The following is a 57,671-nucleotide window of genomic DNA, read 5'->3' as shown; positions in this document are numbered from 1 at the left end:
CCGGCCACGCGCGTGGTCCTGGAGAAGCAGCAGAACACCCGCACCCTGCTCGGCGAGGTCTACGACATCGACGTGGAGAAGCAGGTCGTCTACTCGCAGCTGCTCGAGCGCGTCACCGAGACCCCGTACGACGACCTGATCATCGCCGCCGGCGCGGATCAGTCGTACTTCGGCAACGACCAGTTCGCCGAGTACGCGCCCGGCATGAAGACCATCGACCACGCCCTCGAGCTGCGCGGCCGGATCCTCGGCGCCTTCGAGCAGGCCGAGCTCTCCGACGATCCCGCCGAGCAGGAGAAGCTGATGACCTTCGTGGTCGTCGGCGCGGGCCCCACCGGCGTGGAGATGGCCGGCCAGATCGCCGAGATGAGCGACAAGACGCTCAAGAACGCGTTCCGCAACATCGACCCCACCGAGGCCCGGGTGATCCTGCTCGACGCCGCCCCGGCCGTGCTGGCGCCCTTCGGCCCCAAGCTCGGCGCCAAGGCCGCCAAGCGCCTGGAGAAGCTCGGCGTGGAGATCCAGCTCGACGCCATGGTCGTCGACCTCGATTACGACGGCCTCGTGGTCCGCGACAAGGACGGCACCGAGCGCCGGATCGAGAGCCAGTGCAAGGTGTGGTCGGCCGGCGTGCAGGCCAGCGCCCTGGGCGAGGTGCTGCGCGACAAGACCGGCGTCGAGCTCGACCGGGCCGGTCGGGTCAAGGTGGGCCCGGACCTGACCGTCGCCGACAAGTCGAACATCTTCGTCGTCGGCGACATGATGGCCGTCGACGGGGTGCCGGGCGTGGCGCAGGGCGCCATCCAGGGCGGCCGGTACGCGGCCGATGCGATCCTGGCCGAGATCAAGAAGGGCCAGACCCCCGAGCAGCGCAAGCCGTTCTCGTACTACGACAAGGGTTCGATGGCCACCGTGTCGCGGTTCAGCGCCGTGATGCAGGTGCCCATCCCGGGCACCAAGAAGAAGTTCGAGACCGAGGGCTTCATCGCGTGGCTGGGCTGGCTGGCGCTGCACCTGGTGTACCTGGTGGGCTACCGCAACCGCCTGAACACCCTCTTGAACTGGGGGTTCTCGTTCACCACGCGCGGTCGCACCCAGCTGGCGATCACCGAGCAGCAGGTGTACGCGCGGTCGGCGCTGCAGGAGCTCTCGTATCTGGAGCGCCTGCGCCTGTCCGAGGCCGAACGCCACGACCTCGACCAGGCGACCGCGGCCAAGACGCTCGGCCGGAAGCCGTCCGACGACGGTCCTGCCGAGAAGAAGGCCGAAGGGGCCTGACGGCCGATCCGGATTCATGAACGACGAGGGGCCCGCCGCCGGCGGGCCCCTCGTCTGTTCGCGTCCCGCGTCGATTCATGCCGCGCGGCCGACTCCCGTCCCGCGTATCGATCCCGATTCCGCGCGACCGGTCCGAACGGACCGGTTCAGCCCTCCGGCAGTTCGATGTTGGCCAGTCGGACGCGGGACTGGGCGATCAGGGTGCCCGCGTCGTCGACCATGTCGACCTGCCAGAGCTGCTGTCGGCGCCCCCGGTGGATCGCCGTGGTGCTGATGTGCAGCGTGCCCTCGCTGATCGGGCGCAGGAAGTCGGTGCTGTTGTTGGCGCCCACCGCGGCGCCGCCGTACCCCTTCTCCTGCAGCCAGCAGTAGCCGCTGATGCTCGCGGCGCTCTCGGCGACGGCGCAGTAGGTGCCGCCGTGCACGATCCCGAACGGCTGGTGATGCTCGGGAGTGATGTCCAACACAGCGCGCGTACCGTCGCCGGTGCACTCGATCCAGCGGAGCCCGAGGACCTTGTCCAGTCCCCGTGCGGTGAGTTCTTCCAGTTCATCGCTCATGTCGGCAAGCTTGCCACGACCCGGGCCCGGTGCGACCCCCGGAACGACGAAAGCCCCCGGTGCACCTTGCGGCGCCGGGGGCTTTCGCCATAAGGACCGGGGGTCTCTGCAGCCCTCAGGACTCTCACGCGATCCTTGAAAGATAATGTAGGCTAGCCTTACTTCGATGTCAACTCGTCGGAGAAACCCCAGGTCGCCGGGCATGCCGGCACCACCGGGAACAACCGATACCGCTCGGTCGTTGCACTAAGGCAACGACCGAAGAGCTTGGATTGAGAACGGGCGTAGAATGAAGAAGATGAACGGACTCGGCGATCTCGAGCGCGCCGTCATGGACGCGCTGTGGGCCTCCCCCACCCCTCAGACCGTGCGACAGGTGCACGCCGAACTCTCCCAGAGCCGCTCGCTCGCGTACACCACGGTGATGACCGTCCTGCAGCGCCTCGCGAAGAAGGATCTGGTCACCCAGATCCGCGACGACCGCGCGCACCGCTACGCCGCCAGCCGCCCCCGGGAAGACCTGGTCGCCAGCCTCATGGTCGACGCCCTCCGCGGCGCCGACGCGCCCGGATCGCGCCACGCCGCCCTCGTCTCCTTCGTGGGCCGGGTCGGCGCCGACGAGGCCGCCGCCCTCCGCGAGGCGCTCGACGAGCTGGAGGCCGCCGAACGCGCGGTCCCGTGACGGCCCGCTTCGCGGACCCGCCGGGGCGTTTTCCCGGTCCATTGGGCACCGCGCGGGCGTAAGACGTATTCTTGACCCCGCCCGCCGGACGAGACCCTGAGGAAGACCGATGACCGCGCTGCTGTTCGGTATCCTCACCGTCGCTCTCGTCGGCCCGATCCCCGAGGCCCTGGCCCGCGCCGAGTGGCCGCTGTACGCGCCGCGTGCGGCGATGACCCTCTGGCAGTCGATCGCCGTGGCCGCCGTCCTCTCCGCGTTCAGCACCGGACTCGCCATCGCCGCGAACCTGCTGGCGCCCGGACCGGACGGGATCCCCACCACCAGTCCCGCCGAGGAGATCGCGCGACTGGGCTGGTTCACCTGGTCGGTGTACGTCCTCGCGTTCGCCGCGACGCTGGTGATCGGCGGCCGCCTGCTGCTGACCGTGGCCGCCATCGGGTTCGGCACCCGGTCCCGGCGCCGCACCCACCGCACTCTGGTCGACCTGGTCGATCGCGCCGATCTGCACCACGCCGCGGGCCCGGACATCCGCGTCCTCGACGTCCGCGCACCCCTCGCCTACTGCCTGCCCGGCCTGCGGGCCCGCGTGGTGCTCTCCGAGGGCGTCCTCGATCGCCTCACCGCCGACGAGCTGGCCGCGGTGATCGAGCACGAACGCGCCCACCTGCGCGCCCGGCACGACCTCGTCCTGGAGGCGTTCATCGCCCTGCACGCGGCCTTCCCGCGGTTCGTCCGCTCCCGGTCGGCGCTGGCCGCGGTCCGTCTTCTGGTCGAAGCGCTCGCCGACGATCAGGCCGTCCACGCCACCGGCCGTCGTTCGGTGGGCCGGGCGCTCGTCGCCTGCGCCGACGCGACCGCACCCCGCGGCGCGATGGCCGTCGGCGGCCCGACCACCGTCGTCCGGGTCCGCCGCCTCACCTATCAGCCGCTCGCCGCCGAGAGCGTCCGCCGCCTCTCCCTCACCGCGTACGCCATCGCCGCCGCCCTGCTGGTGGTGCCGACCCTGGCCGTCGTGATCCCCTGGCTCACCGAACTGAGCCGGCTCCTCAGCCACTAGCATCTCCCCGGCACACCCCGTGCCCACCCCACCAAGAAAGGCCGCATCCGTGCGCTTCCTCGAAGGTCATCAGCCCGATCACGACCTGACCTACGACGATCTGTTCATCGTCCCGAACCGCTCCGAGGTGACCTCCCGCTTCGATGTCGACATCGCCACCCACGACGGCACCGGGACCACCGTGCCGCTGGTGGTCGCGAACATGACCGCGATCGCCGGCAAGCGCATGGCCGAGACCGTCGCCCGGCGCGGCGGTCTGGTGGTGCTGCCGCAGGACGTCCCGCTCGCCGCCGCCGCCGACACGATCGGCTTCGTCAAGTCACGCCACCTGGTGGCCGACACCCCCGTGGTCCTGGGCCCCGGCGACCTGATGGCGCACGCTCAGGCCCTCATCCCCAAGCGGGCGCACGGCTACGCGGTGGTGGTCGACGGCGGGCGCCCGATCGGTCTGATCGCCCGCGCCGAAGCCGGCCCCGACCTCGACATGTTCTCCGACCTGCGGTCGGCGATGACCCCGATCCCGGTCCAGCTGCCCGACACCACCGCGCCGCGCGCGATCTTCGACACCCTCACCGAGGCCAACGCCGACCTCGCCGTGCTGGTGGACGACGACGGCGTCCTCACCGGCGTGCTGACCCGCGTCGCCGCGCTGCGCGCCGGGATCTACCGCCCCAACGTCGACGCGCACGACCGCCTGCGGGTGGCCACCGCCGTCGGCATCAACGGCGACGTGGTCGGCAAGGCCCGCGCCCTGGTCGAGGCCGGTGCCGACCTGCTCGTCGTCGACACCGCGCACGGCCACCAGGCGAAGATGCTCAGCGCCTTGAGCGCGGTGGCCGGGGCCGATCTGGGCGTGCCGATCGCCGCGGGCAACGTGGTCTCCGCGCAAGGCACCAGGGATCTGATCGACGCCGGCGCCTCCATCGTCAAGGTGGGCGTCGGACCGGGCGCCATGTGCACCACCCGGATGATGACCGGGGTGGGCCGGCCGCAGTTCTCGGCGGTGGCCGAGTGCGCCGCCACCGCCCGCGAACTGGGCGCCTCGGTGTGGGCCGACGGCGGCGTCCGCCATCCCCGCGACGTCGCCCTGGCGATCGCCGCGGGCGCGTCGAACGTGATGATCGGTTCGTGGTTCGCCGGCACCTACGAGTCGCCCGGCGACCTGCATGCGGATGCCTCGGGCGAGTACAAGGTCAGCTTCGGCATGGCCTCCAAGCGGGCCGTGGCCGCGCGTTCCTCGGCCGACGAGGCCTACGACCGCGCCCGCAAGGCGCTCTTCGAGGAGGGCATCTCGTCCTCGCGCATCCGGATCGATCCGGAGCGCCCGAGCGTGGAGGACCTGATCGACCACATCTGCGCCGGTCTGCGCAGCACCGCGACCTACACCGGGGCCCGCGATCTCGCCGAACTCCACGAGAAGGTGGTCCTGGGCATCCAGTCGGCGGCCGGGTTCGCCGAGGGCCGCCCGCTCCCCGGGGGCTGGTGAACCACGCCGGTGGAGATCCTCCTGATCGTCGCCAAGCTCGTCGGCTTCCTGGCGCTCACCCTCGGCACCGCGTTGTTCGTGGCCGCCGAGTTCTCGCTGACCGCGCTGGAGCGGTCCACCGTCAACGACGACGCCGAGCGCCGCGATGATCGTCGTTCCCGGTTGGTCGCGCGGGCCCATCGCACGCTCTCGTTCCAGCTCTCCGGCGCCCAGCTCGGCATCACCATCACCACGCTGATCACCGGCTACCTGGCCGAGCCGGTGCTGGCCCAGCTACTCGATCCGGTCCTGAAACACCTGCCGGTCTCCACCGGTGTCGCGTCGGGGGTCTCCCTGACCCTGGCGCTGCTCCTGGCGACCTCGCTCTCGATGGTGCTCGGCGAGCTGATCCCGAAGAACCTGGCGATCGCCAAGCCGCTGGGCACCGCGCGCGCCACCGCGGGCCCGATGATCGCCTTCTCGACGGTGTTCAAGCCCGCGATCCTCGGGCTGAACAACTCGGCGAACGCGATCGTCCGACGGTTCGGGGTGGAACCCACCGAGGAGCTCGGCTCGGCCCGCTCGGCCGCCGAGCTCGGCGCCCTGGTGCGCAACTCGGCGCTGCGCGGTGCGCTCGACGCCGACACCGCGACTCTGGTGGACCGGTCGCTGCGCTTCGGCGCGCTCGACGCCGACGATCTGATGACCCCGCGCGTCCGGGTGCAGTCGCTGGAACCCGGCGACACGGTCCGCGATCTGGTGGCCGCGGCCTCGCGTACCGGGCACTCCCGGTTCCTGGTGGCCGACGACGGCGACCTGGACAACCTGGTCGGCGTGGTGCACATCAAGCAGTCGTTCACCGTGCCGCCGCAGGCCCAGGACTCGACCTCGCTGCGCACGCTCGCCCGTCCGGTGACCCGGGTCCCCGGCAGCCTCGACGGCGACGCCCTGATGGAGCGGATCAAGGCCGACGGCCTGGAGATCTGCGTGGTGGTCGACGAGTACGGCGGCACCGCGGGCATCGTCACCTCCGAGGACCTGATCGAGGAGATCCTCGGCAACGTCACCGACGAGCACGACGACGAGGAGTCCGACATCAGCCGGGTGGGCAACGGTTACCGCTGCTCGGGTCTGCTCCGCGTGGACGAGGTGGCCGAGGCGATCGGCTACCAGGCGCCCGACGGCGCGTACGAGACGCTCGGCGGCCAGGTGATGTTCCTGCTCGGCGCCATCCCGCAGGTCGGCGACATCGTCGACCTCCCGCCGCGCCATGCGGTGACCGATCCCGACGACGTGCCCGAGACCGCGTGGCGTGCCACCGTCGTCGCGATGGACGGCCGCCGCGTCGACGCCGTGTGGCTGACCCCGATCCAGCCCGAGACCCCCGCTACCGAGGAGGATTCCCGTGGGTGACCTGTGGGGCGTGCTGCTGACCGTCGTGCTGCTGGCCGCCAACGCCTTCTTCGTGGGCGCCGAGTTCGCCCTGATCGCGGCCCGCCGCGACCGGCTGGTCGCACTCGAGGAGGCCGGCAAGAAACGGGCCCGCACCGTCGTCCGGGCCTCCGAGAAGCTGTCGCTGATGCTCGCCGGATCCCAGCTCGGCATCACGATCTGCTCCATCCTGCTCGGCCGCGTCGGCGAACCCGCCATCGCGCATCTGATCGAACGGCCGCTGCACGCGCTGTCGGTGCCGGAGGGGCTGCTGCACCCGATCGCCTTCGTCGTCGCCCTCACCCTGGTGGTGATCCTGCACATCCTGCTCGGCGAGATGGTGCCCAAGAACATCGCGCTGGCCGGTCCCGAGCGGGCGGCGATGCTGCTCATCCCCGTGCAGCTGGTGTTCATCCGGATCGTCGGACCGTTCATCTGGTTCTACAACGCGCTCGCCAACGGGACCCTGCGCCTGTTCGGCGTGGAGCCCAAGGACGAGGTCTCCTCCACCGTGACCGAGACCGAGCTGGCGCAGATGATCGCCGAGTCGCGGGAACTCGGTCTGCTCGACGCCGAGGAGCACGAGCGGCTGGTCCGGGCGCTGCGCACCGTCGAACGCACCGTCGATGAGGTGATGATCCCGCTGCGGCACGTGCGCACCGTGCCCGCCGCGGTGGATGCCGGCACCGGCCGGATCGGTCCCCGGCTGGGCGAGGTGGAACGCGCGGTCCGCGAGACCGGCTTCTCCCGCTTCCCGGTGCGGGGCCTGGACGGCGCGTACATCGGCTACCTCCACCTCAAGGACGCGCTCGACGACATCCTCGACGAGGACCTCGGGCACGACAGCATCCTGGGTGCGGACAAGATCCGGCCGCTGCCGCGGGTGCCCGCCACGACGCCCCTCGACGAGGCGAGCGTCCTCCTGCGCACCGCCAGCGCGCACCTGGCCGCCGTGGTCGACGACGCCGGCGTCACCGTCGGGGTGATCGCCCTGGCCGATCTCGCCGAGGCCTTCGTCGGCGATCTGCGGGATGCGACGCACCGGATCGGCTGACGTGTCGACCCCCGCGAGTCCGGCCCCGGCGGGCCCGTCGGATTCTCCGGCGACCGTCGGGACCGTCCTCGGCGAACCCGAGTGGCGGGCCCGGGCGGCCGCGCACGCCGACCGGATCGACGCCCTCGTCGGCCCGTACCTCGCCGAACGACGACGCGGCCGCAAGCACGCGGTGATCGACTTCCTGTTCACCTACTATTCGGCGCGCCCGATCCAGGTCCGCCGCTGGCATCCGGGGTTCGGCATCGGCCTGGAGGACGGTGACGAATATCTCGCTCTGCAGGGCTACGCCCGTCGCGGCGGCGTCGTCGCGGTGACCGAGGAGTTCCGGGATCGTCGTGCCTCGGCGATCGGCGCGATCGTGGAGTCGACCTCGGCCACCGCGTCCCGGCCCGCCCGGTTCGGCTGCTTCGGACTGCACGAGTGGGCGATGGTCTATCGGACGCCGGAGACCCGTCACGCGATCCCGCTGCGGCTGGGCGCGGCGGGAACCGACGCGGTGGTGGAGTCGATGCCGCTGCGCTGCACCCACTACGACGCGTTCCGGTTCTTCACCCCCGACGCCGTACCGCGCAACGCGAACGTGCTGACCAGGGACGATCAGATCCGTCACGAGCAGCCCGGGTGCCTGCACGCCACGATGGACCTGTACCGGCACTGCCTCAAACTCGGTCCGCTGGTCCCCGGCGAACTGCTCGCCGACGCGTTCGAACTGGCCCTGGACGCGCGCACCCTCGACATGCGGGCCAGCCCGTACGATCTGACCGCCCTCGGCTACGACCCCGTCCCGATCGAGACGCCGCGGGGACGGGCCGAGTACCTCCGGCAGCAGACCGCGCTCGCCGAGCGCGGCACGGCGCTGCGGGCACGCGTCGCCGAGCGGTGCCGTGGGCTGCTCGAGACCGTCGTTCCGACCACTACCGACCAGTAGCCCCGATCCCGGACCTAGTACCATGACTACGTCCCGCGCGCACCGGCGTGCGCGGAGGTCGCCGGGCGACGAAGCTCGCCGCCCGCCGGAGTTCACCGGCTGAGAGAAGGGTTGCCATGACGGAACGCGTCAACGTCCACGGATTGCAGGTCGCGAAGGTCCTCTACGACTTCGTGAACGAGAAGGCGCTGCCCGGTACGGGTGTAGACGCCGACGCGTTCTGGGCGGGTGCCGCTTCGGTCATCGAGGATCTCGCTCCCCGCAACCGCGAACTGCTCGCCGTCCGCGACGACCTGCAGGCCAAGCTCGACGAGTGGCACCGCGCCAACCCGGGCACCCCCGACCAGGACGCCTACGTCGCGTTCCTGAAGGAGATCGGCTACCTGGTGGAGCCGCCCGCCGACTTCGCGATCACCACCGAGAACGTCGACGTCGAGATCGCCGACACCGCGGGCCCGCAGCTCGTGGTCCCGGTCCTCAACGCCCGTTTCGCGCTGAACGCGTCGAACGCCCGCTGGGGCTCGCTGTACGACGCGCTGTACGGCACCGACGCCATCCCGGAGACCGACGGCGCCGAGAAGGGCTCGTCGTACAACAAGGTCCGCGGCGACAAGGTGATCGCCTTCGCCAAGGCCTTCCTGGACAAGGCCGTCCCGCTGGCCGCCGGCAGCCACGCCGACGCCACCTCCTACGTCGTCGACGGCGACACCGTGGTCGTGACCGTCGACGGTGCCGCGACCGGCTTCGCCGACGCGGACGCCTTCGTCGGCTACACCGGTGAGGCCTCGGCGCCGTCGTCGATCCTGCTGCGCCACCACGGCCTGCACATCGACGTCCTGTTCGACCCGTCCTCCCCGATCGGCTCCACCGACCCGGCCGGCATCAAGGACGTCGAGCTGGAGTCCGCGATCACCACGATCATGGACTTCGAGGACTCCGTCGCCGCCGTCGACGCCGACGACAAGGTGCTCGGCTACACCAACTGGCTGGGCCTGAACAAGGGCGACCTGGCCGAAGAGGTCAGCAAGGGCGGCAAGACCTTCACCCGCGTCCTGAACCCGAACCGCACCTACACCGGTCGCGACGGGCAGCCGGTGGAGCTGCACGGCCGCTCGCTGCTGTTCGTCCGCAACGTCGGCCACCTGATGACCAACCCGGCCATCCTCGACGCCGCAGGCGACGAGGTCCCCGAGGGCATCCTGGACGCCCTGATCACCTCCGCGATCGGCATCCACGGCATGAGCAGCGAGGGTCTGCAGAACTCGCGCACCGGCTCGATCTACATCGTGAAGCCCAAGATGCACGGCCCCGACGAGGTCGCCTTCACCGCCGAGATCTTCGGTCGCGTGGAGCAGGTCCTCGGCCTGCCGACCAACACCCTCAAGGTGGGCATCATGGACGAGGAGCGCCGCACCACGGCCAACCTCAAGGCCGCCATCGCGAACGCCTCCGAGCGCGTGGTGTTCATCAACACCGGCTTCCTGGACCGCACCGGCGACGAGATCCACACCTCGATGGAGGCCGGTCCGATGGTCCGCAAGGCCGACATGAAGGCCCAGACCTGGATCAAGGCCTACGAGGACTGGAACGTCGACACCGGCCTGGCCGCGGGTCTGCAGCACAAGGCGCAGATCGGCAAGGGCATGTGGGCCATGCCCGATCTGATGGCCGACATGCTCGCCCAGAAGATCGGTCACCCGAAGGCCGGCGCCAACACCGCGTGGGTGCCGTCGCCGACCGCCGCGACCCTGCACGCCCTGCACTACCACGAGGTGGACGTCTTCGCCCGCCAGGACGAGATCGCCGACCGCGAGCCCGCGAAGCTCTCCGACATCCTCACCATCCCGCTGGCCGCCGATCCGAACTGGAGCGACGAGGAGAAGCGCGAAGAGCTGGACAACAACTGCCAGTCGATCCTCGGCTACGTGGTGCGGTGGATCGACCAGGGCGTCGGCTGCTCCAAGGTGCCCGACATCCACGACGTCGCACTGATGGAGGACCGCGCCACGCTGCGCATCTCCAGCCAGCTGCTGGCCAACTGGCTGCGCCACGGCGTGGTCGGCGAGGACGACGTGGTCGCCGCGCTGGAACGGATGGCGCCCGTCGTCGACCGGCAGAACGCCGGGGACGCGTCCTACCGCCCGATGGCCCCGGACTTCGACACCAACATCGCCTTCCAGGCGGCCAAGGCGCTGATCCTGGAGGGGGCGGTGCAGCCCAGCGGTTACACCGAACCGCTCCTGCACAAGGCGCGCCGCGAGTACAAGGCCGCGAACGCCTGATCGAGACGGTCATCGAGCCCGGACCTGGGACCAGGTCCGGGCTCGGTCCGTCAGAGGGCCCGACACCGAGAAGACCCGACACCGAGAAGAGGAGCACCCGTGGGATTACACAGTCTCAACCGCTTCAGGGAGCCGATCAGCAGACCGCTGCTCGCCGCGATCCTCGCCGTGATCCTGCTCGGCGGCGGCGCCATCGCCTGGATCGGTCTGGGCGACCGGATCGACGACGAGTCGCCCACCACCGCGGCGCCGGGCGGCTGCCTCGAAGGCGCGTCGACCGTGCCGATCATCGCCGACCCCGGTGTCGCGCCCGCCCTGCAGGAGATCGCGCAGAACTACAACGCGCAGAAGCCGGTGGTCCGCGACCACTGCGTGGAGATCGCGGTGCGTCCGGGGGACGCGCGGGCGACGCTCGACGGTCTGCGCGCCACCCGGTGGGACACCGCGGCGAACGGTCCGCACCCGGCCGCGTGGGTCCCCGAGTCGTCGATCTGGGCCGCCGCGCTCACCGCGGGCGACGCGGACGCGGTGCAGGGCACCGCGGAGTCGCTGGTCACCTCGCCGGTCCTGCTCGCCGTGCGCCCGGAGATGGCCTCCACCGCCGGGACCAGCGTGATGTGGGTCCAGGTCCCCTACCTCACCTACGCGGACTCGTTCTCCGCATACGGTCACCGTCCGCTCAAGGGCTCGATCCGGCTGGCGATGCCGCAGGGCCCGCAGTCGGCGGCCACCTCGCTGGCGGCCCAGGCGTTCGCCGCCAACACCGTCTCCCCGGACGAGGCGAGCCCGCTCACCGTGGCGGGGGTGCGACACGACGACGTCCAGGTGGGTCTGAAGCAGCTCATGCGCGATCCGCCGAGCGACGGCGACGGGAGCGCCGAGGCCGCGGTGCAGGCGATCATCGACGCGGAGTCGTTCTCCGACGCGAGCATCCGGTCGGTGCCGATCAGCGAGCAGCGCCTGTACCTGGCCACCAAGGACCACGACGAGGCCCGGATCGGGGTGATCCGGCCGCACGGTTTCACCCCGAAGCTCGACTACCCGATGATCCGGCTGACCGACGGCGTCGAGGCGTACGCCTCCGATGCGGCGGCCGAGTTCCTGACGTTCGCGCGTAAACCCGCGCAGATGAAGGTCCTCACTCAGGCCGGTTTCCGCGGCACCGGGCCGCTCCCCGAGGCCACCGCCACCATCGGTTTCCCCGAGGTGAAGGACGAGATGCCCGCGGCCGAGCCCGCCGCCGTGCTGGCCGTGAACCGGATCGTCCTGCCCGCGGCCGCCCCCCGATCCAAGTAGTCTCCACGTCGTCCGCCGCCCGGCATCGGTGGCGTGACACAGATGGCGCATGATATACAAAACACGATGATTCTCCGGGGTGCGGCGGGTCCGGCCGCCCCCGGAGAGACAGTGGAGTTCCCCGTTCGAGGGGTCGCGGAAACTCCTCGATGATTGGAACGGACCCGTGGCAGACCCCCACGTCAAGACCCCCGACGATCCGCTGCGCTCGCTGGACGTCAAGATCGCGATCAGCACGGCACTCGTCGTCATCCTGGCGGCGGCCTGCGCCCTCGTCTGGCGGCAGCTCGGCGACGAGACCGACGGCGTGCCCGCCGCCGCGGAGAGCACCCCCGCGACGAGTCCCGCCGCCACGAGCCCCGCGGGGACGAGCACCGGATCGGATTCCTGCCCGCGCGCCGAGGCGCCGGTCCGGATCGCCGCCGATCCCGGCGTGGCCCCCGCGCTGAAGACCCTCGCCGAACGGTACGGGGCACTGCCCGTCGGCGACCGCACCGACTGCTCTCGGATCCGCATCGACGCCGTCGAGGCACGCGCGATGCTCGACGACCTCACCGCACCCGACCGGGACCCCGGAGCCCACGGCGAGCACCCGGCGGCGTGGATCCCGGAGTCGTCGATCTGGTTCGCCGCACTGAGCAGGAGCCGCAGTCGCCACCGCGCCCGGCCGGTCGACGGTGAACCCGTCTCGCTGGTCCGTTCGCCGGTGGTGCTCGCCGTCCGGCCGGAACTGGCCGTCGCCGCGCACGGCGACATGAACTGGTTCCACGTCCCGAGCGTCACCTACGCCGCCGCCTTCCAGGCGTACGGGCATTCCGACGTCCTCGGATCGATCCGGCTCGCGATGCCGAACCGCCCGCGCTCGGATGCCACCGCCCTCGCCGCCCAGGCCTACGCGCACCAGGCCTACGGCAGACCCGGCGGCCTGACGCTCGACGCCGTGCGGGCCCCGAACATCGACGTCGGCCTGCGCCAGTTGGTGCACGCTCCGCCGCGCGCCGGTGACGGCGGCGCGGTCGCGGCCGTCCGCGCGATGGCCGAGGCCGCCGACTTCTCGTCGTCGAGGATCCGGTCGGTGCCGATCAGCGAGCAGCGTCTCTTCCAGATCACCTCCGGCGATCGCCGGGCACGGGTGTCGATCATCCGTCCGCGCGGGGCGACCCCGGTCCTGGACTACCCGGTGATCGACCTCGCCGGCTCGGACCCCCGGGCCGCGGCGGCGGTGAACGCCTTCCTCGCCTTCGTGAAGAAGCCGGCACAGCAGAAGGTCTTCAGCGCCGCGGGGTTCCGCAGCGCGGGCCCTCTTCCCGACGCGACCGCGACCGTCGACTTCCCCGAACTCCGCGACGTGATGCCGACCGCCGAGCCGGCCGCCGCCGTCGCGGTGAGCGAGATCGTGCTGCCCTCGGCCGCCCCGCGCCGCTCGAAAGGCTGAGCGTCCGCCCTCGTCTCCCGCCCACGCCGCAGCGGCTCCCACGGTGTCGGCCGGGGGTCTGATAAGACGAGAAGCAGACTCTCCCCGGCATCGTCGGAGGCGAGAAGAACAGGGGTCTCCGCGAGGCCCGGAGCAGAAGGAAACACGTGGGCACGCACGAGAGCGGGAGGACGGCCCGGAACAGATACGCCGTGCCGGTCCTCGCGGGGGTCCTCCTGCTCATGCTGGTGGTCGCGCTCGTCGTCGTCCTCGTCGACTCGGACGAGCCTGCGCCGCCGCCCGTCGCGGCGTCGTCGTGCGCCGAGGGCGAGCTGGTGGTGCCGATCGCCGCCGATCCGGCACTCGCCCCGGCCCTGGAGAAGGTGGCCGAGTCCTACTCCGCGCAGTCGCCGGAGATCGACGAGCACTGCGTCTCGGTGCAGATCCGGCCCGCCGATGCCCGCGGCATGCTGGAGGGTCTGACCGCCGCGTCGTGGGATCCCCGAGCCCACGGTGAACTGCCTGCCGCCTGGATCCCGGAGAGCTCGATCTGGCTCGCCGCGGTCGGCACCGTGCGGCCGACGGCGCTCGCCGGAGGCTCCGCCTCGCTCGTCCACTCCCCGGTCCGGCTCGCGGTGGAACCGGTGATCGCCCGGGTGATGGGCACTTCGCTCGGCTGGTCCGACCTCCCCCGGCTGACGCGGGCCCGGGCGCTGCAGGCGTACGACCGCGGTTGGTGGGGCTCGCTCCGGATGGCGATGCCGCGAGGTGCGCAGTCCGACGCCACCGCACTCGCCGCCCACGCCGTGGCCGCCGGCCTGACCGGTGCGCGGGGGCCGCTCACCGCCGCGCAGGTCACCGCGTCGAAGGTCGCCACCGGTCTGGCTGAGCTGGTCTCGGCCCCGCCGCGTCCCGGTGACGGCAGCGCCGAGGCCGCGGTCGCGGCCATCGCGGCCACCACCGCACCGTCGCGCGCCCCGGTGCGCGCGGTCCCGATCAGCGAACAGCGGCTCTACGCGCTCACCGTCGGTGACGCCCGGGCGAAGGTCGCCGTGCTGGCCCCGCGCGGTCCGACCCCCGTGCTGGACTACCCGGTCGCCGAACTCGGCGGACCCGGAGTGACCGCGACGATGAAGAGCACCGTGGCCCGGTTCCTCGAGTTCGCGCGCCGCCCCGAGCAGATGCGCGTCTTCACCCGGTCGGGTTTCCGCGGAGCCGGCCGGCTCCCGGCCTCCACCGCGACCGTGACGTTCGGCGACGTCGGCGCCGTCCTGCCGATGCCGCAGCCCGAGGCGACCGTCGCGATCAGCCGGACGGTCCTGCCCGCGGCCGTCGCCGGTTCCTGACGTCCGCCCGGCCCCGCGGGTCGACGGGAGACCCCACTCCCCGAGCCGCCCGCGAACCGAGCGCACCTGCGCGCCGACGGGGCGACCGCGTCGACCGCCCGCACATCCGGTGAAACCGCAGGTCGAACGGGGTTGAGGTCATCGTGGTTTCAACGATTGCCGCGATCGACACCCGCGGAGCAGACTGACGGCACAGCGTTCAGCACTCCCCCTCACCCCCAGTCTTCCGACCTCCAGGAGGTCCGTTCCGTCATGCCCGCACACACTTCCGCCACCGCCGCCGCCCGCCTCGAAGCGGCTCACGAACCCCTGCGGTTCGCCTATTGGGTGCCCAACGTCAGCGGTGGTCTCGTGGTCTCGAAGATCGAGCAGCGCACCGACTGGAGCTACGACTACAACCGCGAACTGGCGGTGCTGGCCGAGAACAACGGATTCGACTACGCACTGACCCAGGTCCGCTACATCGCGTCGTACGGCGCCGCCTACCAGCACGAGTCCACCGCCTTCTCGCTCGCGCTGCTGCTGGCCACCCAGCGCCTCAAGGTGATCGCCGCGGTGCACCCGGGACTCTGGCAGCCGGGCGTCCTGGCCAAGCTGATCGCCACCGCCGATCAGCTCTCCGGGGGCCGCGCCGCGGTCAACGTCGTGAGCGGCTGGTTCAAGGACGAGTTCACCAAGCTCGGCGAGCCGTGGCTCGAACACGACGAGCGGTACCGTCGCGCCGAGGAGTTCATCGGCTACCTCCGCGAGATCTGGACGAGCGAGCACGCCGAACTGACCGGCGACTTCTACCGACTGCACGACTTCGATCTGAAGCCCAAACCGGTCGACGTGCCCGGCCGCCCGCACCCGGAGATCTTCCAGGGCGGCAACTCCACGGCGGCCCGCGCGATGGCCGGCCGGGTCTCCGACTGGTACTTCAGCAACGGCAAGGACTTCGACGGGATCACCGAACAGGTGATCGACGTGAACACCGAGGCGGCCCTGCACGACCGGACGGTCAAGTTCGGTCTCAACGGTTTCCTCATCGCCCGGGACACCGAGCGCCAGGCCCGCGACGTCCTGCGCGAGATCGTCGACAAGGCCGACCGCGAGGCCGTCGCCGGCTTCGGTTCGGCCGTGACGCAGGCGGGCCGTTCGACGAGCGACGGCAAAGGCATGTGGCAGGACTCCGAGTTCGCCGACCTGGTCCAGTACAACGACGGTTTCCGCACCGGTCTGATCGGCACGCCCGAACAGATCGCCGAACGGATCGTCGCCTACAAGGCCCGCGGCGTGAACCTCTTCCTCCTCGGTTTCCTGCACTACCTGGAGGACGTCGCCTACTTCGGCGAGAAGATCCTGCCGCTGGTCCGCGAGCTGGAGGCCGATTTCGCCGCCAGCGGACGCCTGGAGTCCGAGCTGGCCCGCCACGGGGTCCTGGCGTGAGGCACTACGCCGCCCGGGCGGTTCCGTACTGCGGCTGAGATCTCGACTCCGCTCGATCACCGAGGGCGGCTCTCCCCCGCCGAGGACCGGAACACCCTCAAGGAATCACCGAGGAACGGCACCCCCTCGATGGCCGACCCCCCTCAGCGGCCGCCCCCTCAGCGGTCAAGCCCCCTCAGCGGTCGAGCCCCCTCGATGGTCGAGCCCTCTCAGCGGTCGAGCCTCCTCGATGGTCGAGCGGAGTCGAGACCACACCCCGCACACCTCTCCGAACCTGAACCCGAATCCGAAGGAACCTCTCCCATGACCACCACCGAACAGCGCCCCGACACCGCCGTCGACGCCGACCGCTTCACCGCCGCTCTCGCCCGCGCCGATCTGGTCGCCGCCGAACTCCGGGCGACGGCCGCCGAACGCGATCGAGCCGGCGCCGCTCCGCTCGCCGAGATCGCACTGCTCCGCGAACACGATCTCCTCCAGGTCGGCGAACCCGTCGAATTCGGCGGCGACGGACTGGACTACGCGCAGTCCCAGCAGATCACCCGGCGGATCGCCCGCGGCGACACCTCGATCGCCCACCTGCTCGGCTACCACTACGCCCAGCAGCGCATCCCGCACCTGTTCGGCACCCCCGACCAGGCCGAGGACCTCTCCCGGCGCAACGCACAGGAGAAGCTCTTCTGGGGCGGCGTGCAGAACCCGCGCGGCGGCACCGGCCTGGAGTTGACGCGTGACGGCGACGGCTTCCGGTTGACCGGTCGTCGTACCTTCGCCTCCGGGGCGAGCGTCGCCGACCGGTTGTCGGTCACCGCGAGTTTCGAGGACGACCTGGTGTTCCTCTCGCTCCCGGCGGGCAAGGAGGGCTTCACACCGCTCGGCGACTGGGACAACATCGGCCAGCGGCTCACCGACTCCGGCGGTGTGGAGTTCGTCGACACGCCCGTCTCCCGCGCCGAGATCCTGGGCGACGATCCGCTGACCGGCAAGGAGTTCTCCGCGTATCAGCAGCTGGTGACGCCGCACTGGCAGCTCGCCTTCGTGAACTTCTACATCGGCACCGCCGAGGGCGCGCTGGACGAGGCGCTGGACTGGACCCGGCTGCACGCCAGTGCGTGGGAGACCTCGGGGTTGGAGGCCGCGACCGACGACCCCTACATCCTGGAGCTGGTCGGTGAACTGCGTGCGCAGATCACCGCGGCGGCGCTCCTGGCCGACCGTGCGGGCGAGGTGCTGCAGCGGGCGCTCGACGCCGGTCCCGGGATCGACGCCGAGCAGCGGGCCGAGGCGGCGATCGCCGTCGCCGAAGCCAAGTATCTGACCACCAAGGTGTCCCTGGAGGCGACGTCCCGGCTCTTCGAGATCCAGGGTGCCCGCGCCACGACCAGCGCGTACGGCTTCGACCGGCACTGGCGCAACCTGCGCACCCACACCGTCCACGATCCGGTCGCCTACAAGGCGCGCGAGATCGGCGACTGGACGCTGAACCACCGCGCACCGCAGTTCAGCCTCTACAGCTGACGAACGACCGGAACGACCAGAACCGAGAACACCCGCGAAAGGAATCCGCCGTGCCCGAACCCCTCCACGACGCCGACGAGGCGCTGGACCGGGCCGTGAGACTCGCCCCCGCCCTCGCGGCGGGGGCGAGTGATCGCGACCGGGAACGTCGACTCCCCCGTGACGAGATCGCCGCGCTCACCGACTCCGGTCTGCTCACGATCACCGTGCCCCGCCGCTTCGGCGGACCGGGTCTCGGCGCCGAGACCCTGAGCCGAGTGGTGGCGCTCCTCGCCGCCGCCGATCCGAGCCTGGCCCAGATCCCGCAGAGCCATTTCGTGTTCCTCGAGGCCCTCGCCCGCGCGGGCTCCGACGAACTCCGGGCCGAGATCTTCGGCCGGGTCCTGGCCGGCGCCCGGATCGCCAACGCCCAGACCGAACGGTTCTCCGAGACGGTCCGCGAGGACGTCACCCGGGTCACCGCCGACCGGGGCGGTCTGGTCCTGACCGGCACCAAGTACTACTGCACCGGCGCGGTCTTCGCCGACGTCCTGGCCGTCCGCGCGGTGCACGACGACGGGCGCACCGTGATCGCCTACGTCGACGCCGACGCCCCCGGCATCACGATCGACACCGACTGGAACGGGTTCGGTCAGCGCACCACGAGCAGCGGCACCGTCGTCTTCGACCGCACTCCGGTGCGGGCCGACCGGCTGCTCGACTACTCCGCGCTGATCGATGCCTCCGGCACCTACGGCGCCCGCGCCCAGCTGATCCACGCGGCGATCGACACCGGGATCGCCCGCGGTGCGCTCGACGCCGCGGTCGGGGTCGTCGCCGCGGCGCGTCCGTGGTTCGAGGCCGAGGTGTCCCGGGCCGCCGACGACCCGCTGCTCCTGGTGCAGGCCGGCGACCTCGAACTCGCCGTCCGCGGCGCCGAATCGCTGCTGGCCACGGCCGCGCGGCGGATCGACGACGCCGACGCCGCCCCGCAGCCCGATCCCGCGGCGGTCGGCGAGGCCTCGTTGGCCACCGCCGCCGCGAAGGTCGCCGCCGGGCGCGCCGCCCGCCGGGCCGCCTCGGACCTGTTCGACGTCGGCGGGACGCGGGCGGCCGCCGAATCGTCGAACCTCTCGCGTTTCTGGCGCGACGCCCGCACGCACACCCTCCACGACCCCGAACGCTGGAAGCTCCACCACCTGGGCCGATGGGCCCTGGACCGGCGGCTGCCCACCGGCCACGGCTCCCTCTAGGAAAGACCTCCGATGTCTCTGAAACTGCACTGGTTCCTGCCCACCTACGGCGACTCCCGCTTCATCGTCGGCGGTGGTCACGGACTGCCCGCCGGGACCGCCGGCGGCGACCGCGACGCCTCCATCGGCTACCTCTCCGCCGTCTCCCGGGCCGCGGAGGACTTCGGTTTCACCGCGGCCCTCACCCCGGCCGGCGCCTGGTGCGAGGACGCCTGGCTGACCACCGCGATGGTGGCGCGCGAGACCGAGCGACTCGGCTTCCTGGTCGCGTTCCGGCCCGGTCTGGTGAGCCCGACGCTGGCCGCGCAGATGGCCGCGACGTTCAGCAGGCACGCACCGGGACGGCTCCTGCTGAACGTGGTGACCGGCGGCGAGCCCGCCGAGCAGCGCGCCTACGGCGATCAGCTGGACAAGACCGCCCGGTACGAGCGCACCGACGAGTTCCTGACGATCGTCCGGGACCTCTGGCAGGGCGACACCGTGACCTTCCGCGGCCGTCACCTCTCCGTCGACGGCGCCCACCTGGCGCGGGTCCCCGACCCGGTCCCGCCGATCTACTTCGGGGGCTCCTCCCCGGCGGCCGGCCCGGTGGCCGCCCGGCACAGCGACGTCTACCTCACCTGGGGTGAGGCGCCGGATGCCGTCGCAGCGAAGATCGCCTGGATCCGCGGCCTCGCCGCCGAGCACGGACGCAGCGTCCGTTTCGGCATCCGGCTGCACGTGATCACCCGGGACACCGCCGAGCAGGCGTGGGCCGAGGCGGGACGACTCCTCGACGCGCTCGACGACGACGTCGTGGCCGGCGTCCAGAACGGCCTGGCCCGCAGCGAGTCCACCGGCCAGGCGGCGATGCGCGCCCTGCACGAGGGGCATCGCTCCGACGGTTCGTGGCGTGATCCGCGCGCCCTGGAGGTGGTGCCGAATCTGTGGGCCGGCGTCGGCCTGGTCCGCGGCGGAGCGGGCACCGCGCTGGTGGGCAGCCACCGGGAGGTCGCCGATCTGATCGAGCGGTACGCGACGCTGGGCATCTCCGAGTTCGTGCTGTCCGGGTATCCGCACCTGGAGGAGCTGTACTGGTTCGGCGAGGGCGTGGTGCCCGAACTGGAACGTCGAGGTCTCTTCGACTCCGGGGCGGCCGGCGGCCGTCCGAAGCACCGCACCGGACAACCGTTCCTCGCCGCCCGCTGACCCTTCGCACCCCCTGATCCCCCGTCCTCTTGAACCCACGGTGCGCGCAATCGTTGCCGGTGCCGCCCCGCTGACCGAAAGTCATCGCATGACCACCACGACAGACTCCGTCGCACACGTCGCCCCCGACACCGTGCAACTGGATCGCGACGTCCTCCGTCGCGCCTTCGCCCACGTCCCCACCGGGTTGGTGACCATCGCCGCCCTCGCCGACGGTGCTCCCGTCGGCCTGCTCTCCTCGACGTTCACGTCGGTGTCGTTGGCACCGGCCCTGGTGTCGGTGAACATCGGCGTCGAGTCGACGACGCTGCCCGCCCTGCGCGAGCAGTCGCACTGGGGCATCAGCGTGCTCGCCGACGATCAGGAGCCGGTGACGACCAGTTTCCGCAGGCACTCGGCGGAGCGCTTCGACGACGTCGCCTGGACCGCCGATCCCACCGGCGCGGTGCACCTGGACGGTGCGGCGGCCACGTTCACCACCGCCCTGCGCGAGCTGATCCCGGCCGGCGACCACGTCATCGCCCTCCTCGAAGTCCACGACCACACGACCGACCCCGATGCCGCACCGCTGGTGTTCCATCACAGCCGACTGCGTTTCCTGGAAGGAGCCGTCCGATGAGCACCCGGACCCGAACCCTGCGTATCGCCCTGGTGACCGAGCACGACGGCTGGATCGAGCTCACCTCCCCCGCCGCGAGCGTCGACGACGTCGAACGGTTGCGGGTGGGCGCGCTCTCCGATGCCGCGAGGCTGTCGGCGGCGGCGTCCCGGCCGACGTTCCTCGACATCGACGTCGTCCTGGCCGACTCGGTGAATCAGGCCTTCCTGGACTTCACCGACCGGCATCCCGACTGGTATCCGGGTGCCCGCTCGGAGACGATCACCCACCCCGGCACGTCCCGGACGCTCGCCGGTCTGCTGTGGGACATCTGGGCGGTCGGCGTCGCCGACGGGGTGACCCTGCGTTCCGCCGACACCGATGCGCCGATCACCAAGGTGATCGACGAGGTGCTTCCGATCCTGGCGTCCCGGGGTCTCCCGCTGTCGTTCCACACCGTCTCGGCCGCGTAGTACCCAGCGCAGAACTCGGGGCCCGGGCACTCCTTCGAGTGCCCGGGCCCGACGCATCTCCGGCGACGACACCGAGCCCCGACAACGCCCGGACCGCCCCTTCGCCGGCCGGACGACTCCTCCGATGGCCGAGTGCTCCCTTTCCCGCTCGAGCTCCCCGTCACCGGTCGAATTCCCCTTGCGCCGGTCGAATTCCCCTTCGATGGTCGAGCGGAGTCGAGACCACGCACTCGGGGATCTCGACTCCGCTCGATCAACGAAAAAGACTCGATCAACGAAAAACTCGATCGCTGAAGAACGCTCGACAGAAGGGAACGCTCAGCAGAAGGGAACGCTCGACATATGTCTGAGGCCCGCCGACAGGCGGGCCTCAGACGATCGAGCAGGAGTCGGGAGAACTCAGGTGCCGGTCGGCACCGGTTCGGCGAATGCTCCCCGATACGCCGCCGCCGGGTGGCGGGAGCTCAGTCGGTCGTCGCCGAACAGCTTGCGTCGCAACGTTCCCGGCGCGTACTCGGTCTGCACCAGACCGCGTTCCTGCAGCACCGGGACCACCTTCTCGGCGAACTCCTCGAAGGAGCCGGGGATCACCCAGTTGATCACGTTGACCCCGTCGATGCCGGCGGCCCGCCACCACTCGATCTCGTCGGCGATCCGGTCCGGCGTGCCGACCACCACGGTGTCCTTCAACCGCTGCAGCTGGAGGTCGCCGACGGTCGGCTCCCGGTCGGTGACGTGCCGACGCAGATGTTCCAGGAAACCGCGCGCGGTGTTGGTCTCGATCGCCGAGATCGGCGTGTCCTCCGGGTACACGCGTCCGTCCGGATCGACGATCGCCATGTGGGCGGCGTAACCGTCGCTGCTCGCATAGCGCCGGTACTCGGCGAACTTCGCCGTCGCCTCCTCCTCGGTGTCGCCGACGACGAAGCTCAGTCCCTGGTGGAAGGTGATGTCGTCGGCGTCGCGGCCGGCCGCCACTGCCAGCGCCCGCGTCTCCTCGATCTGCTGCCGGGCCACGTCGGGGGTCGGCGCGACCAGGAAGACCGCTTCGGCGTTCCGGGCCGCGAACCGTCGGCCAGGGCCCGACGACCCCGCCTGGAACAGCAGCGGAGTGCGCTGCGGGGACGGCGACGGCAGGAACGGACCCTCGACGGCGTACCGCTCACCGACGTGGTGGATCTTGTGGATCTTGGCCGGGTCGGCGTGCAGGCTCCCCTCCTTGTCCTGCACCAGGGCTCCCTCGTCCCACGACCCCTCCCACAGCTTGTAGACGACGTCGACGTACTCGTCGGCCCACCGGTACCGTTCGTCGTGCTCGGCCAGAGCCCGGTATCCGAAGTTCCGGTAGCCGTTGTCCTGGGTTCCGGTCACGATGTTCCAGGCGACCCGCCCCTTCGACAGGTGGTCGAGGGTCGCCAGTTGTCGGGCGAAGTTCGTCGGATGCTGTTGGAAGACGTTCGAGGTGATCGCCAGCCCGAGGTGTTCGGTGTGGGTGGCGAGCGCAGACACCAGCACCGTCGGATCGTTGCTCGGGATCTGCAGCCCCTCCCGCACGTACACCGAGTAGTCGGCGTCGGAGTCCCCGTACAGCCCGGAGACGTCGGCGAAGAAGATCGAGTCGAACTTCGCCCTCTCCAGGGTCTCGGCCAGGTCGATCCACAACCGGACGTCGTTGAAGTCCTGTTGCCGGGCGTCGGGTCGCCGCCACTGCCCGTGGTGGATGTGGCTGGTCGTGTTCATCACGAACGCGTTCAGAAAGAGCCGGTCGGCCATCACGTCGCTCCGTTCGCCGCAGCGTCGGCGAGGGCCGACTCCCGGACCGCGTTCCAGGAGTCGCTCGCCCATTCGCTCGGCGATCGACCGTTGAGGAGGTGGTCGCCCACCAGCGTCTGCCGGTAGATCGCCGGATTGTGCTGGCCCAGGGTACGGGCGTTGCGCCAGTGGCGGTCGAGTCGGAATCGATCGGTCACCGCCGAGGAGCCGCCGACCTCGAACAGCTCGGTGACCAGACCCAGCACCGTCTCGATCACCGCGGTCTGCGCCGCGAAGACGGCCACGTCCGCGGCATCGAACTGCGCCTCTGTCGCGGTGCCGACGACGACGGCGTCGGCGACCTCCCCGACCGCCTCGGCGGCGGCCAGGGTGGTCGCGGTCGCCGCGAACGAGGCCCCAGCGATCCGGCCGACCACCTGTTGGATCTGCGGATCGGCGGCGGGAGTCGGATACGAGGGGTTGATGAGGTTCCGTCTCCGCTGCTTGACGAAGGCCACGGTGTCGTCGACGGCGGCCTGCCCGATCCCGGCCAGCGTGGCCAGGTGGTTCAGCTGCAGGACCGCCAGCAGATACGTGCCCTTGAACTGCCCGTTGGGATACGGTTCGACATCCTCCGCCGGTACGCGGACGTTCTCGAAGATCGTGGTGCCGCTGCCGGTCAGTCGCTGGCCGAAACCGTCCCAGTCGTCGATCCGTTCGACTCCGGGCGCGTCGGCCCGGACCAGGACGTTCGCGGTGTGCTCGGCGTCGAAGTAGGCGCTGGTGTGGATCCAGTCGGCGAACAGGCTGCCCGTGGAATAGAACTTCTTGCCGTTCAAGAGGTACTCGTCGCCGTCGGCGACGACGGTGGTCGCGTTCTGCCAGAACGACTGGTTGCCGTTCTCGGACTGCGCGTTGCCGACGATCGCACCGGACCCGATCCGCCGCAGCCAGCGCCCGGCAGATTCCCGATCCGGATGGCTCGACTGCGTCTCGACGAACGCGACGTGTCCGCGCAGCAGCTGCGGCAGATTCGAGTCGGCCTTTCCGAGGGCGATCAACTGCCGGACGAACTGCGGCAGACTCGCGCCCAGACCTCCGTACTCCTCCGGCACACGGATCCGGGTGAAACCGGATTCGCGCAGCAGTTCCACGGCTTCGGCGGGCAGGATGCGGTCGGTCTCTCGTTCGACCGCGCCGGCGGCGATCCGGTCGAAGACCGGGGCGAATCGTTCGGTCAATCGTGCATCGGTCGTCATCGGGCGACCTCCAATCTCGGTAGAGCGGTCAGCAGATCCCGCGTGTACGGGTGTCGGGGGCTGTCGAACACGTCATCGGCGGTTCCCGCCTCGACGACCTCGCCGTCCTTCATCACGAGAACCCGATCGCTCATGTGATGGATGACGCCGAGGTCATGGGAGATGAACAGGTAGCTCACTCCCAGCTCGTCCTGCAGGTCGGTCAGCAGGTCGAGTACCTGGGCCTGGATCGAGACGTCCAGGGCGGACACCGGCTCGTCGCAGACGAGGATGCCGGGTTCGGGAGCCAGGGCGCGCGCGATGGCGACACGTTGACGCTGGCCGCCGGACAGACGCAACGGTGCCGCGTCGTAGTGGTTCGCACTGAGACCGACCTGTTCGAGGAGTTCGACGGTGCGGGTGCGGGCCGCGTCGGCGTCGGCCGGTGGTCGGGGTCCGGTGGTCAGCGCGTCGGAGACGATCCGGCCCACCGTCCAGCGCGGGTCGAAGGAGCTCAGCGGATCCTGGTAGACGACACCGATCTCGCGCCGGTACGGACGACGCTTCCCGACCGAGAGAGACGACCATGCCCGCCCGTGCAGCAGCACGTCGCCTGCAGTGGCCTCCTCCAGGGCCAGAGCGATGCGGGCGGTCGTGGTCTTGCCCGACCCCGACTCCCCCACGATGCCGAGCGTCTCACCGGCGAACAGTCGGAAGGAGACGTCGTTCACGACGGTCCGGTCCACCCGGTCCGGCCCGCAGAAGACCTTCTTCAGGCCGCGGGCCTCGAGCACCACGCGGTCGTGGTCGACCACCCGTGCCCGTCGGCCTACCACCGTGTCGGTTCCCGATCTGCGGACCAACCGGGTACCGCGCGTATGCGTGGACGGCACCGCGTCGAGCAGTGCCCTGGTGTATTCGTGCTGCGGCGCGGTGAGCACTCGGGCGGCGGACCCCTGTTCGACGATCTCACCGTGACGCATCACGGCGATGTCGTCGGCCAGCCGGGCCACCACCGACAGATCGTGACTGATCAGGATGATCGCCTGACCGGTGCTCTTGGCCTCACTGAGCAGATCGAGGATCTGTGCCTGCACGGTCACATCGAGGGCGGTGGTCGGTTCGTCGGTGATCAGCAGCGGCGGGTCCAGTGCGATCGCCGAGGCGATCAGAGCGCGCTGACGCAGACCGCCGGACAGTTCGTAAGGACGTTGACGTGCCTTGACCTCCGGCTCCGGGACACCGACCGACCCCAGCAGTTCCACCGCTTTGGCCCGACGTTCGGTACGTCCACCCCAGCCGTGTGCCTTCAACGGTTCGGCCACCTCGTCCCCCGTCCTGCGCAGTTGATCGAGGGAGACCAGTGCATCCTGCAGGACGAAACCGATGTCGCGTCCGCGGATCTTCCGCCAGGAGCGCTCGTTCCGTCCGCCCAGGTCGACGGCGCCGGAGTCCTCCGTCCGCAGTTCGAGAGTGTCGGCGGTGACCGTCGCCCCGTCGCCGGTCAGACCGACCAGAGTGCGCGCGGTGACCGACTTTCCCGAACCGGACTCCCCGACGATCGCCAGGCAGCGTCCGGGCGCGACCTGGAAAGAGATCCCTTTGACGACCTCGGTGTCGCCGAAGGTCACCCGCAGGTTCTCGACGGTGAGGACCGAGGTCGCGGTGTCTCCCTTCGCTGTTCCTCCGTGAGCGGGAGAGATGAGGGCGGTAGCGGTCATCGTGCCGCTCCTTCCAGTCGTTGTTGTGCGGCCCTGCCGAGGGTGGTGACCGAGATGGCGAACAGGACGATCACCAGCCCCGGGAGGACCTCCAGCCACCAGTTGGTGATGATGTGGTTGCGGCCGGCGTCGAGGAGGGCTCCCCATTCCGCACTCGGCGGCTTCACACCGAGTCCGAGGAAGGCCAACGACGAAGCCCAGACGATGGACTGGCCCACGCCGAGGGTGGCCACGGCGACCAGCGGTCGCATGGCGTTCGGGAAGAGGTGCCGCCGGATGACGCTCACCCGGGAATGACCGAGCGCGGTCGCGGACTCGATGTATCCCGAGTTCCGGACGCTGAGCACCTGGCCGCGGACCATTCGCGCATAGCCGGGCATCGAGCTGATGCCGACGGCGATGATCGAGGTGGTCACGGACGGACCGGAGACGGCGACCACCAGCAGAGCGGCCAGCAGGGCCGGAAAAGCGAAGAACACTTCGAGCACGCGAGTGATGACCGTGTCGACCACCCCGCCCGCCAGCGCGGCGAGGAATCCGAAGACGATCGCCGAGCCCATCGCGATGGCTGTGGCCCCCAACCCGATTCCCAGCGAGAGCCGGGTGCCGTGGACGACTCGGGAGAAGACGTCACGGCCGGCCTCGTCAGTGCCGAACAGATGGGTCGGCGACGGCGCGGCGAGTGGATCGCTCAGGTCGATCCCGGTCTCCGAATAGGGTGCGAGGACCCCCGGGGCGACCGCTGCGATCAGCACGAGACCCACGAACAGTCCGGACAGAAGCAGTCCGGGGCGCAGATTCGACAGATGGCCGGTCACACCGACCCTGCCGAGAACAGGAGCGAGAGCGGTCATGATTCACCCAGCCTGGGGTCGATGATGGAGTAGACGACGTCGACGAGGATGTTCGCGACGATGTAGATCGCGGCGATCAGCACGACCACGCCGGACACCGTCGGAATGTCACGGGTGTTGACGGCGGTCACCAGGATCTGTCCGACACCGGGGCGGCCGAAGACGTTCTCCACGATGACCGCACCCGAGATCAGGGCGCCCAGTGCCCAACCGGACAGGCTGACCGCGGGCACCACGGCGTGACGCAGGCCGTGTCCGAGACGGACCGCGGTCTCGCTGAGCCCGCGGGTCCGGGCGGTGGTGATGAACGGCTGGTCCAACACCTTCTCGAACTCGTCGCGGATCACCTGCCCGAGGAAGCCGCTCAGCGGGATCGCCAGAGTCAGGATCGGCAGGACCGAACCCCATGCACCGTCACCGCCGATCACCGGGAAGATCGGGATCTTCACGGCGAAGATCACCAGCAGGATCACACCGACCCAGTACTGCGGCAGGCTCGCGGTGAACGCTTCGAACGCCGTACCGAGACCGTCGCGGAGGCGTCCTCGTCTCACCGTCGAGAGGCTGACCACGACCGCGATGATCCAGGCGACCACCAGAGCCGAGACCGTCAGCACCAGACTCGGCGCCAGCTGGTTTCCGATGATCTCGGTGACCGGTTTGAACTGCGAGTACGAGGTGCCCAGATCACCGTGCAGAAGTCCGGTCACATAGGTGAGCCATTGGGCGACGAGCGGGGTGTCGAAACCGAACGCCTTGTCGACCTCGGCCAACTGCTCGGGCGTGTACGTCTGCTGTGTGCCCGCCCTGATGTTCAAGATCGCGGTCGCGCGGTCCCCCGGTATCGCGATCTGGGCCAGCCAGGCGACCGTCGCCGCAGCCGCCAGCACCCCCAGCCCAGACACGATCTGTGCTGCCGTCCGTCGCATGTTCTGGGCGGTGAACCACCCGGGTGGGGCGACCGGCTCCGCCGTGACCGGCGTCGTCGTAGTCATGTCTTCTCCTCGGATTCCTCTCGGTTCACTCGGCCAGATAGGCGTCGGAGAACACCGGGTCGCCCTGGCTCTTCTCCACCCAGAAGTCCTTGAGCCTGTCGGACACGGCGATCAAGGTGTTCTGCGTGTACAGCCCGATGCCTGCGGCGTCGTCGTTGATCTGACGCTGGGCCTGCTCGTACCGTGCGAAACCGGCAGCGGTGTCCGGATCGGTGTTCGCCGCATCGATCAGCCGGGTGAGTCGCGCATCGTCGTAGTGCGAGCGGTTGTTGCCGTTCGGGTCGTCCGGGGTGCTCGCCCGCCACACGATCCAGAGAATCGCCGGACTCGGGCTGGTCCAGTACGACGGAATGGCGTCGTAGGTCGCCGGGTCGTCGTATTTGCCGCCCCACAGTTCGGCCATGGTGGACGGGATCAGGTCGATGTCGAAGCCTGCGCCCTTCCACTGTTCCTGCAACGCCTGCAACACGGTCGCCCCCTCCGAGGTGAAGATGAAGCCGGCGCCGTAGACGAGTCTGATCGCCAGGCGCTCACCGCCTTTGGTGTAGATGCCGTCCGCGCCCTTGGCCCATCCCGCCTGTCGCAGCAGTGCGGAGGACTTCGCCGGGTCGTGCGGATACGGGTCGTCGGCGACGTACCCGGGAGTCGACTGCGAGACGGCCGGGTTCGGCTCGTACGGGATCACTCCGTGGAATCCCGCCTCGACCGCCGCCCTGCGGTCCGCCGCATGCGCGAACGCCTGTCGTACCAGCTTGTCGCTGAACGGCCCCTGCTCGGTGTTGATGTAGAAGGACACCGGCTTACCCGGAGTGATGTATCGGATGGTGTTGTCGAACCTGCTCTGCGCGTCCTTCCACTGCACCGTCGGAACCTCGTACACCGCATCGGTCTGGCCGGTGGTCAGCGAGGCGTATCGCGCCGTGGCGTCCGGAACGAAGTTCCAGTTGACCTGTTCGACGAGGGCCGGGCCCTTGTTCTTGGCGGTGGCCGGCCACGAGTTGTAATCCGGGTTCCGCTTGAAGACGACCTTCTGGCCCTTCTGCCACTCGTCGACGGTGAAGGCACCCGAACCGATCGGCTTTTCGCAGTTCTCTTCCTTACTGCGGGTCTTGAGAGCGGTCTGCGACTGGATACCGAAGTAGCCCTGGGTGATCAGACGCAGAAACTCCGGATACGGATCGGTCAAGTGGATGGCGACGGTCGTGTCGTCGACGGCTTCGGACCGGTCGTAGTACGGGGCCAACGAGACCTTGGCCGTCGAGTTGATGTCCGTGTCCCGGAACTGATCGAAGTTGTAGGCGACGGCCTCGGCGTTCACCGGGGTGCCGTCGGTGAATTCGACGCCCTTCTTCAGCTTGAAGGTGTAGGTTCTGCCGTCCGGAGAGACCTCCCACGACTCGGCGAGCCACGGTTGAATCGTCTGGTCGTCGGCCAGCGTCACCAGGCGGTCGAGAACCTGCCGTGAGATGTAGGCCTGCTGGATCCACCCGCCGAAGATGCATGGCGGCTCCTGGACATGCGCGTACTCGATGATGCGTGGATCGCCGTCCCTGCCGGAGCTCTCGCACGCGGTCAACGAGAGCGCGGCGGCGAGGGCACCCGTGGTGAGCGCCAGGGTGGATCTGGAGAATCTGGTCATTGTCTTTGCTTTCGAACGGTCGTCGACTTCGTCGATGACGCGGATCGGGTCAGGAGGTGGATGCCGGGGCGGCATTTGCGAGGACGGGATCAGAGATCCCCTCTCGATTCGGAAGGTTCTCTCCACCGCGATACCGGGTGGCGAAATGGTTCTCCGGCAGTCGGTCGCCACGACCGAAGATCCGGCCGCGGAGGGATTCGGTGCGGTCCCGGCTTTCGCGGAGCCTTCCGCGACGGCGAAGGACGGGTACGACGAGTTCGATGAAGTCACGAGCCGTGTCCGGAGAGTGGTACTGGATCAGGTTGATTCCATCCAGGTCCAGTTCGTCGAGCCACGATTCGATGGCATCGGCCACTTGTTCCGAGTCGCCGACGACGAACAGCGGAGTGCGGTCCAGCTCACCGAATCCGGCGAGGAACTCACCGACCGTGATTCCCGATGGAACGTCGAACCGCGACTCGTACCGGCCGAGGTCGAGTTCCTCGACCAGTCGGTCCGGATCATGAGCAGTGGGATCCCACGGCAACGCGAAGTGCGCGAGGTAGCCCTCCGGATCAGAGAACTGCTGGAACCGCGCGAGTTTGGCCTTCGCCTCGGCCTCTGTCGGCGCCACGATCACCCCGGCGGTCGTGATGACCTTCAGATCTTCCCGATCGCGACCGGCATCGACCGCCGAATCCTTCAGTCTCCCCACCAGTTCGGCCAGACGTTCCTTCGTGCCGCCGCCGGTGAAAACGACTTCGGCGTGCTTACCCGCGAACTCGATCCCGGCCGAAGACTGCGTGGCCGTGAACAGCACCGGGGTACGTTGTCGACTCGGACTCGGCAGATGCGGACCTTCCACTCGGAAGTGCTTTCCGACATGGTCGATCGGTCGGATCTTCGCTGGATCGGCGTATACGTTGTTCGCCTTGTCAGCGATGATCGCGTCATCGTCCCAGCTGCCTTCCCACAGCTTGTAGAGCACGTCCAGATACTCGTCGGCGACCTCGAATCGGGTGTCGTGATCGATCTCGCCGGACAGGCTGTGATTGCGGGCGGCGTTGGGCAGGTAGGAGGTGACGATGTTCCAGCCGACCCGTCCTCTGGTGAGGTGGTCGAGTGTCGACAACCGGCGTGCCCAGGAGAACGGTGGCTCATAGGTGGTGGAGAAGGTGATGCCGAAGCCGAGACGTTCGGTGACGGCTGCCATCGCCGGCACCACCGACGCCGGATCGTTGTTCGGGATCTGCAGACCCTGCCTGATCGCGGTCTCCGCCGATCCGCGGAAGGTGTCGTAGGTACCCAGGACGTCGGCGAGGAAGACCGCGTCGAAACCGCCCTCCTCGAGAAGCCGGGCCAGGTCGGTCCAGTATTCGATGTCGTTGACCCGCTCGCGCTGATTGTCCGGCAGTCGCCACAGTCCGTGAGTGATATGACTGATGCAGTTCATTTCGAACAGATTCAGAATGAGCCGCTTCTTCATCCCGAACGCGATCTCGCTCTCCCCGGTCGTCATCGAAGGCCCGCATCGGCGAGTTCGGCATCCGGGTTCCGAGCACCGAAGGCGCCGCGGTAGCGAGCGGCGGGATGCCGTTCCGGCAGCCGGTCGCCGGCGCCGAAGAGCTTCTGCCGAAGACTGCCCTCGCGGTATTCGCGCTGGGCCAGTCCCCGGTCCTGGAGCACCGGGATCACGTGGTCGACGAATTCCTCGTACGACGTCGGGATCTCGTAATTCACGAGGTTGATGCCGTCGACCCCGTGCGCCTGCCACCCGGCGAGACGGTCGGCGATCTGCTCGGGAGTGCCGACGATCCGGAGATTGGTCGCCGTGTAGTGCGCGACGTCCCGCAGCGTGGCCGGACGATCGGTCACGACGTCCTTGATCCAACCGATGATCGACTGCACGCCCTCGGTCCGGATCTCGCCGACGGGCGTGTCGAGATCGTCGGCGCCGAAGTCGATGCCCAGGGCCCCCGACAGGTGGGAGAGCTGCGCGTCGTAGTCGATCCACTCGTCGAGTTCGGCCGCCTTGCGCTCGGCCTCGGCCTCGGTGGAGGCCGGGACCACGTACAGGCCCTGGAAGAACTTGAGGTCGTCCGGGCGGCGTCCGACGGCGACCGCCCGTGCCCGGATGTCGGAGGTGTCGCGCTGCGCCGCCGCCGGGTTCGGGGACTGGATGAACACCGCTTCGGCGTTCTTCGCCGCGAAGTTCCGGCCCGCCTCCGAGGCGCCGGCCTGGAACAGCAGCGGGGTGCGCTGCGGGCTCGGGCTGACCAGGTGCGGCCCCTCGACCGCATACCGCTCACCGACGTGATCGATGCGGTGCACCTTGTCGTAGTCGGCGTGGATGCCGCGCTCCCGGTCCTGGACCAGGGCGTCCTCCTCCCAGCTGCCCTCCCACAGCTTGTAGGTGACGTCGACGTACTCGTCGGCCCAGGCATAGCGTTCGTCGTGGGCGGTGAGACCGTCCAGACCGAAATTGCGGCTGGCGTTCGGCAGATAGTTGGTGACGATGTTCCAGGCGATCCGCCCCTCGGCGGCGTGGTCGAGAGTCGAGATGCGGCGTGCGAAGTTGAACGGGTGTTCCTGCAGGATGCTGGCGGTGAACGCGATGCCCAGATTCTCGGTGGCGTAGGCGAGCGCGCTGGCGAGCACGCTCGGATCGTTGCTCGGCACCTGCAGACCGGCCTCGAAGTATTTGCGTTCGTCACCGCGGTAGGGCGCGTACAGGCCGACGACGTCGGCGAAGAAGATCGCGTCGAAGCGGCCCCGTTCGAGGGTCTTCGCGAGATCCACCCAGTGGTCGAGGTCGTTGAAATCGGTCTGTCGGGCCGACGGCCGACGCCAGGTGCCCTGGATGATGTGGCTCGTCGTGTTCATGACGAAAGCCGAGAAGTGCAGTGGTCGAGTAACAGCGGTCGCGCTCATTTCGGGTGAACTCCTGACAGATCAGATCTAGGTGACCCGGTCAATGTACGGAGACGAAACGAATTCCCGCACACTTGAATTCACCGCGATTCTGAAAAATGAAACCGCAGGTGGAGAAGGTTTCGAGAAGAATTTATTTATGAATCAGGGTGGGTGAAAAATTGATTTCCGGAGAACGTCGAGGCGACCCGGGGCCGGAGCCGCAGACCCCGGGCCTGCGGGACACCGGACGGATACGGGCCGTCGAAGACGCTGTGTCCTCGACGGCCCGTATCGGCACGACGTCTCGCGGAGACTCCGAGTTCTACTCGGCGAAGGCCTCCACCGACGGGCAGCTGCACACCAGGTTCCGGTCGCCGAAGGCGTTGTCGATGCGGCGCACCGACGGCCAGATCTTGGCGCGCGCCCCCGCCGACGGCAGGCCGGCCGGGTAGACGGCGGTCATCCGGTCGTAGCCCCTGTCCCATTCGGCGGCCAGGCACTCGGCGGTGTGCGGGGCACCGCGCAGCGGGTTGTCGTCGACGGTCCAGGTCCCGTCGGCCACCTTGGCGATCTCCCCGCGGATGGCGATCATCGCGTCGACGAAGGCGTCGAGCTCGGCCAGGTTCTCGCTCTCCGTCGGCTCCACCATCAGGGTGTTGGCCACCGGGAAGCTCATGGTCGGCGCGTGGAAACCGTAGTCGGCGAGGCGCTTGGCGACGTCGTCGACGCTCACCCCGGTCGCCTTGATCAGGTCCCGCAGGTCGAGGATGCACTCGTGCGCCACCCAGCCGTCGGCGTCGGTGTAGAGCACCGGGAAGTGTTCGGCGAGGCGTCGTGCGATGTAGTTGGCCGAGGCGATCGCGGTGAGCGTCGCGGTGCGCAGGCCCTGCGCGCCCATCATCGCGATGTAGGCGTAGGTGATCGGCAGGATCGACGCCGAACCGTAGGGCGCCGCCGAGATGGTGATCCCGGTGTCGGGGAGCTCCGGGGCCAGCGGATGGCTCGGGAGGAACGCCGCGAGGTGTTCGCGCACCGCCACCGGGCCGACGCCGGGGCCGCCGCCGCCGTGCGGGATGCAGAAGGTCTTGTGCAGGTTCAGGTGCGAGACGTCGCCGCCGAACCGGCCCGGGCGCGCCAGCCCGACCAGTGCGTTCAGGTTCGCCCCGTCGACGTAGACCTGGCCGCCGGCGTCGTGCACGGCCGCGCAGATGTCGGTCACCTCGTCCTCGAACACGCCGTGCGTGCTCGGGTAGGTGATCATGATGCCCGCCAACTCGTCGGCGTGCTTCTCGATCTTGGCGCGCAGGTCGTCGGTGTCGACGTCGCCGTTCTCCCGGCAGCCGACCACCACCACGCGCATGCCGGCCATCACGGCCGAGGCCGCGTTGGTGCCGTGCGCGCTCGACGGGATCAGGCACACGTCGCGGGCGTCGTCGCCGCGGGACAGGTGGTACCTGCGGATCGCGAGCAGACCCGCGTACTCGCCCTGCGAACCGGCGTTCGGCTGAGACTGACCCGGTCGTAGCCGGTGATCGCCACCAGCCAGTCCTCCAACTCGGTGATCAGCGCGCGGATACCCTCGGTGTCAGCGGCCGGTGCGAACGGGTGCAGGCCGCCGAACTCGGGCCAGGTGATCGGCTCCATCTCGGTGGTCGCGTTGAGCTTCATGGTGCACGAGCCCAGCGGGATCATGCTGCGGTCGAGCGCGATGTCCTTGTCCGAGAGCATGCGCAGGTAGCGCAGCATGGCGGTCTCGGTCCGGTACAGGTGGAAGGCCGGGTGGGTCAGGTACGACGACGTGCGGTTCTCGATGTCGGCGCTGAACATCGCGACCTCCTCGTTCCCGCCCAGGACGTCGAGCACGTCGGACACGTCGCCCTCGGTGGTGGTCTCGTCGCAGGCGATGCCGACGCGGTCGGCGTCGATCAGGCGCAGGTTGATGCCCTTCTCGGCCTTGGCCGCGGCCACGATGCGTTCGGCCTCGCCCGGCACCTCCACCACGACGGTGTCGAAGAACTCCGCGTGGGACACGGTCCGGCCGGCGCCGACGAGGCGATCGGCGAGGTCCGCGGCCCGGGCGTGGACGCGCTCGGCGATGGCCTTGAGGCCGGCGGGGCCGTGGTACGACGCGTACATGGCGGCGACGACGGCGAGGAGCACCTGCGCGGTGCAGATGTTGCTGGTGGCCTTCTCCCGGCGGATGTGCTGTTCGCGGGTCTGCAGCGAGAGGCGGTAGGCCCGGTTGCCGTCGGCGTCCTTGGAGACGCCCACCAGGCGGCCCGGGAGCTGGCGGGTGAGCTTGGCGGGCACGGCGAGGTACCCGGCGTGCGGACCGCCGAAGCCCATCGGCACACCGAAACGCTGGGTGGTGCCGAAGCACGCGTCGGCACCCTGCTCCCCGGGCGGGGTGATGAGGGTGGCGGCGAGCAGGTCGAGTCCGACCGCGACCAGGGCGCCGCGGTCGTGGGCGGCGGCGATGATCGGCGCGGCGTCGACGATCCGTCCGCTCGCCCCCGGCACCTGCAGGATCACGCCGAAGAAGTCGCCCTCGGGCAGTCCGGCGTCGGCGGCGGCGGGATCGAGCACGGCTTCGACCACCTCGATGCCCAGCGGCTCGGCCCGCGTCTCGATCAGCGCCCGGGTCTGCGGGAACAGGTCGACGTCGACGACCAGGCGCGCCGACTTCGACCGGCCCGCGCGGCGCAGCAGGGTCATGGCCTCGGCGGCCGCGGTGGCCTCGTCGAGCATGGAGGCGCCCGCCACCTCCATGCCGGTGAGGTCGGCGACCATGGTCTGGAAGTTCAGGAGCGCCTCGAGGCGACCCTGGCTGATCTCCGGCTGGTACGGGGTGTAGGCGGTGTACCAGGCGGGGTTCTCCAGGATGTTCCGTTTGAGGACTGCCGGGGTGAGCGTGTCGTAGTAGCCCAGACCGATCATGCTGCGGGCGACGGTGTTGCGACCGGCGAGTTCGCGCAGGCGCGCGGTGGTCTCGGTTTCGGTGCGCGGGGCGTCGAGGACGGCGAGCGCGCCGTCGGGGTCGGCGATGGACGACGGGACCACCGCGGCGGCGAGGTCGTCGAGAGAGGCGACGCCGAGCACCTCGAGGATCCGGGCGGTCTCGTCGGCGTCGGGGCCGAGATGGCGGGCGGCGAATTCGGGCAGCGGGAATGCGGTCATGGCGGGACGGCCTCGTCTCGTCTCGTCCGGCGCATGCCGGATCGTCGGCCCTCCCCCTCTGTCATATCGCGGCGGGCGCGATGCCTGAGAGATTCGGTACGCGGGCCGGTACGGCGCACGACACCTTTCACCGTGGGCGGACGGGCGGACCCATCGCTTTCCAGAGACGCCGACAGCTGCCACGGTCCGGGTGCCTGAGAGTTTGACGGAGAGGTGTTGCTCCTTCGGCGGCCCCTTCCGGGGCGCTCTCCCGCAGCGCAGCGACGTGCGCTCAGCATACCGGACGGTTCAGGACGCCTAACCGGTGCGGCGTGAGCGGTTCTTGCGGCGGGCGGCCAACTCGTCTTCGGGGGCGGCCTCCACCACCGCGCCGTCGGCGCGCTCGCCCGGGAAGTCGACGATGGTCCCGGTGAGTTCGCGCATGGCGCCGGAGACGGCGATGCCGAACACGCCCTGCCCGCCTCGGAGCAGGTCGACGACCTCTTCGGGGGACGTGCACTCGTACACCGTGGTGCCGTCGGAGAACAGCGTGATCCGGGAGAGGTCCCGGACGCCTCGATGCCGCAGATGATCGACGGCGACGCGGATGTTCTGCAGGGAGATCCCGGTGTCGAGGAGCCGTTTGACCACCTTCAGGATCAGGATGTCCTTGAAGGAGTAGAGCCGGTGACTCCCGGAACCCTGGCCGCTGAGGATGGACGGCACCACGAGCGAGGTCCGGGCCCAGTAGTCGAGTTGGCGGTAGGTGATGCCGGCGATCTGGCACGTGCTGGGAACCCGGTAGCCGACGAGGTCGTCGGGCACGACGTCGTTCGGGAACAACCCCGGTGCGATGTCTTCGGGATCACCCGGGACGGGCGCGGTGGTCTTCGCGTCAAGCACGGCCTGGTCCTCCGCACGCAGATCGGACGGCTGATCGCCCACGTTGACTCCCTCACACGATGTCGGACCGGCGATTCGGGTCCCCCTTTCAGGGTACTCCGATTCCGGCGGCGGATGACTCCGAGCACACGACGCTCGGTGTTGACATCGAAATTAGGGACTCGGGACTCCCGAGACAACGCGACGCGCGGGTAAGTCTCAACCTAAAGTTGAGGTGTAGGTCTCCGGTGACCGGACCGTGACCTCACCGTGACCCTTCGACGGGGCTCAGGGATCGGTACCTGAGGCTCAGGGGGCGGTACCTGAGGCTCAAGGGGCGGCATCCGGGACTCAGGAAGCGGTATCTGAGACTAGAGAGGCGTTCCCGAGACGCAAGGCTCAGATTCTGAGACTCGATCGATTCTGAGACCGAGGATCGACACGGGAGGCGCGGGGAGCGATGTCGGAGACGCGGGGACCGACTCCGCGGGTCGGCCCTCGGGCCCGCGGAACGACGTCCGGCGGCGATGATCGCGGCCGGGGTCAGGACGCGTCGGGGCCGAGGAAGTCCTCGGGAGAGACCTGATCGAGGAACTCGCGGAACGCTTCGAGCTCCTCCTCCGTGGGAGCGGCGTCCTCGCCGTCGACCTCGTCGTCGGGCATGGTGAGCCCGGCATCGTCGAGCACCTCGTCACTCGCGACGATGGTCGCTCCGACCCGCATGGCCACCGCGATCGCGTCCGAGGGCCGCGCCGAGACGACGGCGCCCGAGGAGAACGTCATCTCCGCGTAGAACGTGCCCTCCTGCATGTCGACGATGCGGACCTGCGTGAGATCCTGATCGAAGGCGGCGCAGAGGTTCACGATCAGATCGTGGGTGAGCGGACGCGGCGGCTCGATCCCCCGCTGCTGCAGTGCGATCGAGGCCGCTTCGCTCTGGCCGATCCAGATCGCGAGGTACCGGGCCCCCTCGGTCTCCCGCAGCAACAGCACCGGCTGATTCTGCGGAGCGTCCACGCGGATTCCGACGACGCGCATCTCACCCATGGTCCACCCCTGTCTTCAGCACGGCCCGCGATCTGCGAACCGGTCGATCAGTCCAGCACGCCGCGGACGGCGGCCTTCACCAACTGAGTATGCAGCGTCACCGACAGCGCCGCCATCTCGCGGATCAGTTCCTCGGCACGATCCCGTGCGCCGGTGCCCTTGCCCTTGGCGATCGGGTTGGCGATCTGGGCGACGAGCCCGGCCTCGCGGTCGGCGCTCACCTTGAAGGCCCGCAGATGGCGGGTCTCCAGACCGAAGTTGGCCAGGGCGGCCGCCGCCTCGACCAGGCGCACGGCGTCTTCGTCGAAGAAGCCGCCGGGCCCGGCCGAGAGCAGGTTGTTGCGCATCAGTTCGGAGATGAACGCCGAGTCGACCCCGGTCCGCTCGATCAGCGATTCGCGGGACACCCGTCCCCCGCGCTCGGAGAAGTCGGTGGCCGGCGCCACGGCGCTGCGCGCCGACGACAGCAGCCGGGTGCCCGGCGCCTCCGCCTGCGAGGCATCGATCGCATCGAGCTGCTCGCGGATCACCTTCAGCGGAAGGTACCGGTCACGCTGAGCGGTGAGCACGAAGCGCAACCGCTCGCAATCGGCATCGGTGAACCTGCGGTACCCCGAGGGCGCCCGCTGCGGCGTCACCAGTCCCTCCGTCTCCAAGAACCTGATCTTGGAGATGGTGACGTCCGGGAAATCCTCACGGAGGATCGCCAGGACGGCACCGATCGACATCGACCGTTTTCCCGATTCCTCCCGACCGGCCGGGTCCGGGAGCACTTCGTCTACGCGTGCAGCGTTACCCATCACAGCTTTCTCAAGGATTACTCGCCGGCCCGCGGCCCGGACAGGAAGACCAGACGGAACTTGCCGATCTGCACCTCGTCGCCGCTGGACAGGGTCGCATCGTCGACCGGCTCCCGGTTCACGTAGGTGCCGTTCAGGCTGCCCACGTCGACGACCTTGAAATCGCTGCCGGACAGGCGGAACTCGGCGTGCCGACGGCTCACCGTCACATCGTCGAGGAAGATGTCGCTGTCGGGGTGGCGCCCCGCCGCCGTCGTCGGCTGATCGAGCAGGAAGCGCGATCCCGCGTTGGGGCCGCGCTTGACCACCAGCAGCGCCGTGCCGGGCAGCAGACGCTCGACACCGGTGTCGCTGGGCTCCGGGGTCGTCGCCGGCGCGTCGATCTCCTTGATGAACTCTTCGCGGAAGACCGAGGTGGTCTCCACCGGGGCTTCAAAACCGTCGTCGTTACCGCTCACCACAACTCCTTCGCCGACCCGAGGGCCGGTCCGTCAGCATTTGAAATCCTTGCGTGTGAGGCTCGTCGTTGAGCTCACCCGCAGTTATCTGTCTCACTTAGAGAACCTACCGGTTCTCGCCCGTCGCCGTCAGCGAGTCGCCGACGTCGGGGCTCGACATGAATCCTACTGCCCGGCACCGACTGTCCCGAGCACACGGGGGCGGATCCACCCATATCATGCCCCGTGAACGGCTCAGTCCGCGATGACCTCCCGGTATCCGTCGGCGTCGAGCATGGCCGCCAGCGACGCATCCAGGTCCGCATCGTCGGCCACCGTGATCTCCAGCAGCCAGCCCTCCCCGTACGGATCGGAGTTGACCAGTTCCGGGGCCGCGTCGACGGCGTCGTTGATCGCCGAGACGACGCCGGCCAGCGGGCCGTAGATGTCCGAGACGCTCTTGTGCGACTCGATCTCGGCGAACGACTCGCCCTCGATCACCTCCGAGTCGACCTCGGGAAGCTGCACGAAGACCACCTCGTTGAGCGCGTTCTGCGCGAAGTCGGTGACCCCGATGCGCACCGTCGACGGTCCGACCCTGCGCACCCACTCGTGCTCGGCGGTGTAGCGCAGGTCCTCGGGGATCTGGGTCTCGGTCACGGGTCTCACCTTTCGGACGGGCGCCGCGGGGGCGCCGGCGGTCGTCGATCTCGGGGCGCGCGATCGGGCCGCACGCAACGCTTGAACTCTATCGGGCGCCGTCGCACTACGCGGCGGTAACCCTCGGCATCCGCTGCACGACGGCCGCGGTCTGGATCCAGTACAGGACCAACGACCACGCGTACAGGGCCACCCCCCAGATCAGGAACGCCCACCCGATCGGGTACGTGACGTCCCCGACGAGGCCGTCGATCTGGCCGGTGAGCAGCCACGGGAACGAGCTCATCAGCGCGAAGGTCGCCGCCTTGCCGATGTACAGCGTCGGCAGCGCGGTGACCCCGCGGCTCTTGAGCAGCGGCGCCGTCGCGAAGAGCAGCAGGTCGCGGGCGATGATCGTCCCGATGATCCACCACGGGACGTAGCCCTTGAGGCCGAAGCAGATCGGGATGATGATCACGTAGAGACGATCGGCGGCCGGATCGAGCAGCGCACCGATCTTCGACGACTGATCGAGCCAGCGGGCCAGCTTGCCGTCGAGCCAGTCGGAGACGCCGGAGGCGAACAGCACGACGAAGGCCCAGCCCGGCGAGTCCACCGCCATCAGCAGCCAGATGAAGACCGGGATCAGCGCCAGGCGCATCAGGCTCAACGCGTTCGGCACCGTCCAGAAGCGGTCGGTGCGCGTCGGTCCCGTCGCGGCGTCGTCGGTCACTGGAAGATACCCGCGATCCCCTGCATCGCCTGCGCGCCGGACGAGAACTGGTTCTGGTGCACCAGATAGGTCCAGGTCATCGTCGAGCGGTGCAGGTCGGCGTCGGCCAGATCGGCGCCGTCGTTCGTGATCGTGACCGTCGTGAAGGTCGTGCGCGCGGCGGTGAGCGCCTCCTCCACGATCTCGGTGAACTCAGCGAAGATCAGCTTGTGGAACTCCTCCAGCGGGCTCTGCCGGCCGAGGGCCCGGAGGTGGATGCTGGCCTGGACGTCGGAGACGTAGGCCAGGTGGTCGGCCCAGGCGCGGTCCAGGTGGTACAGGACGATCTGGCGCGCGGCCTCGGCCATCGCGTCCTCGGTCACCGGCTCGACGTCGTCGGCGGGCTCGGTGAGCTCGGCCCAGCGTTCGGGCTCCAGCTCCTTGAGCTCCTCGGCGGCCTCGTCGGTCTTGAGGATCTTCATCCGCCGCCGCACGATCGCCTCGCGCTGCTCGTTGACCTGCTTGTTGAAGTTCCAGGTGTCCGCGTGCAGCGCCAGCATCGCGGACTCGGCGACGCGCTGGGCGTGCTCGACGGTCTCGATGCCCTTCGGGCCGAGCAGTCCGTCGGGTTCGGTCGAGACGATCTCGCGCAGGTTCGGCAGGTTCTTGGCCACCAGCGGGTCCTCGAGGCTGGAGAAGAACACCGACCGGCCCGGGTCGCCCTGGCGGCCGGCGCGGCCGCGGAGCTGATTGTCCAGGCGTTCGGTGTCGTAGCGGCCGGTGCCGACCACGCAGAGTCCGCCGAGTTCCAGGACCTCGTCGCGGGCGTCGTCGTCGCCGTCGGAGCCGCCCAGCCGGATGTCGGTGCCGCGACCGGCCATCTGCGTCGACACCGTCACCGCGCCCTTGCGGCCGGCCTCGGCGATGATCGCGGCCTCCTCGGCGTCGTTCTTGGCGTTCAACACCACGGCCTCGACGCCCGCCCGCTCCAGGAAGTACGCGAGCTCCTCGGACTGGGCGACGTCGTGCGTGCCGATCAGGATGGGCTGCCCGGTCTCGTGGACCTCGGCCACGAACGTCACGACGGCCTCGACCTTGTTGGCCTTGGTGTCGTAGACGCGATCGGGCTCGTCCTCGCGGATGTTCGGCGCGTTGGGCGGGACCTGGGAGACGCCGAGGTCGTAGAACTGGCGGAACTGCTCGCCGGCGGCCAGGGCGGTGCCGGTCATGCCCGCGATCGTGGGATAGCGGCGGATCAGCGCCTGCACGGTGATGGTGTCGATCACCTCGCCGGCCTCGGTCAGCTCCAGCCCCTCCTTGAACTCGACCGCGGCCTGCACGCCGTCGGGCCAGCGCTGCAGCCGGGCGACGCGGCCGCGCGAGGCGTTGATCAGGTGCACCCCGCCGTCGCGGACGATGTAGTCGACGTCGCGTTCGAGCAGGTAGTACGCGTACAGCGCGACGTTGACGTGCACCAGCGTGGTGCCGACGTGCTCGTCGCTGTAGAGGTCGATGCCGCCGAGAGTGCGTTCGACGAGTTCGGCGCCCTCCTCGGTCAGGTGGACGTTCCGGCCGTCCGGGTCCACCTCGTAATGCTTGTTCTTCAGACGCGCGACCACGTCGAAGATCGCGCTGTTGGGGATCGCCGCGGGAGTGGAACCGGCCAGGATCAGCGGCACCAGCGCCTCGTCGACCAGCACCGAGTCGGCCTCGTCGACGATCGCGACGTCCGGCGTCGGGGCGACCAGGTCCTCGGCGCGCAGCACCAGGTGGTCGCGCAGCACGTCGAAACCGATCTCGTTGACCGAGCCGTAGGTCACCGGGCACGCGTAGGCCTCCTGGCGCTCGTGGGCGGTCGACTTCTCCGCCAGCGCACCCACCTTCACGCCGAACAGGTCGTAGAGCGGCCGCATCCACTCGGCGTCGCGATTGGCCAGGTAGTCGTTCACCGAGATCACGTGGACCGAACGCCCGGACAACGCGAAACCGATCGCCGCGATCGCGCCGGTGAGCGTCTTGCCCTCACCGGTCGCCATCTCCACCACGTCGCCTTCGAGCATCCGGAGCGCACCCTGCAGCTGGACGTCGAACGGCCGCATCTCGAGCGCCCGGGCGCCGCCCTCCCGGGCCAGCGCCAGGAACCTGGCGCGGCCGCCCACGGTGGTGACGTCCAGTTCCGCTGCGGCCTCGGCGAACTCGTCGTCGGTCAGTCCCAGCGCCCACTCGTCGTGTTCGGTGGACTCGGTGATCAGTTCCACCGACTTCGACTGATTCCGGGTGGCCTGAGCACCGAGCATCCGCCACATCGCGTTCGTGAACTTACCCATCGGTCGCTTTCCCACTCCTCAGCATCGCCCGGTCTCCGGCCGTGATCCCGGCCGGAGACGAATCGTGATCTACCGTACGCGGGTCGTCCGGATCCGGTCGCAGGCTCCTGGACTACCGTGGGATCGGTGAGCGCACATCGCACGTTCGTCCGTCTCGGCGCCGCCCTGGCGCTGACCTCCACCGTGGTTCTCAGCGCCTGCGGTTCCGACCCGGCCGAGGCCGCCCCGGATCCGTCGACCCTGAACGACAAGACCTACGTCTCCACCGCGGCGTCGAACGCCGGGATCCCCGGCGGCGGCCCGCTCGAGGTGACCTTCTCCCCCGGCCGGATCTCGGCGACCGCCGGCTGCAACCGGCACAACGGGACCGTCGCGTTCGACGGCGACGTCCTCACCGCCGGGCCACTGGCCGCGACGATGATGGCCTGCCCCGGCGCACGCGGCGCAGCCGACGGCTGGCTGTCGTCGTTCTTCGAGGCGCCCGTCACCTGGTCGTCGTCCGGCGACCGGCTCACCCTGAGCCGGGACGGCCGGACCGTCGAGCTCGCCGAACGCGTGAACACCGCCCTGACCGGCACGGAATGGACGGTCGAGTCGCTGGTGCGGGCGTCCGGGATCGAGTCGTCGGTGGTCCTCGAGCGAGTCACTCCGCGCCTGCGGATCGGCGGGGACGGCCGCGTCACCGGATTCACCGGCTGCAACGACCTCACCGGCACGGCGAAGGTGACCGGCGACCGGATCGAGTTCACGTCCGTCTCGGCCACCGAGAAGACGTGCGACGACGAGGTGAACCGCATCGAGAAGACGGTCCTGGACACCCTGCGCGGCGCGGCGACCTACCGCATCGACGGCCGGACCCTCGCCCTGACCAACGTCGCCGACCCCGCCGTCGGACTGCGCCTGCGCACCTCCTGAGCGGTCCCCGCCCTCTCCGTCCTCCTCACCGTCCCGCCACCGAAGGACTCCCCATGCCTCCCCTGATCGATCCCAAGCCGGACGTCACCGTCACCGTCACCGGAGCGGCCGGCACCATCGGCTACGCCGCCCTGTTCCGGGTGGCCGCCGGCGCGATGCTCGGCCACGACCAGGGGGTGCACCTGCGCCTGCTGGAACTGCCCGACCGGGTCGCCGCCGCCGAGGGCATCGCGATGGAACTCGACGACTGCGCCCTGCCGCAGCTCCTCACGGTCGACGTGTTCGACGACCCCCGCGCGGCCTTCGCCGACGTGAACCACGCACTGCTGATCGGCGCCAGACCACGCAGCAAGGGCATGGAACGCGCCGATCTGCTCTCGGCCAACGCGTCGATCTTCGCCGCGCAGGGGCGGGTGCTGAACGACGTCGCCGCCGCCGACGTGCGCATCACCGTCGTCGGCAATCCGGCGAACACCAACGCGGCGATCGCCGCCCGCCACGCCCCGGACATCCCGCGGTCGCGGTTCTCGGCGCTCACCCGCCTGGACCACAACCGCGCCGTCGCGCAGCTCTCCTACCGCGCCGACACCCCGGTCAGCGAGATCGACGGCGTCACCATCTGGGGCAACCACTCGGCCACCCAGTACCCGGACGTCTTCCACGCCCGGGTGGGGGACGTGCACGGCACCGAACTGGCCCGGGACCGCGAGTGGCTGGAGAACGACTTCATCCCGACGGTCGCCCAGCGCGGTTCGGCGATCATCGCCGCGCGCGGCGCGTCGTCGGCCGCCTCCGCCGCCAACGGCACCATCGATCACGTCCACGACTGGGCGCTGGGCACCCCCGGCGACGGCTGGACCTCGGCGGCCGTCGTCTCCCCGGGCGCCTACGGGGTGCCCGAGGGCCTGGTGTGCTCGTTCCCGGTGCGCTCGCGCGGCGGCGAGTGGGAGATCGTCGAGGGCCTGGAGATCAACGACTTCTCGCGGGCCCGGATCGACGCCTCCGTCGCCGAGCTGCAGGCCGAGATCGCCGCCGTCGACGCCCTCGACTGAACCCGGACGCCGACGGATGCCGACACCACCGCTACTCCTCCCGTATCAGCTCCATCCGCTTCTGGCCCTGCCCACCGAAGTCTCCTTCGGCGAGTGGACCCGCGCCGATCTCGCCCGGGTGTGCGCCGAGGCGGGGTGGTCGGCGTCGTCGAAGCCCACGCGTCTCCCCGTCGACGTCACGACGCCGTCGCTCCTGGGCGGTCGGATCCACAGCACGTTGTACTCGACCGACCAGGTCCTGTGCCTGGACCTGACCCTCGGACACGGCGTCTCGGCCACGGTGTTCCACCAGGTGGGCACGGCGATCAGCGAGCATTCTCGGGTTCGCGGCCCAGCTGTTCGGCGGCCTCGGTCCCGGCGGCGAGGCTCCCGGGGCCTTCCTCGGCTGGCGCCTGGACCGGGACCACCTCACCGAGCTCCGGCGCCGCGACCCCGGTGAACAAGACTCCGGTGAACGAGACTCCGGCAGACGCGGGTCCGCCAGACGCAGGTCCGGCAGACGCGGGAAGGCAGACCGGGCCGCGCAGGGGATCACCTGGTTCCTGATCCTGTTCGGCGATCATCTGGTCCTGCGCATCGCACCGACCGAGGTCTACGAATACAACTGGGACTTCGTGACCAAGGGCTACTTCACCACCGGCGACGAGACCATCCCGCTGTGGATCGCCGACCGCCCCTCCGACGTGGATGTGGACAGCATGTTCCGGCCCGGCGGCTGCGTCGCCGAGACCTGGTCCGACCTCACCGACGGCATCGACGACACCTTCGCCTGCCTGGCGCAGACGCTGACGGTGTTCGGCGGCAGCGTCTCCTGGTCGCTGTACGACGCCGCCGACGGATTCCTCCGGCTGATGACCTCCGTCGACCGGAACGGCACCCTGTCGCTGACCGTCGTCACCATCGCCCCGGGCCTCGCCGACGAAGCCACCCTGAAGTCCCTCGGTTTCGCCGAACCCGACGCACACGACCCCGAGCTGTTCACGCGTGCCGGCCCCGCCGCGGTTCCCGAGTTCCGCAGGTGGGCCGCCCGCACCGTCACCGAGGTGCTGCGCACCTCGGGTGTCGCCCTCCCCGACACCTGCCGGCAGGAGGGTCCGCTCTCGGAGACGAGCTACACGAACGAGTACTTCAGCGGGAACCTGTTTCAGATCTGGGGTTTCGGCGTCCCGGAGAGTTGGGACTGAAGTCCCTGCCCCGAGACCCCGTTTCCGGACGTCCTTGCCGGACACGGAATCTCGTCGCGACGTGTTCGAGTGCTCCGGCTCGCAGATCGCGCCGGTCGATCTAGGATTGGACCATGAGTAAATCGAAGAAGAACGACACGGGCGACAAACTGTCCAAGCAGGCGTACGAGACCGAACTCTTCCGCCTGCAGACCGAGCTGGTCGCACTCCAGGAATGGGTCCGGGCCACCGGAGCCCGCGTCGTCGTCGTCTTCGAGGGCCGGGACGCCGCGGGCAAGGGCGGCGCGATCAAGCGCATCACGCAGTACCTGAGCCCCCGCATCTGCCGCGTCGCCGCGCTCCCCGCGCCCACCGACCGCGAGAAGGGCCAGTGGTACTACCAGCGGTACGTGGCGCAGCTGCCCGCCCCCGGCGAGATCGTGCTCTTCGACCGCTCCTGGTACAACCGGGCAGGCGTCGAGAAGGTGATGGGCTTCTGCACCCCCGAGGAGCACACCCGGTTCCTGCGCCAGACCCCGATCTTCGAGCAGATGCTGATCGACGACGGCATCCTGCTCCGCAAGTACTGGTTCTCGGTGTCCGACGCCGAGCAGCTCCGCCGTTTCCGCGCCCGCCGCGACGATCCGGTGCGTCAGTGGAAGCTCTCGCCGATGGATCTCGAATCGATCTACCGGTGGGAGGACTACTCCCGCGCCAAGGACGAGATGATGGTGCACACCGACACCATGGCGAGCCCGTGGAACGTCGTCGAATCCGACAACAAGAAGCACGCGCGCCTCAACATGATCTCGCACCTGCTCTCGACCATCCCGTACGAGAACGTGCCGTCGCCGGAGGTGAAACTGCCCAAGCAGCCGCTGAAGACCGGGAACTACCACCGCCCGCCGCGGTCGCTGAGCAAGTTCGTGCCCGACCATGTCGCGACGCTGGTCGGCGACGCCGAAGACTGAGCCGCACACCTGTGAGCAGAACACCCGCCGTCGGGTTCTCGTCGTTCCGGCGAAAAGCCCGGCGAGCCTTCGAATTCCACGATCTCATCTACCTGGTCTGCCCGGCCGGATTCCCGAACTACGGGGACGAGTTGATCGCCGAGGCATGGCTCCGCTACTTCGCACGGCATCGTCCGCTCGCGACGGTGGTCGTCGACTGCAGTCGGGTCGGCAACGCGAATCTGGTCCTCCGCCAGGCGAATCCGCGCGCCGTCTTCGTCGACACCCTGTGGGAGCTGACCCGCTACGCCCACTCGGCACCCGACAACCCGGAGGTCGATCCCGAGCGCCCCTGGGAGTGGGTCGCGAAAGCGGCCAGCACCTACGGACCGGCACCGCTGTCCAGTCTCGGCGTCGAGATGCTGCTGCGCGCCAAGACCATCCACCTGGTCGGCGGCGGCTACGTCAACGACCTGTGGAGCGAGCACATCGGTCTGGTCGCCGCCGTGGCCGAGGTGTCCCGGGTCACCGGGGCCCGGGCCGTCGCCACCGGCCAGGGCCTGATGCCTCCGCTCGAGGGCGAGGCCCGCGAACGGCTGGTGGCCGACGCGGCACGGTTCGAGGTGTTCGACGTCCGGGACCGGCCGTCGCTGGATCTGCTGGGCGATGCCCCCGGGGCCGTGCAGAACGGCGACGACGCCTGGCTGTCGCCGCGCATCCAGGCGCCGGAGCACTCGGTGAAGCAGACCGGCGAGGTGATCCTCTGCGCGCAGAGCGACCTCACCGAGGACTTCCGCCGCGGCGGGCTGCGCGGCGCCGAAGCCCTCGCCGACCTGCTCACCGCCACCCTCGACGAGTGGGAGGTCCCCGGGAACCGGGTCACCGTGGTCGAGGCGATCCCCGGTCTCGACCTGGCGATACCGGATCTCATGGGGTCCCGTCTGGAGGGGGCGCGCCGACTCACCTTCCACGACATCTGGCGCGACGGGCTGCCGTCCGGACGCGGCGGCACCTGGCTCTCCACCCGCTTCCACCCGCACCTGCTGGCGGCCGCGGTCGGCGACTCCGGGGTCGCGATCGTGCCGAAACCGGATTATTACGACACCAAGCACGTCTCGTTGACGGCCGCCGGGAGTCACTGGACCCTGCTCACCGACGGCGAGCAGGTCCCCGAGTGGCCCACCGACGGCGGTTTCGCCCACCTCGCCGCCGGGGCGGCGATGGAGCGCAAACAGAATCTGGCGAAGGACCTCTATCCAGGAGGCGTGCACGTGCACTAGTGTTGCTCGCCGTATGTGGATTGGAACACTAGAACTCGATTTCCTTCTCGGCGACGTGCACTCCCTCAAGGAGAAACGTTCCGTGGTACGCCCGCTGATCGCCGAGATCCGCCGCAAGTACGACGTCTCCGTCGCCGAGACCGACCACCGCGACCTGCACCGGCGCACCGGTGTGGGCGTGGCGGTGGTCAGCGCCGACCGCGAACACGTGGTGGACGTGGTCGGCGCCGTCGAACGTCTCGCGGCCAGGCGGCCCGAGGTGCAGTTGCTCTCGGCCCGCGCGCGGTACACCAGCTCCGAGGATCTGTAAGCGGTTCGAGAAGCTTCGACACCGGACTCCGCCGAACCCGCTCAGTGGTCGGCGGCGGAGGCCACGCAGAACTGGTTGCCTGCCGGATCGGCCAGGGTCGCCCAGCTCATGCCGGGCATGTCGCGCTCGGCGATCAGAGTGGCGCCGGCGCCGACCAGCCGCTGGACGGTGGCGGCGCGATCCTCGGCGACCAGATCCAGGTGGATCCGGTTCTTCCCCGGCGTCGGGTCGTCGACCTTCTGGAACGCCAGCAGCGGCACGCCCTCGCCCAGCGAGAGGATCACGAACCAGCCCTCGTTCTCTTCGAGCACGGTGGCGTCGAACGCGTCGCGCCACCAGGCGCTGAGTCCGGCCGCGTCGTCGGTGTCGACGGTGATCATCGCGAGTGTCAAGGCATGCGCAGTCATACGTGCATGCTACTCGAACATCCGTTCGCACACGAGGGATCGGGGTGGAGAGGTCTCGGCTCCGCCGCCGAAGCGTGCGGAGCCGAGACCTCCGGGGTCCGATCAATCGCGGCTATCGGCCGAAACCGGCGTTCCGCAGCGCATCGGCCATCGAACCGTTCGCCGGACGTTCCTGGCGCGCTCCCCCGCGGCCGCCGCGCTGTTCGCCGCCGCGCTGACTTCCTCCCCGTCGACTCCCCCCGCTCTGTTCACCGCCACGTCGACCGTCGCCGCCTCGGCCGCCCCGCCGGTCACCGCCGCGCTGTTCGCCCCGAGGCCGGCCGCCGCGGTCCCCGCCACCGCGGTTGACTCCCGCACGATCTCCCCCGTCACGGTTTCCGCCGCCCCGGTTGCCGCCGCCGCGACCGCCCTTGCGCTCGGCGCCGGGCTCGTCGTTCAGGCGCAGCGAGAGACCAATGCGCTGGCGGTCGACGTCGACCTCCATCACCTTCACCTTGACCACCTGGCCCGAGCGGACCACCTCGTGCGGGTCGGACACGAACTTCTCGCTCATCGCCGACACGTGGACCAAGCCGTCCTGGTGCACGCCCACGTCGACGAACGCGCCGAACGCGGCGACGTTGGTCACCACGCCTTCGAGCACCATGCCGGGCTCGAGGTCGCCCACCTTCTCCACGCCCTGCGCGAAGGTCGCCGTGGCGAACGCCGGACGCGGGTCGCGGCCCGGCTTCTCCAGTTCGGTCAGGATGTCGGTGACGGTGGGCAGACCGAAACGCTCGTCGGCGAACTCGGCGGGCTTCAGCGTGCGCAGCGTGCGGGTGTCGCCGATCAGCTCGCCGAGCGCCAGCCCGGTCCGGTCGAGGATCCTGCGCACCACCGGGTAGGCCTCCGGGTGCACGCCCGAGGCGTCGAGGGGGTCCTCGCCGTCGCGGATGCGCAGGAAGCCGGCGCACTGCTCGAACGCCTTCGGGCCCAGGCGCGGGACGTCGAGCAGGTTCTTGCGGCTGCGGAACGCGCCGACGCCGTCGCGGTGCGCGACGATGGCCTGCGCGAGCGTCGGGGTGACGCCCGAGACGCGCGAGAGCAGCGGCACCGAGGCGGTGTTGAGGTCGACGCCGACCGCGTTCACCGCGTCCTCGACCACGGCGTCGAGGCTCTTGGCGAGCGTGCCGGGGGTGACGTCGTGCTGGTACTGGCCGACGCCGATGGACTTCGGATCGATCTTCACCAGTTCGGCCAGCGGATCCTGGAGACGTCGGGCGATGGAGACCGCGCCGCGCAGCGAGACGTCGAGCTCGGGCAGTTCCCGCGAGGCGTACTCCGAGGCCGAGTACACCGAGGCGCCCGCCTCGCTCACCACGGCCTTCGCCGGCGGCGCATGACCGGCCTTGCGCAGGTCGCCGATCAGCTCGGTCGCCAGCGCATCGGTCTCCCGCGAGGCGGTGCCGTTGCCGATCGCGACCAGCTCGACGTCGTGCTTCGCCACCAGCGCGGCGAGCGTCGCCTTGGCCTGATCCCACTTGTTCGCGGGCTGGTGCGGGTAGATCGCGCACGTGTCGAGCACCTTGCCGGTGCCGTCGACCACGGCCACCTTGACGCCGGTCCGGAAACCCGGGTCCAGGCCGAGGGTCGGGCGGGTGCCCGCGGGCGCGGCCAGCAGCAGATCCTTGAGGTTGGTGGCGAAGACGGCGACGGCCTGCTCCTCGGCGCGGCTCTTGAGCTTGAGCCGGGCCTCGATGGTGGCCGAGATCAGCAGCTTGGTCCGCCAGGCCCAGCGCGCCGTGGTGGCCAGCCAGTCGGTGGCCGCGCCCGGCGCCGACCGGTCGATCCCGAGGGTCCGGGCGACCATCGCGATGTACTCCTCGTCCTCCCCGCCGTCGAACGAGAGCGTCAGCGCGCCCTCCTTCTCGCCGCGCAGCACGGCCAGCACGCGGTGACCGGGCATGGTCTCCAGCGACTCGTCGAAGGCGAAGTAGTCGCGGAACTTCTGGGCCGCGGCGGTGGCCGCCACCTGCTCGGACTTCGCCGCGGTGCCGAGCCGACCGCCGGCCCAGAACTTCTCGCGCACCCCGCCGACCAGTTCGGCGTCCTCGGCGGCCCGCTCGATCAGGATGTGCCGGGCGCCGTCCAGGGCGGCGCCCGCATCGGCCACGGCGTCGTTCAGGTACGACGCCGCCGCCTCCTCCGGGTTCAGCGACGGGTCGGCGAGCAGCGCCTCGGCGAGCGGTTCGAGACCCGCCTCGCGCGCGATCTGCGCCTTGGTGCGGCGCTTCTTCTTGTACGGGAGGTAGATGTCCTCCACCCGCGCCTTGGTGTCGGCGGCCAGCAGCGCGGCGCGCAACTCGTCGGTCAGCTTGCCCTGCTCGTCGATGGAGGCGAGCACGGCGGCGCGTCGTTCGTCGAGTTCGCGCAGGTAGGTCAGCCGTTCCTCCAGGAGGCGCAGCTGGGCGTCGTCGAGGCTGCCGGTCGCCTCCTTGCGGTATCGGGCGATGAAGGGCACCGTCGATCCCTCGTCGAGCAGGGCGACCGCCGCGGCCACCCGGCCCTCGGCGACCCCGAGTTCCTCGGCGATCCGGGCGTTGACCGACTTGATCGGCAGCGGGTTCACGTGCGTTGAATCAGTGGCAGACACCCGCGCAAGGCTACCGGCCCGGCCGCCGGACCCGCGATCCGCATGGCTCGGCGGTCACCCGGAAGCACGCCGCGGTACCCGGGATCGCGGCCCGATACGATGAGGCCATGGCCGACCCCGACGACGCACTGCCCGCCGCGTTCGACGCCCCCGCACCGGCGGTCCCGTCCGCCTCGTCCGCGGTGGAGGTGGAGAAGGCACGTGTGTCGCGCACCGGTGCACGGCTGGCCCGCGCGTTGGAGATCACCGGCCGCGGCCTGCGGCTGCTCGTATTCACCCTCGCCACGCTGGCCGCCCTCCTCGGCGCGGTGGCGATGCTCTCCGGGGCCCTGATCTGGCAGCACGCCGACCACTGGCGGTTCCCGACCGGCATCGTGCTCGTGGTGCTGCTCTGCCTCCCGGCGGTGGCCCTCCCGTACGTGGTCCACCGGCGACTGTCGCCGCTGACCCGGGCGATCGAACGGCCCGGCGTCCTGCTGGAGCAGACCAGGGACTACGTCGGCGACGTCCGCGCGGGCACCGAGATCAAGGACGTGATCTCGATCGCCGCGGGCCCGGACCGGGTCTGGAAGCCGCGCAGCCTGTGGCAGATGACCCAGCTGGTCACCGCGTTCACCTCGCGGGTCATGCCCGACCCGAAACGGCACCCGCTGCTGGCGGCGTTCACGCCGGTCTACCTCAAGACGCTCTGGCTGGTGGTGCTGGTGACGGCGTGGTCGTTGGTGGTGGCCGTCGTGGTCCTGGGCGGTTCGCTGCTGGCGATGCTCTTCGGCTGGACGCCGACCGACTGACTCCGACGAGCGGGGCGGTCGGCGTCGGTCGTGGGACTCAGCCGCGTTTGACGACGCCCGACTTCAGCTTCAGCTTCCCGAACCCCGGGACCTTCGCGTCGATGTCGTGACCGTCGCCGCTGTCCGGGATCAACCGGATGCCGGGGACCCGGGTGCCCACCTTGATGGTGCCGCCCCCGCCGCCGGAGATCTTGACGCTCTTGACCAGGATCACCGTATCGCCGTCGGAGAGCACGTTGCCCACCGCATCGCGCACGGCGGCCTCGGCGGAATCGTCCGCGCCGGTCTCCCCCGGCGCCCACTCGTGCGCGCACATCGAGCACACCAGGAGCGGACCCGACTCGTAGGTGTACTCGCTCGCGCACTCGGTGCAGGGCGGGAGTTCCGCGGTGTCGGCGGTCATGGTCGTCTCCTCGTCAGCGGTGCGGGCGGCTCGCCGTCGCCGAACGGCCGTCCGCCGAGCGCCTCGCGCCCGTGCGGGGTGTTCCAGTTCGCGAGGTCGGGGCCCTTCGGCACGATCCCGGACGGATTGATGTCGCGGTGGACCTCGTAGTAGTGCCGCTTGATGTGCGTGAAATCCGTGCTGTCGCCGAAGCCCGGCGTCTGGAACAGGTCGCGCGCATACGCCCAGAGCACCGGCATCTCCGAGAGCTTCTCCCGGTTGCACTTGAAGTGGCCGTGATACACCGCGTCGAACCGCGCGAGCGTGGTGAAGAGCCGGACGTCGGCCTCGGTGATCGTCTCGCCCACCAGGTAGCGCTGCGTCGCCAGCCGCTCGGACAGCCAGTCCAGGCGGGTGAACAGCCGATCGTAGGCGGCGTCGTAGGAGTCCTGCGAGCCGGCGAATCCGCAGCGGTACACGCCGTTGTTCACGTCGCGGTACACCAGCGCGTTCACCGCGTCGATGTCGTCGCGCAGCTCGGCCGGATACAGGTCGGGGGCTCCGGGCCGGTGGTGGTCGACCCATTCGGTCTCGAGATCGAGGGTGATCCGCGGGAAGTCGTTGGTCACCACGGCGCCGCTGCGCGTGTCGACGACGGCCGGGACGGTGATCCCCTTCTCGTAGCCGGGGATCCGGCGGAAGTACGCGTCCTGCAGCCGCGGGATGCCGAGCACCGGGTCGACGCCGCCGGGGTCGAGGTCGAACGTCCACGACCGGCTGTCGTGCGTCGGACCGCACACGCCCATCGAGATCGCCTGTTCCAGCCCGAGCAGCCGCCGCACGATGATCGCGCGGTTGGCCCACGGGCACGCGTACGACACCACCAGGCGGTAGCGTCCCGGCTCCACCGGGTAGCCGTCACGACCGTCCCGGGTGATGCGCGTCTCGATGTAGCGGGTGTCGCGCTCGTACGGCTGATCGGCCAGCACGTAGGAGCCCTGTCCGCCCGCGGCGGAATCGTCCCGGGACGTCATGACTACGGTGCGGCCGGCTTCTCCGGCGCCGGTGCGGCCACCGGAGGCTGCGCGGAAGCGGCTCCCGCGGGGGCGACGCCCGGATCGGCCGGTGCGTCGGCGCCCTCGGTCGCGACCTCGGCGACGGCCGCCTCGACCTCGTCGGAGACGTCGGCGAGCGCCTCGGCCTCCTCCTCGACGGCGCCTTCCAGCGCGCGGGACAGTTCGGCGGCGACGTCGATGTACCGGGCCTGGCGGATCTCCGGCTTGTCGATCTCCTCGGCCACGGTCTTGGCGATCACGTTGCGGATCTCGGCGTCGACCGACGCCAGGTTCCGGATGATCTCACCGCGCATGTTGCGGGAGGCCACGTCGACGAAGACGTCACGCGGGGCGGGTGGATCCACCTCGATGCGCAGTTCCAGCGGCTTCGCGCAACGCACGGTCAGCGGCAACGTGATGAGACCGTCGACGTCGTATCGGAGGCGGTCGAGCTTCAGGTCGATCAGCAGGCCGATGGCCAACGGAAGTCGCACGGTGAAGGTGATCAACTCGCCGACCTCGCGGGAGATCTCCGGCTCGGCGATCTTCACATCGGCGACGACCTTGACCATTCCGCCGGGGCCGGCCGGGAGCGGTCCGACCTGGAACTCCTCACCGGCGATCGTCGAGAAGGCATCGGCGATACGGTCCTCGGTCACCGCGATCTCGAAGAAGTTGCGGCCGAATTCTTCGTAAGAGAGGTACTCAGGCACTGCTACATCCTTACGCATAGGTCGCCGAATGGCGAAACATCGGTGAAAAATCCCTGATCAACGGCGCGGACGGTCCGACGCGGCGGGCCGCCGCGCGGGGCGCGGAGCACCGGGAGGGGCCCGTCGCACCCGTTCGGAGGCGTTCACCCGGATCACGGTGTCAGCGGCGGCCGATACGGTGGAACGATGACGACCCCCGACATCGTTCTGGCCCTCGATTCGGTCGACTTCGTGCGCGACGGCCGACCCATCCTCTCCGACGTGTCGTTCACCATGCGCACCGGCGAGCACTGGGCGCTGATCGGCCCGAACGGCGCGGGCAAGAGCACCGTGCTGAGCATTCTGCGGGGCCACCGCGCATCCCACGCGCGGCACCGCGACCGTCCTCGGGCACCGCCTGGGCACCGTCGACCTGCGTGAGTTGAAACACTCGATCGGGCATGTGAATCCGCGGGCATCCGGTGCGCTCGCCGCTGTCGGTGCGCGAGGTAGTCTTGACCGGCGCGACCGGCAGCAACGACCTCGTGCCGCGGTGGACGCCCGCCCCGGAGGTCGCCGCCCGCGCCGACGAACTGATCGCCCGGCTCGGCCTCGCCCCGATCCGGGAGGTCGTCTGGCCGCACCTGTCGCAGGGTGAGCGCGGCCGCGCACTGATCGCCCGAGCACTGCTGCCCGACCCGGGTCTCCTCCTCCTCGACGAGCCCACCACCGGGCTCGACGTGGCCGCGCGTGAGCAGTTCCTGCGGACCGTCGACGAGCTGCATCGGACGCATCCGGCGCTCACGACCGTGTTGGTCACCCACCACCTGGAGGAGCTCCCGGTGAGCACCACGCACGCGCTCCTCATCGGCGGCGGCCGGATCCTGGCCGACGGTCCCGCCGACGAGGTGCTCACCACCGAGCACGTCAGCGCCTGCTTCGACTACCCCATCGAGATCACCCGCCGGGACGGCCGTTGGCAGGCTCGCGCGCGCTGACCTTTTCTGCCCGTATGCTCCGGCGACCCGTGCTCCGGCCCGGGCGCGCGAAGAGGAAGGATCCCCGATGAACGGTCTCGACGTGCGGGTGCGCCGGATCTACTCCGACCCCGAACCCGGCGACGGGACCCGCGTGCTGGTCGACCGACTCTGGCCGCGCGGGATGAGCAGAGACCGCGCGCACCTGGACGAATGGTGCAGGGCCGTCGCCCCGTCGCCGGATCTGCGCAGGTGGTACGCGCACGATCCGGCACGGTTCGACGAGTTCGCCCGGCGGTATCGCCGCGAACTGGAGTCCGGGGAGCAGCAGGAGGCGCTGGACCGCCTGCACGCACTCGCCGCGCGCGGCCCGCTCACCCTGCTCACCGCGACCGGGGAGGCCGGGATCAGCGGCGCCGAGGTGCTGCGGCGTCTCCTCGACGGGGGACGACGGCCTCGGCCCCGGTCGGCCGCACCGACCGCGGCCGGGGAGGACCCGACCCGGGAGGATCAGTCCTGATCGAGCGCCAGCTGTTCGACGTAGGCGCCCTGCCAGACGGTGTCGAACGGCGTGTTCGCGGCGACGCGGCCCTCGATGCCCGCGGTCACGAACTCCTTCGCGAAGGCGACCGCCTCCTCGATGTCCACGCCCTTGGCCAGTTCGGCGGTGATCGCCGCGGCCAGGGTGCAGCCGGCCCCGGACACGCGCTCGGCGCCGATCTTCTCCGCCTTGAACACGGTCGCCTGGGCGCCGTCGTAGAGGACGTCGACGGCCTCGTCGCCGGGCAGGTCGACGCCGCCCTTGACGACCACGTACTCGGGGCCGAGCGCGTGGATCCGCTGTGCGGCCTCGATCAGCTGCTCCTCGGTCTCGATGACCTCCATGCCCGAGAGGATCTTCGCCTCGAACAGGTTCGGGGTCACGACCGTCGCGAGCGGCAGCACCTTCTCGCGCAGCGCGGTGTCGGTGTCGAGGGCGGCGCCGGGCTCCTGCCCCTTGCAGATCAGCACCGGGTCGAGGACCACGTGGCGCCACTGCTGCGCGGCGAGCGCCGCGGCGACCACGTCGATGGTCGCCGGGGTGCCGAGCATGCCGATCTTGACGACGTCGAGGTCGTGTGCGGCGGTGGCGGCCTCGATCTGGTCGGCGATCACCCCGGGGTCGACGGGGACGAACCGATGGCCCCACCCGTTCTTCGGGTCGAAGGAGACGATGCAGGTGAGGGTGCCGACGCCGTACACCCCGAGCTCCTGGAAGGTCTTCAGATCGGCTTGCAGACCGGCGCCCCCGGTCGCTTCGGAACCGGCGATGACATACGCGAGATCAACCACGGTTCCCCAGCCTACCGACGGTTCGGCAGACCTCCGGATCCACGTCCCTCTCACCCCGGACGAGGGGGTGGGAGGCGCCGGGATCGCGTTCCCGACGCGGCCCGGGTCGGCCGCCCGTCAGACGACCGTGAACTGGCCCATCATGCCGTCGTCCTCGTGCCGGAGGAGGTGGCAGTGGTACATGAACGGAAGGTGTCCGACGCTCGGATTCCGGAAGGTCGCCGTCAGCCGCAGGCGGGCGCCCGGGCGGGTGTAGACGGTGTCCTTCCAGCCGGCGAGTTCGGGCGGCGGGGGCCGGCCGTCGACGTCGAGCACCCGGAACCGCACGCCGTGCACGTGGAAGTTGTGCGGCAGGCCGTGGTTGTTGATCACCTCCCAGATCTCGGTGGCGCCCAGTCGCACGGTCGCGTCGATCCGCTGCATGTCCATCACCCGGTCGTCGATCCGGCCGTCGCCCAGCCCGAAGGTCCTGGTGCGCGAGACGCCCGTCTCGTCCGCGGGCGCCGACGCGCTCAACCGGTCCGGGATCGGCGGGGAGGGCCGGATCGACGCGCCCGCGACCAGCTGCAGGACGTCGAGTCGGTCCCGGGCGCCCGCGGCCTCGGCGTTCGGGGACGCCACGCCGAGATCCTGCGGGTACGACCGCAGCACCGTCGTCTCCCCCGGGCGCATCCGCACGACGATCTCCGCGCGTTCGCCGGGTGAGAGCCGGATCCGGGTGCGGCGCAGGGGCGCCGCGAGCAGCCCGCCGTCGCTCGCGATCACGGCGAACACGCGGTCGTCGGAGAATCCGAAGTCGTAGATCCGGGCCGTCGACGCGTTGAGCAGGCGCAGTCGGGTCCGCTCGGCGACGACGGTCAGCACCGGGCCGACGGTCCCGTTCACCAGGATCGTGTCGCCGAGCATGCCGACCGCTTCGCGTTCGGTCTCGATCAGGCGGCCGGCTTCGTCGAACGTCTTGTCCTGCACGATCACCGGGACGTCGTCGACGCCGTACTCGTGCGGCAGGTCCCGCGTGAGCGGGGAGTCGTCGTCGACGATGAGCATCCCGCCGATCCCGCGGTACACGTGCCGTTCGGTCCGGCCGTGCGGATGCGGGTGGTACCAGAGCGTCGCGGCCGGCTGGTCGACGCGCCACCGCGGCGTCCAGATGCCGCCGGGCTCGATCATCTGATGCGGTCCGCCGTCGGCCTCGCTGGGCAGTTCCATCCCGTGCCAGTGCAGCGTCGTCGACTCGTCGAGCCGGTTGCGGACCTCGATGCTCACCCGATCACCGCGGCGCATGCGCAGGGTCGGTCCGAGCAGCGGCCCGTTCACGCCCCACGTCCGAGTCGTCCCCTGCGAGACGATCGACGACTCCCCGGCCTGCAGCGTCAGCGAGAAGGACGGGCGGCCCGGGACCGGTCCGG

Annotated in this window: 49 protein-coding genes, 2 pseudogenes and 1 riboswitch (2 of these 52 only partly in view); of the genes and pseudogenes, 26 read left to right on the top strand and 25 right to left on the bottom strand. The window is 69.9% G+C overall.

The genetic code is table 11. The annotated features are described in order from the left end of the window. Positions 1–1,278, top strand: partial view of an NAD(P)/FAD-dependent oxidoreductase gene (locus tag QM809_RS12970; protein ID WP_415046175.1) — the 3' portion only. It extends 204 nt beyond the left edge of the window; the window shows 1,278 of its 1,482 coding nt (coding positions 205–1,482); the start codon falls outside the window, past its left edge; it ends in the stop codon at positions 1,276–1,278. Between the two features lie 146 nt (positions 1,279–1,424). Here QM809_RS12970 and QM809_RS12965 read toward each other — a convergent pair whose 3' ends face one another. Further along, positions 1,425–1,838, bottom strand: coding sequence for a PaaI family thioesterase (locus QM809_RS12965; protein WP_415046174.1), 414 nt, complete (start codon positions 1,836–1,838; stop codon positions 1,425–1,427). Positions 1,839–2,127: 289 nt separating this feature from the next. On the opposite strand from QM809_RS12965, the gene QM809_RS12960 reads away from it, so the two are divergent. The 16 genes from QM809_RS12960 to QM809_RS12885 all read left to right on the top strand — a co-directional run bounded on the left by QM809_RS12960 (position 2,128) and on the right by QM809_RS12885 (position 21,233). Further along, the gene (locus QM809_RS12960; RefSeq protein WP_415046173.1) at positions 2,128–2,520 is read left to right on the top strand and encodes a BlaI/MecI/CopY family transcriptional regulator; all 393 of its coding nucleotides are present in this window, start codon (positions 2,128–2,130) and stop codon (positions 2,518–2,520) included. A gap of 109 nt (positions 2,521–2,629) precedes the next feature. Beyond that, a complete protein-coding gene (locus tag QM809_RS12955; RefSeq protein WP_415046172.1) occupies positions 2,630–3,577 on the top strand; it encodes a M56 family metallopeptidase in 948 nt (315 codons plus the stop codon). Positions 3,578–3,626: 49 nt separating this feature from the next. Beyond that, on the top strand, positions 3,627–5,063 hold the full coding sequence (locus QM809_RS12950; RefSeq protein ID WP_415046171.1) for a GuaB1 family IMP dehydrogenase-related protein: 1,437 nt from the start codon (positions 3,627–3,629) through the stop codon (positions 5,061–5,063). Between the two features lie 9 nt (positions 5,064–5,072). Next, a complete protein-coding gene (locus QM809_RS12945) occupies positions 5,073–6,455 on the top strand; it encodes a hemolysin family protein (protein WP_415046170.1) in 1,383 nt (460 codons plus the stop codon). Then, complete coding sequence (locus QM809_RS12940) at positions 6,448–7,527, top strand: hemolysin family protein (protein ID WP_415046169.1); 1,080 nt, start codon at positions 6,448–6,450, stop codon at positions 7,525–7,527. The genes QM809_RS12945 and QM809_RS12940 overlap by 8 nt, the downstream gene beginning before the upstream one ends. 1 nt (position 7,528) lies before the next feature. Next, positions 7,529–8,458 carry a 3-methyladenine DNA glycosylase gene (locus QM809_RS12935; RefSeq protein WP_415046168.1) on the top strand — a complete coding sequence of 310 codons (930 nt, stop codon included), beginning with the start codon at positions 7,529–7,531 and terminating at the stop codon, positions 8,456–8,458. Between the two features lie 116 nt (positions 8,459–8,574). After that, positions 8,575–10,740, top strand: coding sequence for a malate synthase G (locus tag QM809_RS12930; protein ID WP_415046167.1), 2,166 nt, complete (start codon positions 8,575–8,577; stop codon positions 10,738–10,740). Between the two features lie 99 nt (positions 10,741–10,839). After that, positions 10,840–12,036: a substrate-binding domain-containing protein gene (locus tag QM809_RS12925; RefSeq protein WP_415046166.1), complete on the top strand. Its 1,197-nt coding sequence runs from the start codon at positions 10,840–10,842 to the stop codon at positions 12,034–12,036. 166 nt (positions 12,037–12,202) lie between these two features. Beyond that, on the top strand, positions 12,203–13,471 hold the full coding sequence (locus QM809_RS12920) for a substrate-binding domain-containing protein (protein WP_415046165.1): 1,269 nt from the start codon (positions 12,203–12,205) through the stop codon (positions 13,469–13,471). A gap of 146 nt (positions 13,472–13,617) precedes the next feature. Beyond that, entirely contained in the window at positions 13,618–14,796 is a 1,179-nt protein-coding gene (locus QM809_RS12915) for a hypothetical protein (RefSeq protein ID WP_415046164.1), read from the top strand. Between the two features lie 252 nt (positions 14,797–15,048). After that, the gene (sfnG, locus tag QM809_RS12910; protein WP_415046163.1) at positions 15,049–16,224 is read left to right on the top strand and encodes a dimethylsulfone monooxygenase SfnG; all 1,176 of its coding nucleotides are present in this window, start codon (positions 15,049–15,051) and stop codon (positions 16,222–16,224) included. A gap of 303 nt (positions 16,225–16,527) precedes the next feature. Further along, positions 16,528–17,742, top strand: coding sequence for an acyl-CoA dehydrogenase family protein (locus tag QM809_RS12905; protein WP_415046162.1), 1,215 nt, complete (start codon positions 16,528–16,530; stop codon positions 17,740–17,742). A 50-nt stretch (positions 17,743–17,792) separates the two neighbouring features. Continuing rightward, positions 17,793–18,974 carry an SfnB family sulfur acquisition oxidoreductase gene (locus QM809_RS12900; protein ID WP_415046161.1) on the top strand — a complete coding sequence of 394 codons (1,182 nt, stop codon included), beginning with the start codon at positions 17,793–17,795 and terminating at the stop codon, positions 18,972–18,974. A 12-nt stretch (positions 18,975–18,986) separates the two neighbouring features. After that, positions 18,987–20,162, top strand: a complete 1,176-nt coding sequence (locus tag QM809_RS12895) for an LLM class flavin-dependent oxidoreductase (protein ID WP_415046160.1) — start codon at positions 18,987–18,989, stop codon at positions 20,160–20,162. Positions 20,163–20,250: 88 nt separating this feature from the next. Next, the gene (locus tag QM809_RS12890) at positions 20,251–20,781 is read left to right on the top strand and encodes a flavin reductase family protein (RefSeq protein WP_415046159.1); all 531 of its coding nucleotides are present in this window, start codon (positions 20,251–20,253) and stop codon (positions 20,779–20,781) included. Continuing rightward, positions 20,778–21,233, top strand: a complete 456-nt coding sequence (locus tag QM809_RS12885) for a hypothetical protein (protein ID WP_415046158.1) — start codon at positions 20,778–20,780, stop codon at positions 21,231–21,233. Before QM809_RS12890 ends, QM809_RS12885 begins: the two co-directional genes overlap by 4 nt. A 399-nt stretch (positions 21,234–21,632) precedes the next feature. Here the strand turns inward: QM809_RS12885 and QM809_RS12880 are convergent, their stop codons facing one another. The 16 genes and pseudogenes from QM809_RS12880 to secA2 form a co-directional block, all read right to left on the bottom strand. Continuing rightward, positions 21,633–23,006, bottom strand: coding sequence for an LLM class flavin-dependent oxidoreductase (locus tag QM809_RS12880; protein ID WP_415046157.1), 1,374 nt, complete (start codon positions 23,004–23,006; stop codon positions 21,633–21,635). After that, the gene (locus tag QM809_RS12875; RefSeq protein WP_415046156.1) at positions 23,006–24,244 is read right to left on the bottom strand and encodes an acyl-CoA dehydrogenase family protein; all 1,239 of its coding nucleotides are present in this window, start codon (positions 24,242–24,244) and stop codon (positions 23,006–23,008) included. Before QM809_RS12875 ends, QM809_RS12880 begins: the two co-directional genes overlap by 1 nt. Beyond that, on the bottom strand, positions 24,241–25,944 hold the full coding sequence (locus QM809_RS12870) for a dipeptide ABC transporter ATP-binding protein (protein ID WP_415046155.1): 1,704 nt from the start codon (positions 25,942–25,944) through the stop codon (positions 24,241–24,243). The genes QM809_RS12875 and QM809_RS12870 overlap by 4 nt, the downstream gene beginning before the upstream one ends. Beyond that, on the bottom strand, positions 25,941–26,798 hold the full coding sequence (locus QM809_RS12865; RefSeq protein WP_415046154.1) for an ABC transporter permease: 858 nt from the start codon (positions 26,796–26,798) through the stop codon (positions 25,941–25,943). Before QM809_RS12865 ends, QM809_RS12870 begins: the two co-directional genes overlap by 4 nt. Further along, positions 26,795–27,793 carry an ABC transporter permease gene (locus tag QM809_RS12860; RefSeq protein ID WP_415046153.1) on the bottom strand — a complete coding sequence of 333 codons (999 nt, stop codon included), beginning with the start codon at positions 27,791–27,793 and terminating at the stop codon, positions 26,795–26,797. The genes QM809_RS12865 and QM809_RS12860 overlap by 4 nt, the downstream gene beginning before the upstream one ends. A 25-nt stretch (positions 27,794–27,818) precedes the next feature. Next, entirely contained in the window at positions 27,819–29,432 is a 1,614-nt protein-coding gene (locus QM809_RS12855; protein ID WP_415046152.1) for an ABC transporter substrate-binding protein, read from the bottom strand. Positions 29,433–29,481: 49 nt separating this feature from the next. Then, positions 29,482–30,897, bottom strand: coding sequence for an NtaA/DmoA family FMN-dependent monooxygenase (locus tag QM809_RS12850; protein ID WP_415047083.1), 1,416 nt, complete (start codon positions 30,895–30,897; stop codon positions 29,482–29,484). 29 nt (positions 30,898–30,926) lie between these two features. After that, complete coding sequence (locus QM809_RS12845; protein WP_415046151.1) at positions 30,927–32,294, bottom strand: LLM class flavin-dependent oxidoreductase; 1,368 nt, start codon at positions 32,292–32,294, stop codon at positions 30,927–30,929. A gap of 352 nt (positions 32,295–32,646) precedes the next feature. Continuing rightward, positions 32,647–35,501, bottom strand: a pseudogene (gcvP, locus tag QM809_RS12840) (aminomethyl-transferring glycine dehydrogenase). A gap of 172 nt (positions 35,502–35,673) precedes the next feature. Beyond that, positions 35,674–35,764: riboswitch (glycine riboswitch) on the bottom strand. A 34-nt stretch (positions 35,765–35,798) separates the two neighbouring features. Continuing rightward, on the bottom strand, positions 35,799–36,425 hold the full coding sequence (locus tag QM809_RS12835; RefSeq protein ID WP_415046150.1) for a MerR family transcriptional regulator: 627 nt from the start codon (positions 36,423–36,425) through the stop codon (positions 35,799–35,801). A 480-nt stretch (positions 36,426–36,905) separates the two neighbouring features. After that, on the bottom strand, positions 36,906–37,409 hold the full coding sequence (locus QM809_RS12830) for a bifunctional nuclease family protein (protein WP_415046149.1): 504 nt from the start codon (positions 37,407–37,409) through the stop codon (positions 36,906–36,908). Between the two features lie 47 nt (positions 37,410–37,456). Next, positions 37,457–38,137, bottom strand: a complete 681-nt coding sequence (locus QM809_RS12825) for a MerR family transcriptional regulator (protein WP_415046148.1) — start codon at positions 38,135–38,137, stop codon at positions 37,457–37,459. Between the two features lie 89 nt (positions 38,138–38,226). After that, complete coding sequence (garA, locus tag QM809_RS12820; RefSeq protein ID WP_415046147.1) at positions 38,227–38,670, bottom strand: glycogen accumulation regulator GarA; 444 nt, start codon at positions 38,668–38,670, stop codon at positions 38,227–38,229. A 231-nt stretch (positions 38,671–38,901) separates the two neighbouring features. After that, the gene (gcvH, locus tag QM809_RS12815; RefSeq protein WP_415046146.1) at positions 38,902–39,306 is read right to left on the bottom strand and encodes a glycine cleavage system protein GcvH; all 405 of its coding nucleotides are present in this window, start codon (positions 39,304–39,306) and stop codon (positions 38,902–38,904) included. Between the two features lie 106 nt (positions 39,307–39,412). Continuing rightward, complete coding sequence (locus tag QM809_RS12810) at positions 39,413–40,018, bottom strand: CDP-alcohol phosphatidyltransferase family protein (protein ID WP_415046145.1); 606 nt, start codon at positions 40,016–40,018, stop codon at positions 39,413–39,415. Further along, positions 40,015–42,324 carry an accessory Sec system translocase SecA2 gene (secA2, locus tag QM809_RS12805; protein ID WP_415046144.1) on the bottom strand — a complete coding sequence of 770 codons (2,310 nt, stop codon included), beginning with the start codon at positions 42,322–42,324 and terminating at the stop codon, positions 40,015–40,017. The genes QM809_RS12810 and secA2 overlap by 4 nt, the downstream gene beginning before the upstream one ends. A gap of 126 nt (positions 42,325–42,450) precedes the next feature. Between secA2 and QM809_RS12800 the strand changes: the two genes are divergently transcribed. Next, the gene (locus QM809_RS12800; RefSeq protein ID WP_415046143.1) at positions 42,451–43,239 is read left to right on the top strand and encodes an META domain-containing protein; all 789 of its coding nucleotides are present in this window, start codon (positions 42,451–42,453) and stop codon (positions 43,237–43,239) included. A 53-nt stretch (positions 43,240–43,292) separates the two neighbouring features. After that, positions 43,293–44,291 (top strand): malate dehydrogenase, encoded by a 999-nt coding sequence (locus tag QM809_RS12795; RefSeq protein ID WP_415046142.1) that lies wholly within the window; start codon positions 43,293–43,295, stop codon positions 44,289–44,291. A gap of 305 nt (positions 44,292–44,596) precedes the next feature. Here the strand turns inward: QM809_RS12795 and QM809_RS12790 are convergent, their stop codons facing one another. Further along, positions 44,597–44,734 (bottom strand): hypothetical protein, encoded by a 138-nt coding sequence (locus QM809_RS12790; protein ID WP_415046141.1) that lies wholly within the window; start codon positions 44,732–44,734, stop codon positions 44,597–44,599. A gap of 171 nt (positions 44,735–44,905) precedes the next feature. Here QM809_RS12790 and QM809_RS12785 point away from each other — a divergent pair, with 171 nt between their 5' ends. The 4 genes from QM809_RS12785 to QM809_RS12770 all read left to right on the top strand — a co-directional run bounded on the left by QM809_RS12785 (position 44,906) and on the right by QM809_RS12770 (position 47,994). Then, positions 44,906–45,475, top strand: coding sequence for a hypothetical protein (locus QM809_RS12785; protein WP_415046140.1), 570 nt, complete (start codon positions 44,906–44,908; stop codon positions 45,473–45,475). Positions 45,476–45,588: 113 nt separating this feature from the next. After that, positions 45,589–46,425: a polyphosphate kinase 2 gene (gene ppk2 / locus QM809_RS12780; protein ID WP_415046139.1), complete on the top strand. Its 837-nt coding sequence runs from the start codon at positions 45,589–45,591 to the stop codon at positions 46,423–46,425. Positions 46,426–46,436: 11 nt separating this feature from the next. Further along, the gene (locus QM809_RS12775) at positions 46,437–47,684 is read left to right on the top strand and encodes a polysaccharide pyruvyl transferase family protein (RefSeq protein ID WP_415046138.1); all 1,248 of its coding nucleotides are present in this window, start codon (positions 46,437–46,439) and stop codon (positions 47,682–47,684) included. Positions 47,685–47,697: 13 nt separating this feature from the next. Next, complete coding sequence (locus QM809_RS12770; RefSeq protein WP_415046137.1) at positions 47,698–47,994, top strand: DUF503 domain-containing protein; 297 nt, start codon at positions 47,698–47,700, stop codon at positions 47,992–47,994. Between the two features lie 41 nt (positions 47,995–48,035). Here the strand turns inward: QM809_RS12770 and QM809_RS12765 are convergent, their stop codons facing one another. Both QM809_RS12765 and QM809_RS12760 read right to left on the bottom strand, forming a co-directional pair. After that, on the bottom strand, positions 48,036–48,401 hold the full coding sequence (locus QM809_RS12765) for a VOC family protein (RefSeq protein ID WP_415046136.1): 366 nt from the start codon (positions 48,399–48,401) through the stop codon (positions 48,036–48,038). 112 nt (positions 48,402–48,513) lie between these two features. Continuing rightward, the gene (locus tag QM809_RS12760) at positions 48,514–51,033 is read right to left on the bottom strand and encodes a Tex family protein (protein ID WP_415046135.1); all 2,520 of its coding nucleotides are present in this window, start codon (positions 51,031–51,033) and stop codon (positions 48,514–48,516) included. 107 nt (positions 51,034–51,140) lie between these two features. Between QM809_RS12760 and QM809_RS12755 the strand changes: the two genes are divergently transcribed. Further along, entirely contained in the window at positions 51,141–51,824 is a 684-nt protein-coding gene (locus QM809_RS12755; protein WP_415046134.1) for a hypothetical protein, read from the top strand. A 37-nt stretch (positions 51,825–51,861) separates the two neighbouring features. Here the strand turns inward: QM809_RS12755 and QM809_RS12750 are convergent, their stop codons facing one another. Genes QM809_RS12750 through QM809_RS12740 form a run of 3 tightly spaced genes read right to left on the bottom strand, consistent with a single transcriptional unit; the run spans position 51,862 to position 53,974 of the window. Beyond that, positions 51,862–52,227, bottom strand: a complete 366-nt coding sequence (locus tag QM809_RS12750; protein WP_415046133.1) for a zinc ribbon domain-containing protein YjdM — start codon at positions 52,225–52,227, stop codon at positions 51,862–51,864. Next, positions 52,224–53,240 (bottom strand): glutathione S-transferase family protein, encoded by a 1,017-nt coding sequence (locus tag QM809_RS12745; protein WP_415046132.1) that lies wholly within the window; start codon positions 53,238–53,240, stop codon positions 52,224–52,226. Before QM809_RS12745 ends, QM809_RS12750 begins: the two co-directional genes overlap by 4 nt. Before the next feature lie 2 nt (positions 53,241–53,242). Beyond that, positions 53,243–53,974 carry a hypothetical protein gene (locus tag QM809_RS12740; protein ID WP_415046131.1) on the bottom strand — a complete coding sequence of 244 codons (732 nt, stop codon included), beginning with the start codon at positions 53,972–53,974 and terminating at the stop codon, positions 53,243–53,245. A 186-nt stretch (positions 53,975–54,160) separates the two neighbouring features. Between QM809_RS12740 and QM809_RS12735 the strand changes: the two are divergent. Further along, a pseudogene (locus QM809_RS12735) lies at positions 54,161–54,951 on the top strand (ABC transporter ATP-binding protein). Between the two features lie 67 nt (positions 54,952–55,018). Continuing rightward, positions 55,019–55,450 (top strand): DUF488 domain-containing protein, encoded by a 432-nt coding sequence (locus QM809_RS12730; RefSeq protein ID WP_415046130.1) that lies wholly within the window; start codon positions 55,019–55,021, stop codon positions 55,448–55,450. Here QM809_RS12730 and thiD read toward each other — a convergent pair. Then, positions 55,441–56,262: a bifunctional hydroxymethylpyrimidine kinase/phosphomethylpyrimidine kinase gene (gene thiD, locus QM809_RS12725; RefSeq protein WP_415046129.1), complete on the bottom strand. Its 822-nt coding sequence runs from the start codon at positions 56,260–56,262 to the stop codon at positions 55,441–55,443. The two genes, QM809_RS12730 and thiD, sit on opposite strands and share 10 nt — an antisense overlap. Before the next feature lie 117 nt (positions 56,263–56,379). Then, positions 56,380–57,671: the 3' portion of a multicopper oxidase family protein gene (locus tag QM809_RS12720; protein WP_415046128.1), read on the bottom strand. 103 nt of this gene lie beyond the right edge of the window; the window shows 1,292 of its 1,395 coding nt (coding positions 104–1,395); its start codon lies beyond the right edge, outside the window — the gene reads right to left on this strand; its stop codon occupies positions 56,380–56,382.

The organism is Gordonia sp. (in: high G+C Gram-positive bacteria), assembly GCF_047600385.1.
Lineage (GTDB): Bacteria > Actinomycetota > Actinomycetes > Mycobacteriales > Mycobacteriaceae > Gordonia.
This window is presented reverse-complemented; position numbering and strand designations above follow the sequence as displayed.

Bases quoted from the DNA above. Each gene is read 5' to 3' on its own strand.
- QM809_RS12905 (WP_415046162.1), top strand. From the start codon at position 16,528: ATGACCACCACCGAACAGCGCCCCGACACCGCCGTCGACGCCGACCGC.
- QM809_RS12955 (WP_415046172.1), top strand. From the start codon at position 2,630: ATGACCGCGCTGCTGTTCGGTATCCTCACCGTCGCTCTCGTCGGCCCG.
- QM809_RS12830 (WP_415046149.1), bottom strand. From the start codon at position 37,409: ATGGGTGAGATGCGCGTCGTCGGAATCCGCGTGGACGCTCCGCAGAAT.
- QM809_RS12770 (WP_415046137.1), top strand. From the start codon at position 47,698: ATGTGGATTGGAACACTAGAACTCGATTTCCTTCTCGGCGACGTGCAC.
- QM809_RS12755 (WP_415046134.1), top strand. From the start codon at position 51,141: ATGGCCGACCCCGACGACGCACTGCCCGCCGCGTTCGACGCCCCCGCA.
- QM809_RS12865 (WP_415046154.1), bottom strand. From the start codon at position 26,798: ATGACCGCTCTCGCTCCTGTTCTCGGCAGGGTCGGTGTGACCGGCCAT.
- QM809_RS12930 (WP_415046167.1), top strand. From the start codon at position 8,575: ATGACGGAACGCGTCAACGTCCACGGATTGCAGGTCGCGAAGGTCCTC.
- ppk2 (WP_415046139.1), top strand. From the start codon at position 45,589: ATGAGTAAATCGAAGAAGAACGACACGGGCGACAAACTGTCCAAGCAG.
- QM809_RS12795 (WP_415046142.1), top strand. From the start codon at position 43,293: ATGCCTCCCCTGATCGATCCCAAGCCGGACGTCACCGTCACCGTCACC.
- secA2 (WP_415046144.1), bottom strand. From the start codon at position 42,324: ATGGGTAAGTTCACGAACGCGATGTGGCGGATGCTCGGTGCTCAGGCC.
- QM809_RS12855 (WP_415046152.1), bottom strand. From the start codon at position 29,432: ATGACCAGATTCTCCAGATCCACCCTGGCGCTCACCACGGGTGCCCTC.
- QM809_RS12845 (WP_415046151.1), bottom strand. From the start codon at position 32,294: ATGAACACGACGAGCCACATCATCCAGGGCACCTGGCGTCGGCCGTCG.
- QM809_RS12765 (WP_415046136.1), bottom strand. From the start codon at position 48,401: ATGACTGCGCATGCCTTGACACTCGCGATGATCACCGTCGACACCGAC.
- QM809_RS12745 (WP_415046132.1), bottom strand. From the start codon at position 53,240: ATGACGTCCCGGGACGATTCCGCCGCGGGCGGACAGGGCTCCTACGTG.
- QM809_RS12850 (WP_415047083.1), bottom strand. From the start codon at position 30,897: ATGAAGAAGCGGCTCATTCTGAATCTGTTCGAAATGAACTGCATCAGT.
- QM809_RS12960 (WP_415046173.1), top strand. From the start codon at position 2,128: ATGAAGAAGATGAACGGACTCGGCGATCTCGAGCGCGCCGTCATGGAC.
- QM809_RS12750 (WP_415046133.1), bottom strand. From the start codon at position 52,227: ATGACCGCCGACACCGCGGAACTCCCGCCCTGCACCGAGTGCGCGAGC.
- sfnG (WP_415046163.1), top strand. From the start codon at position 15,049: ATGCCCGCACACACTTCCGCCACCGCCGCCGCCCGCCTCGAAGCGGCT.
- QM809_RS12825 (WP_415046148.1), bottom strand. From the start codon at position 38,137: ATGTCGATCGGTGCCGTCCTGGCGATCCTCCGTGAGGATTTCCCGGAC.
- QM809_RS12870 (WP_415046155.1), bottom strand. From the start codon at position 25,944: ATGACCGCTACCGCCCTCATCTCTCCCGCTCACGGAGGAACAGCGAAG.
- QM809_RS12895 (WP_415046160.1), top strand. From the start codon at position 18,987: ATGTCTCTGAAACTGCACTGGTTCCTGCCCACCTACGGCGACTCCCGC.
- QM809_RS12965 (WP_415046174.1), bottom strand. From the start codon at position 1,838: ATGAGCGATGAACTGGAAGAACTCACCGCACGGGGACTGGACAAGGTC.
- QM809_RS12885 (WP_415046158.1), top strand. From the start codon at position 20,778: ATGAGCACCCGGACCCGAACCCTGCGTATCGCCCTGGTGACCGAGCAC.
- QM809_RS12880 (WP_415046157.1), bottom strand. From the start codon at position 23,006: ATGGCCGACCGGCTCTTTCTGAACGCGTTCGTGATGAACACGACCAGC.
- QM809_RS12890 (WP_415046159.1), top strand. From the start codon at position 20,251: ATGACCACCACGACAGACTCCGTCGCACACGTCGCCCCCGACACCGTG.
- QM809_RS12730 (WP_415046130.1), top strand. From the start codon at position 55,019: ATGAACGGTCTCGACGTGCGGGTGCGCCGGATCTACTCCGACCCCGAA.
- QM809_RS12875 (WP_415046156.1), bottom strand. From the start codon at position 24,244: ATGACGACCGATGCACGATTGACCGAACGATTCGCCCCGGTCTTCGAC.
- QM809_RS12860 (WP_415046153.1), bottom strand. From the start codon at position 27,793: ATGACTACGACGACGCCGGTCACGGCGGAGCCGGTCGCCCCACCCGGG.